Source organism: Stenotrophomonas sp. B1-1, from assembly GCF_010894375.1.
Classification (GTDB): Bacteria; Pseudomonadota; Gammaproteobacteria; order Xanthomonadales; family Xanthomonadaceae; genus Stenotrophomonas.
This window is the reverse complement of the sequence record NZ_JAAIUZ010000013.1, coordinates 171287-228957: the sequence shown is the minus strand read 5'-3', so window position 1 is coordinate 228957 and position 57671 is coordinate 171287. Positions and strand designations below refer to the sequence as shown.

The window sequence follows — 57671 nt, the reverse complement described above, 5'->3', positions numbered from 1 at the left end:
AGCTGGCCAACAACGTGGCCAATGGCGTGGATACCTACACGATCATGCAGCCGCTGGGCGTGTGCGCCGGCATCACCCCGTTCAACTTCCCGGCGATGATTCCGCTGTGGATGTTCCCGATGGCGATTGCAACGGGCAACACCTTCATCCTCAAGCCGTCCGAGCAGGACCCGATGGTGACCATGCGCCTGGTCGAACTGGCGCTGGAAGCCGGCATTCCCAAGGGCGTGCTGAACGTCGTCCACGGCGGCGAAGAAGTGGTCAATGCGATCTGCGACCACCCGGACATCAAGGCCGTGTCGTTCGTTGGTTCCACCCGCGTCGGCACCCACGTCTACAACCGTGCCTCGCTGGCCGGCAAGCGCGTGCAGTGCATGATGGGCGCCAAGAACCACGCCGTGGTGCTGCCGGACGCCAACAAGGAACAGACCCTCAACGCGATGGTCGGCGCCGCCTTCGGTGCGGCCGGCCAGCGCTGCATGGCCGCCTCCACCCTGGTGCTGGTGGGTGAGGCGCGCGGCTGGGTGCAGGACCTGGTGGCCAAGGCGCAGACCCTGAAGGTCAGCGGCGGCACCGTGGCCGGCACCGATGTCGGCCCGGTCATTTCCTGCAGCGCCCGCGAGCGCGTGGAAGGCCTGATCGCCTCGGGCGTGGAGCAGGGTGCCAAGCTGGTGCTCGATGGCCGCAAGCCGCAGGTGGATGGCTTTGAGAAGGGCAACTTCGTCGGCCCGACCATCTTTGCCGGTGTCACCACCGACATGCGCATCTACCAGGAAGAAATCTTCGGGCCGGTGCTGGTGATCCTGGAAGCGGAAACGCTGGAAGACGCCATCGCGATGGTCAACGGCAACCCCAACGGCAACGGCACCGCACTGTTCACCCAGTCCGGCGCGGCCGCGCGCAAGTTCCAGGAAGACATTGACGTGGGCCAGGTCGGCATCAACGTGCCGATTCCGGTGCCGGTGCCGCTGTTCTCGTTCACCGGTTCGCGCGCGTCCAAGCTGGGCGACCTGGGCCCGTACGGCAAGCAGGTGGTGCTGTTCTACACCCAGACCAAGACCGTCACCGCTCGCTGGTTCGATGACGAGACGCTGAGCCACGGCGTCAACACCACCATCAGCCTGAAGTAAGGGCGGGAGCAGCCATGAGCCACTCGATGACGACGGACCAGGAAGAAGCGCAGCAGGCGTACCGCGAAGCCGCGCGTGACTTCGCACAGGCCGAACTAGCGCCGCACGCCGCGCGATGGGATGCGGAGGGCATCTTTCCGCGCGAGGCGATCGCCAAGGCCGGTGAACTGGGCTTCTGCGGTCTGTACATGGACCCGGAAGTGGGCGGCAGCGGCCTGAGCCGTCTGGACGCCGCCGTCGTCATCGAGGAGCTCGCCAACGTCGATCCGTCGACTGCGGCGTACATCAGCATCCACAACATGGCCTCGTGGATGGTGTCCAAGTGGGGCCAGGACGCACTGCGCGACGCGTGGGGCACCGATCTGTCATCCGGCAGCAAGCTGGCCTCGTACTGCCTGACCGAGCCGGGCGCCGGTTCCGATGCGGCGTCGCTGAAGACCACCGCCGTGCGCGATGGCGACGTGTATGTGCTGAACGGTTCCAAGGCCTTCATTTCCGGCGCCGGTGCCACCGAGCTGCTGGTGGTGATGGCGCGTACCGGCGGTGCCGGTGCCGGCGGCGTCAGCGCCATCGCGGTGCCGGCCGACCTGCCGGGCATCAGCTATGGCCGCAAGGAAGAGAAGATGGGCTGGAACAGCCAGCCCACCCGTGGCATCACCTTCGAAAACGTGCGCGTGCCGGTCAGCCACCTTCTGGGAGAGGAAGGCGGCGGCTTCAAGCTGGCGATGAAGGGGCTGGACGGCGGCCGCATCAACATCGCCGCCTGTTCGCTGGGTGCGGCGCAGGGCGCGCTGGATGCCGCACGCCGCTACATGGGCGAGCGTCGCCAGTTCGGCAAGGCGCTGGCCGATTTCCAGGCGCTGCAGTTCAAGCTGGCCGACATGGCCATCGAACTGGTGGCCGCGCGGCAGATGGTGCATTCGGCCGCGCGCAAGCTCGACGCCGGCGCCAGCGACGCCAACGTGTGGTGTGCGATGGCCAAGCGCTTCGCCACCGATGCCGGTTTCAAGATCTGCAACGAAGCGCTGCAGATCCACGGCGGCTACGGCTACATCCGCGAATACCCGATCGAGCGCCTGCTGCGCGACAGCCGCGTGCACCAGATCCTGGAAGGCACCAACGAGATCATGCGGGTGATCGTGGCCCGCCACCTGCTCAACACCGAAGAGGAACTGCGATGAAGGATTGGCGTACCCAGGAGCACGTGGGCCTGAAGGTCGAGGCCGATGGCCACACCGCCGTGGTCACCCTGCACAACCCGCCGGCGCACACCTGGACCGTGCACAGCCTGTCCGCGCTGCGCGACCTGGTGGGCGCGCTCAATGCAGACCGCGACATCTACTCGCTGGTGATCACCGGTGACGGCGAGAAGTTCTTCTCCGCCGGCGCTGATCTGAACCAGTTCGCCTCGGGCGACAAGGCCGCCGCACGCGAAGCCGCACGCCGTTTCGGCGAAGCCTTCGAAGCGCTGTCCGGTTTCCGTGGCGTGTCCATCGCCGCCATCAACGGCTACGCCATGGGCGGTGGCCTGGAATGCGCGCTGGCCTGTGACCTGCGCATCATCGAAGACCACGCCCAGGTGGCACTGCCGGAGGCCACCGTCGGCCTGCTGCCGTGCGCCGGTGGCACCCAGAACCTGCCGCGCCTGGTCGGCGAGGGCTGGGCCAAGCGCATGATCCTGCTGGGTGAGCGCATCAATGCCGACACCGCACTGCGCATTGGCCTGGCCGAGGAAAAGGTCGGCAAGGGCGAATCCAAGGCATTGGCGCTGGAATGGGCGAAGAAGGCCGGCAAGCAGAGCCCGACCAGCATCGCCGCCTGCAAGACCCTGGTGCAGTCCACCCGTACCGGCAGCCACGCCGCGGCGCTGGTGGCCGAGCGCGAAGCCTTCGTCGATCTGTTCGACACGGCGGACCAGGTCGAGGGCGTGACCGCCTTCCTGGAAAAGCGCGCCGCGCAGTGGAAGAACGCATGAGCACCGACACCGTCGCCGACGAAGCACCGGTGCTGTTCGAAGCGCGCGTGGCCGGCAACGGCACGCGCATCGGCATTGCCACGCTGAATGCGCCGCGCACGCTCAACGGCTTCTCGCTGCCGATGGCGCACCTGCTGCTGAAGCAGCTCAACGCCTGGGCCGAGGATGACAGTATCGCGATGGTGGTGCTGCAGGGCGCTGGCGAAAAGGCCTTCTGCGCCGGTGGTGACCTGCACAGCCTGCACAAGGCCATGGTCGCCTTCCGCGACGCCGGCCACCGCGATATCCGCGACAACGCCTACGCTGCTGAATTCTTCGACGTCGAATACCGCGTTGATTACCTCATCCACACCTATCCCAAGCCGATCCTGTGCTGGGGCCATGGCATCGTAATGGGCGGGGGCATCGGCCTGATGTCCGGCGCCAGCCACCGCGTGGTCAGCGAGCGATCCAAGCTGGCCTTCCCGGAAATCACCGTGGGCCTGTTCCCCGATGTGGGTGGCAGCTGGCTGCTGCCGCGCGTGCCGGGCAGGGCCGGCCTGTTCCTGGCCCTGACCGGTGCGCTGTTGAACCCGGGCGATGCCATCTATGCCGGCCTGGCCGATCTGCACGTGGCCGAGGAGCGTCGCAGTGTGGTGTTCGACGCGCTGCTGCAGGTGGCATGGTCGAGCGATGCCGCACACAACCACGAACGCCTGAGCCAGCTGCTGCAGTCGCATGCCAGCGATGCCGCCACCGGCCCGCTGCTGGCCAATGCCGCGACGGTCGATGCGCTGTGCGAAGGCGATGATCTGCCCGTGATCATCAAGCGCATCAGCACGCTGCAGACCGACGATGCCTGGTTGCAGACGGCGCAGAAGACGCTCGCCGCCGGTGCACCCGGTTCGGCGCGGCTGGCCTTCGAACTGCAGCGGCACAGCGCCGGCCAGGACCTGGCCAGCGTCTATCGCCTGGAATACATCACCGCACTGCACTGCGCCGCCCATGGCGATTTCGCCGAAGGCATCCGCGCGCTGCTGATCGACAAGGACCGCAACCCGCAGTGGAACCCGGCCACCCTGGCCGAGGCCACCACCGCGTGGGCCGACACCTTCTTCGTTTCCCCCTGGGCCGACGCCGCGCATCCGCTGGCCGACCTGGGTACCCCCATGGCTGAAAGGAGCCTTGCATGAGCCGCATTGCATTCATCGGGTTGGGTAACATGGGTGGCCCGATGGCCGCCAACCTGGTCAAGAACGGCCACAGCGTACGCGTGTTCGATCTGGTGCCGGCCGCCGTGCAGGCGGCGGTCGATGCCGGTGCCAGTGCCGCCGCGTCGGCGCGCGAGACCCTGGCCGATGCCGAGGTCGTGGTCTCGATGCTGCCGGCCAGCCGCCATGTCGAGGGCGTGTACCTGGGTGACGATGGCATCCTGGCCGCCATTCCGGCCGGCGCGCTGGTCATCGACTGCAGCACGATCGCCCCGGCCAGTGCGCGCAAGGTGTCCGAAGCCGCCGCCGCACGCGGCCTGCAGATGATCGATGCGCCGGTTTCGGGCGGTACCGCCGGTGCCCAGGCCGGCACCCTTACCTTCATCGTCGGTGGCGAAGAGGACGCGCTGGAGCGCGCCCGCCCGGTGCTGCAGGCGATGGGCAAGAACATCTTCCACGTGGGCGCCAGCGGTGCCGGCCAGGTCGCCAAGCTGTGCAACAACATGGCGCTGGGCGTGATCATGGCGGTGACCGGCGAAGCCATCGCGCTGGGCGTGGCGCACGGCCTGGACCCGAAGGTGCTGTCGCAGATGATGGCGGTCAGCACCGGCCGCAGCTGGGCCACCGAAGTGTGCAACCCGTGGCCGGGCGTGCTGGAAAATGCGCCGGCGTCGCGCGGTTACAGCGGCGGCTTCGGCAGCGATCTGATGCTGAAGGACATGGGCCTGGCCGTGGAAGCGGCGATGAGCGTTGGCGCCTCGATCCCGCTGGGCGAAGTGGCCCGCAACCTGTACTCGATGAACCACCAGGCCGGCCGCGGTAAGCTGGATTTCTCCAGCGTGGTGCAGCTCATTACCAGCGACAAATAAGCGAATGCGTCCCCGGCCCTGTGCCGGGGCCCACCCGAGGTGGGATGGGCGGATGCCCGGTTTCGACCGGCATCCGCCCATTTTTTATTGCGGGGTCGGATCCCTTTCGCACAGCGAAAGGGCTCTGACCCCGATCCTGCGCAGGGGGGCAGTGGGGTCAGAGCCCTTTGCCAGTTGGCAAAGGGATCCGACCCCACCGACCCCTTGGCTGCATCAGGCAACGATCAGGGTCACGTCGATGTTGCCGCGGGTGGCGTTGGAGTACGGGCAGACGATGTGGGCCTTCTGCACCAGTTCTTCCACCTGCTCGCGCGGCACGCCCGGCACGTTGATGGTCAGTTCGGCTTCAATGCCGAAACCGGTCGGGATCTGGCCGATGCCGACCTTGCCGGTCACGGTGGTGTCGGCGGGCAGGGCGACCTTGGCCTGGCCGGCCACGAACTTCAGCGCGCCCAGGAAGCAGGCCGAGTAGCCGGCTGCGAACAGCTGCTCCGGGTTGGTGCCCGGGCCGCCGGCGCCGCCCAGCTCGCGCGGGGTGGACAGCTGGATGTCCAGCACGTTGTCGGACGAGACCGAACGGCCTTCACGGCCGCCGGTGGAGGTGGCCTGGGCGGTGTACAGAACCTTTTCGATGGACATGGGATGCTCCTGGTCAGTGGGTGGGTGTTTCGATGGAGCTACTTTGCCCGCTTTCCATGGACGATGGGTGACAGATCGTCCGTAAATATTGATGAATCGTCCGGTGGTGCTAGATCGTCCATTCGCGGTCGGTGGTGAACATGATGGTCAGCCAGCGGTCCGGCGAGGCATCGCCCAGCGCATCGCCGATCTCGTCACGCAGCCGGTCCCATTCCAGCAGCGCCCGCGGCGGGTCGTCCTCGCGCACCACGAAGAACAGCTCGATCTGCTCGCCACGCCCCACCTGCGCCACGTAGCTGCGGTGTTCGACGAAGCCATGCCGGGCCACGACGTCGCGCGCCACTGCATCCACGTGCGCCTGCAGTTCCGGCGGGGTGACCAGCAGGATGCCGGCCAGCGCCCGGCGCACCGTGCCCAGCGGGGCGATCATCACCAGCACGCAGACGAAGGCCAGGATGGCCGGGTCGATATACGGCCCCACCCACGCCAGCGAGGTGCCGCGCACCAGCACCCCGCCCAGGAACGCGACCAGGTAGCAGGCAGACATGCTGGTGGCGATCACCCAGTTCTTTGCGTCCAGCGCAATGAATTCCGAACCGATGCGACGGTTGGCGCGCACGATGAACCACGCCAGCGTGCCCTCGGCCACGATGGACAGGCCGGCGAAGATGATGGCCGGGCCCAGCGCGATATGCCGCCCACCAGACATCAGCGCATCCACCGCATTGACCAGTGCGTACAGCGCCGCGCCGATCATCAGCGTGCCGCTGACCCCCAGCACGATCGGCTCCAGGTGCCAGAAGCCCATGGTGAAGCGCTGGTTCAATCGCGACTGCAGCGCATCGGTATTGGTGGACAGGGCGATCAGCCGGGTTACCAGCAGTGACAGCCAGGTCATCACCACATCGATCAGGCCGTAGATGCCGTCGAAGATGATCAGCGAGGAATTGGCCAGCAGCCCGAATACCACGGCGGCGGCGGCCAGCAGCAGCGAGGCGGCGATGGACAGGCGCAGCACGCCCTGTTCACTGCTGGGATCGAAGAAACGGGGGCGGTCGGCGGCCATGCTTCCATTGTAGAGCCGGGCCATGCCTGCGCTATCCCCGCCGCGCCGCTTCCCGTAGACTGCGCCCCTCCCACGTACCGACCCCCCGGTAGAGTCGACCGTTGGTCGACTGCCAGTGATTGACTGGTTGTGATTGACCGCTCCTGATTGACAGCGCCACGTGGCCACGCCCGCGTTTGCGCGGAGTTTTCCCATGCAAACGTCCTATCCCCTGCGCCAGCAATGGCTCGGCAACATCCGTGGTGACCTGCTGTCCGGCATGGTCGTCGCCCTGGCCCTGATTCCCGAGGCCATCGCGTTCTCGCTCATTGCCGGGGTCGACCCCAAGGTGGGCCTGTACGCGGCGTTCTCCATCGCCGTGGTCACCGCCATTGCCGGTGGCCGCCCGGGCATGATCTCCGCCGCCACCGGCGCCATGGCCCTGGTCATGGTCGATCTGGTGAAGGACCACGGCCTGCAGTACCTGTTCGCCGCCAGCATCCTGGCCGGCCTGCTGCAGGTGCTGGCCGGCGTGTTCAAGCTGGGTTCGCTGATGCGCTTCGTATCGCGCTCGGTCATCACCGGCTTCGTCAACGCACTGGCCATCCTGATCTTCCTGGCGCAGATGCCGGAACTGATCGGCCGTGGCCCCACCGTGTACGTGCTGTGCGCGGCGGCACTGGCCATCATCTACCTGTTGCCGCGCATCACCCGCGCGGTGCCCTCGCCGCTGGTGGCGATCGTGGTGCTTACCGCAGCGGTCATCGGCTTCGGCATCGACGTGCGCAGCGTGGGCGACATGGGCCAGCTGCCCGACAGCCTGCCGCACTTCCTCATGCCGGATGTGCCCTTCACCTGGGAAACCCTGCGCATCCTGCTGCCGGTGTCGGCCACCCTGGCGGTGGTCGGGCTGCTGGAATCGATGATGACCCTGCAGATCGTCGAGGACATCACCGAAACGCCCAGTGAGCGCAACCGCGAATGCGTCGGCCAGGGCGTGGCCAACACGCTCACCGGTTTCCTCGGCGGCATGGCCGGCTGCGCGATGATCGGCCAGTCGGTCATCAACGTGACCTCCGGCGGGCGCGGCCGTCTGTCGTGCCTGGTGGCCGGCGTGCTGTTGCTGCTGCTGGTGGTGTACGGCAGCGACCTGGTGCGGCAGATTCCGATGGCCGCGCTGGTGGCGGTGATGATCATGGTCAGCATCGGCACCTTCAGCTGGCGCTCGCTGCGCGACCTGCGCACGCACCCGCGCAGTTCGTCGGCGGTGATGCTGCTGACCGTGGTGGTCACCGTGGCCACGCATGACCTGGCCAAGGGCGTGCTCAGCGGCGTGCTGCTGTCGGCGCTGTTCTTCGCACGCAAGGTCGGCCGCATGCTGGACGTGCAGCACGAAACCGTGGGCGACGAACAGGTCTACCGGGTGCGCGGCCAGGTGTTCTTCGCCTCGGCCGGCCAGCTGGGCGCGGCCTTCGATTACCAGCACGTGGCGCCGAAGGTGCAGATCGACCTGCGCGAGGCCCACCTGTGGGATCTGACCGCGGTGGCGGCGCTGGAACGCGCGCAGGAAAAGCTGGCCGCGCATGGCGCGCAGGTAACGGTGGTGGGCCTCAACGCCGCCAGCCAGACCCTGATCGAACAGGTGGGCGGTCGCGGCGGCGCGCACTGACCGCAGCCCGGGCGGCGGGAACCTGCAACCTTCCTGATTGAAACCCGCCGCTGCTCTGGCCATGATCGGTCTGTGCCATCACGCACACGCTCAAGGACGACCCATGACTGCACGCAAGGTATACGCCGGTTCGTTGCCACTGCTGCTGGCCCTCGGCCTGGCCGCACTGCCGGCCACGGTTGTCGCCGCGCCCGACGCCGCCACTACGACCACCATCGTCGAACACGTGTCCCACCATCGTGCGGGAACGCCAGAGGCGAAGGCGATCCTTGACTGGCTGGACCGTGTGCCCGACGCCAATCGCCGCATGATGGACCCGGAAACGCTGACCCTGCGCCAGCGCCAGGATGGGGCGACCTACACGGCACGGTGGGTGGAAGGCGCGCGGTTTCCGCTGCCCGCGTCGGGTGCGCCTGGCGAGCAGGTCACGCTGACTCATGAACGGCCGGGGGGCCAGGTCGAAACCTGGACCCTGCAGTGGGTGGCCACCGAGGGTGGCCGCTGGAAGCAGACCCACTACGAGTGGCACGGCCGCGCGCGCGCGGGCGAGTCCGGGCCTCCGCGGGCACGCTGAGGGATTGAAGGCCGGGCGTTGCAGTGGGCGCCCGGCCCCTGCCGGCTCAGTCCAGCAGTTGCAGGTACTTCTGCAGCTGATCGGCACGTGTGCTCAGGCGCAGCACATCGTCCAGCCCACTCTGCAGGTTGCCCACCTGCGAGTTGTCATACAGGGCGGTATCCAGCTCGTTGTCGCGGCTGCGCGACTGCAGCCATGCGCGCTGTGCATTCACCAGCTTGGTGCGGTTGTCGCCGCTCAGGCGGGCCTGCAGCTGCGTGTAGGCCTGGTTCAAGCGCTGGTCCTGGCGGGTGCTTTCCGCCGACAGGCACGCCGCCTGTTCGATCGCGCCCTGCGCGTTGTCGCTGCAGGTGGTGAACATGGGGCTGAGGCCGCTGGTGGCCGGCGCGGCACTGGCCGTGCCGATGGCCAGGGCGGCCACCATCAGAGCGGTCAGGGGCATGCTCATCCGTGTGTGCTGCTTCATCTGTTCTACGCATCCAGTCCATGGCGAGCGCCGAACTATAGCGGCTGGCCGGGGGGCGGGTCGTCAACGCGGGACGACCGCCGCCACGGCTGCCCCTGTAACGGGGATCTGCGACCGCCCTCACGCAACATGAATCCAGTCAGGCATCTGCTGCGGAGGCTGCCTTAGCATGGCTGGGTGATGGGGCCGACGGACGGCCCAGCCTGGTACGGCAGCTGCCGTCCACTCGCAGGGAGACGCAGGTGATGCTGGCAACGACAATCCGCACGGGCTACGAACAGATGCTGCTCGGCCGGCGCGTGGCATCGCTGCTGCTGTGCACGGCCCTGGCCGCCTGCCAGCCCGCAGCGCCCACGGCGTCGGCTGCAGCGTCCGCGCCGCCCCCCGCGCAGGCGCCCGCCGCCGCCCGTTATCCCGATGCGTCCTACAGCGCCGGGCGCCTGCGGCCGGCCTACTTCCGCTGCGTGGAAGGCGTGCAGCACGCGGGCACCCTGCAGGCCTGTGGCAGGGAAGAACTGGCCTACCATCAGAAGCATCTGCAGGCGACGACCGGCACCCTCGTGGCGGGATTGGATGGCGAGGCCAGCGCGGCCTTCGCGGCCACCGAAGCGGCGTGGCGCCGCGATACCGACCACTACTGCACCGCGGCCGCCAACGCCGCAGTGGATGCGCTGCAGGCCGCGCAGGAGTGCCGGCTGTCCCGCGTGGCCTACCGCGCCGATGCCCTGCTGGCGCACATCCGCCCACGCGATGCCTCCTTCACCCAGGCCTCGCTGCGCCCGCAGTACACCCGCTGTGTGCAGGAAGCCCGAGGCATGGATGACACGCTCGAGTCGTGCGATGCCGCCGAGTTTTCGTACCAACAGAAGCAGCTGGACGTGCAGGTGGCGCGCCTGATGGCCAGCCCGCACAGCCTGGCCAAGGACCGCTGGATGAACGAGCAGGCCTTCTGGGCCATAGACACCGGCAAGCGTTGCGCACCCATCAGTGACCATGTGGGTGCACGGCTGGACGCGCAGTCGTGCCGCATCAATCGCTACGCCAACCGTGCTGTCGAGCTGCAGGCGCACACGCTGGCACCGGGTCTTCAGTGATCCCGTTTTCAAGGAGAAATGAGCAATGAAGGCAATGACGCTTTTCCCGTGCATCGGTCGCGCGCTGTCCGCCCATGCCGGTGCGCTCGTGCTCGCCCTGGCGGTCGGCACGGGGCTGGCCGCGTGCAAGGACACATCGGTGGATGCGGCCGTGCCGGCTGCCCCCGTGGCCGCAGCTGCCACGACCAGCGCACCCGCCACGGCCCCGCAGGCAGCGCCCGCTGCACCCGGCACCACCACGTCGGCCGACGCCGATGATGATGACTTCCCGGCCGCGCGCCCGGATGACTCGTACAACAAGGCCACGCTGCGTCCGCAGTACACCGCCTGCGTGGATGCCTCCGACGGCGTGACGCCCGCCCTGCAGGCCTGCGGCGATGAAGAACTGCGCTACCAGGAAGACCGGTTGGCGCAGATCGTCGCAACGAAGGTGGCCAGCCCGGACAGCAAGGAGAAGGACGACTGGATGGACGCGCAGGCCGCCTGGTGGTCCGACACCGATCGCCACTGCAGCTGGGACCCGCGTACCGACGGCCAGGGCCAGATGCTGGATGCACAGTCCTGCCGCATCAACCGCGTGGCCAACCGCGTGGACCAGCTGAACGCTGCGACCCACCAGCCCTGAGCTGATCCCATCGAACCGCTTACCGTAAGGAGACCTGCAGCATGGACGTGGTGACCGACGCAAAGAAGGCGATCGACGGCTGGCATCGCGGCCAGACGTCTGCCAGCTATGAAACCAGCAATCGCGGGCCCGGCTGGATCTCCTCCGGCAGGGGCGACCACGGCGGCGTGTCCTATGGCACCTACCAGTTCGCCAGCGCGGTGGGCGGGGTGGACGAATACCTGGCGGGCTCGCGCTACGGTGCCCAGTTCCGTGGCCTGACGCCGGCCACCCAGGCCTTCAACGATCGCTGGAAAGAGGTCGCCGAGCGCGACAAGGGGGCCTTCGCCAGTGACCAGCACGACTTCATCCAGCACCATTACTACGACAAACAGCTGGGTCGCCTGAAGGACGCGGGCGTGGATCTGCAGGGTCGTGGCCCGGCGGTGCAGGACGCGCTGTGGAGCACCTCGGTGCAGTACCGCAACATGACACGGGGCGTCTTCGTCAACGGCCTGAAGGCGGCCTACGGCGACGATTACAAGCTGTCCGAGCTGAGCGACGAACAGATCGTGCGCGCGGTGCAGGACTACAAGCACGACAACGTGCAAAGGCACTTCGAAAGCTCACCCACGCAATGGCCTGCGCTGCGCGAACGCACGCTCAATGAAAAGGCGGATCTGGTCGGGTTGGCGCGGTACGAGCAGGTCAACCGCCACCCGCAGGACTACCAGGGCAAGACCTACGAACAGGCGTTCGGCGAGCCGCTGCATCGCCCACGTGGCGGCCATGCCGCACGCGCCGCGATGGCCGACGGCGTGCTGGTGCAGGGTGAGCGCGGTGCCGAAGTGCAGGCCCTGCAGCAGAAGCTGGCGCAGGCCGGCTACACCGGCAAGGACGGCAAGGCGCTGAACCCCGATGGCGATTTCGGCGGCAACACCGAACATGCGGTGCGCCAGTTCCAGAAGGCGCATGGTCTTGAGGAGGATGGCAAGGCCGGCCGCGATACGCTGGCCGCGCTGGGCGCGGGAACGCAGACGCGTGCGCCGGCGGCCGAGCGCAGCCACGCGCAGGCACCGGCCCCAGCTGCCGCCGCTGCCCCTGGGGGTGGCCGCATCACGGTGGTCGAACCGTACGGCAACGTCACAAGCAACCGCACGCTGGACCACGGCATGAGCGGGGAGGCGGCCTATCGCCTGCTGAAGATCCACCATCCCAACACCAATGCCGAAGCCGTGCGTACCGGCGATGCCAGCAAGGCCGACCGCCAGTCGGGCATGGTGGAAGGCGAAATGGAGAACATCCGCACCAGCGGCGACCGGAACGGCATTCCGCTGGTGCGCAAGGACCTGATCCTGACCGACCGCCTGGCCAACCGCGACGTGATGATCCCCACGCCGGTGGCCGGTTACGTGCAGTTCCTGAAGGACCCGACCAACGGCATCGCCATCTACAGCCACCCCGCCGGCGATCCGCGGCGCGAACTGGTTGGCCAGGTGCTGCACGGCGCGGTGGGGTCCTCGCCGTACAAGAACGGCGACTTCGTCGAATACGGCGCGCCGCTGGTGAAGCAGTCGAACGCAGGCACCAAGGCCGTGCACGCGCACATCGAAGTGGAACCCGAGCAGTTCCGCCGCTACCTGGGCGACATGCTCAACGACCGCATCACCCTGGGCGGCAAGGTGCATGCGCAGGGCCCCGACGCCGCGCAGGCCGCACACAGCGCAGCGCCGGCGCCGATGGCCGACGGCATGCTGGTGAAGGGCGAACGCGGCGATGAGGTCAAGGCGCTGCAGGGCAAGCTGGCGGCGCTGGGTTACACCGCGGCCGACGGCACGGCACTGGGCGTGGATGGCATCTTCGGCAAGGACACCTTGGCGGCGGTGAAGCAGTTCCAGGCCAGCAACGGCCTGGACGACGACGGCAAGGCAGGGCGCCTGACCCTGGCCCGTCTGGCCGACCCGGCTGCGGTGAAGGCGGGGGCGCATGCCGCCACCGATCCGGCGCGCAGCGAACCGGCACGTACCGAACCTGCCGCTGCGGCGGCCGCGCCCAGCATGCGCGACGCTGGCCATGCCGAGAACCCGCGTTTCAGCCAGGCCCTGGAAAAGCTGCAGGCGCTGCAGCAGCAACGCGCGCAGGCCGGGCTGTGCCCGCTGTTCGGCAGCGCACAGGAAACCGAACGTGCCGCCGGCCAGCTGGCCTACGAGAGCAAGGTGGCCGGCATGCGCCAGATCGACCATGTGGTCGCGCGCCCGGATGGCAGCGGGCTGTTCGCGGTGCAGGGCGCATTGGGCGACCCGGCCGCGCAGCGCGCCTTCGTGGACCGCCAGCAGGCCGTTTCCCAGTCGGTGGAAGCCAGCACCCGGCAGAGCGCGGAACTGGACAGCCAGTTCAACCAGCGCGCGCAGGACCAGCAGCAGGAGCAGCTGAAGGGGCGCGCGCAGTAGAGCAGCGGGGCCTGCAGCGAACGCTGGGCACGGCCGGTTGGCGCCGGCCGTGGGCGGCCAACGGCCGGCGCCGCGAACCAGGCTGCTGCCGTAATCGCAGAAAGCAGGGAAAGGGTGGCCATCTGCATGAGCGGTGGACTACTCCTACCCCATGCGCATCGCGGCTCGCGTCTGCTCTTGGGCGTGGTCTTGCTGGGCAATCTGTTGCTGTGCCTGCGAAATCTGCTCGGCCTTGGCGAGCGACTCCTCCACGGGTGTGTTGATCGCTTCGCTGATCGCAACCGATGCGCGCTGATGTGCCGGGTTGTCGAGCTCGCCCTGCACGACGAACATGCGCTGCCCAGAGCCGTTGGTAGGCGGATTACCCAGCACGACGTGATCGACGCGTTCCAGGCCGTTGCTCTTGGCCGTTGCCAACAGACTGGCGGAGAGGCGTTCGCTGGTTGGATCAAACTCACGGCCGTGCTGCTGGTCAATACCAGCAACGCCCTTGCGGATGGACTGCAGCATCTCTCGATCTCCTTCCATGGAAAGTGAGCTGGATGACGAGCCACGTTCCTTCGGTGCGTCGACAGGTTCACGGGGGCATCGCGGGACGTATTCTGCTGTCGCTCAAGTGCGTCTATGCTTTCGCGGATTTCCAGTGGGGTGTCGGTCAGCCCACCAATCTCGGACGCGATCACGCGCTCGCCGGTAACGCGATACACCGTATCGCTGGTCCATGATGCACAGGTATTCGAATAACCCCAGGTTACCTTTTCACGCGATGCTGCCTCGAACTCGCGCAACTGTTCGGAGGACAAAGCGTAATATCGGCTTGCCGTTGCGTCGAAGTTGTCCTCGATGCCGCGACGGATGTCGGTGGCGGGTGGCGTCGTCTCCTTGCCGAAGCGCGGATGGTTTGCGGGCCACAGCCCGTAGGCCTCGGTCTTGCCGTCACGGGTGATGGTGAGCCAGGCGTGCCCATCAATCAGGGGCGCACCGGGCTTCGTGTTCGTATGGATGCCCAGTACCACGCGCTCTTGGGGCTGCTTCTCTTGATCAGACATCCGTATCCTCCTGCGTGTGCACGGTGATCAGGGATAGACCTGTTTCTCACCGTCGGAATGCACAACGACCACCCGTGATCCATCGTAGGGGAGGTGTACTTCCGCCTGCCACGTGTCATCCAGTGGGATCACCGATCTGGCCATGGGTTCGCAGGGGGCACCCACTGCGCAGCGTCCAATGACCACGCGTAACGTGTCGCCGACGCGTTCGTAATCCACGCCGCCGGAGTAGTGGCTGCTTTCAGGCCGGACCTTGTAGCGCAGTGCGATCTCGGTTGCTGAGCGCGCTTGAACGCTGATGGGCTCGACCATCGATTGCGGATAAACCGGATTCATCCTTGCTCCTGAACATGCGGGAAGGGTGATGACGAAAAGAACTGCCATTGCCATTGCCTTGAATGCCGGTTGGCGTGGCTTCCTGGGTGACATGTCCACAACGACTCTCTTGTGTCCATCCATGAGCCGCGATCTAAACATGTTGTGCATTTTTCGCGCAAGCAAAGACAAGATTCATTACGTCAAGGTGGATATGTCTGAGTGCATCGTCCGCCGTTGCCCCATGACGGTGGCCAGCGGTGATGGTGGTCAAGACGAAGCCGGAAAGTACAAAAAAGAGATCCGCGCCGGCATCGGCGTACAGGGCAATTCCGTCAAGCAGCCCCGGCCCCGGCAGATACTGGATATCGCCCCCCTCAAATAAAAAGCCACGACGGCCATGGCCGCCAGGCCGCGCAGGATCTGCAGCGAGTAGTACCGGTCCCGTTCCATGTGATGGCCTCTTTGAGGGCGCGCATGCTACTGAGCTGGGCGGTGCGCTGAAGAGTCAGACGTGGCACTGGGCACTCAAGCAACCGGCGCTACAGAGTCCTCGGGTGATTTCTCAGGTTGCAGTACCGCGCGGTGCAACGACTCGGGCCGAACCTCGGGGACGGGGTCCGCGAGCAGCTTCGCGCCCTTCTTGTGGGCAGCCCGTTTCAGCAGCTCCGACAGGTAGCCCAGCGCTACGTTCATGGTCGCGGGCGAACAAGCAGGGATAATGACCCTCTGCGGACATGTGGTCGCCGCCGATGCGCTGCCTGGCCGGGATGTGGCAAAGGCTCTCCTGCAGGCGCGTTCCCGCTTCACGCGGTCCGCCCAGGCCTTGGCGGCCGTCTTGGTAGGGAAGGCCCGGGTTTGGTCTTTGTGGCCCTTGCGGCGCACCATAGCGCGCAAGGGGCCGTTGCGGTTCTGCGGTGTCGCCATCGGTGTGCCAGCCCGTGTTGTGCCAAGGCGTGCCTGGTACACCAATGGTGCAGATGAGCGGGAAAACACGGGAAGTATCGGGAAATTTGGGGCGCTTCCGGGTGCCAGTATTGATGGTAAGTCTATGAAATCGTTGAATTTGAATGATATCCGTCTGTCCGTCGCCCCCATGATGGACTGGACCGATCGCCATTGCCGCGTGTTCCACCGCGTGCTGGCGCCCGGCGCGCGGCTGTACACGGAAATGGTGCACGCCAACGCCGTCATCCACGGCGATCGCGAGCGCCTGCTCGGCTTCGACGGCAGCGAACAGCCGCTGGCCCTGCAGTTGGGCGGCAGCGATCCGGCCCTGCTGGCGCAGGCCGCGCGCATCGCCGCCGACTGGGGCTACGACGAAGTGAACCTCAACTGCGGCTGCCCGTCCGACCGCGTGCAGGCAGGCCGTTTCGGTGCCTGCCTGATGCGCGAACCGGAGCTGGTGGCCGAGTGCGTGGCGGCCATGGTCGCGGCGGTGGACATTCCGGTAACGGTGAAGTGCCGGCTGGGCGTGGACGAGGACAACGATTACGCGGTGTTCGCCGCGTTCGTCGATCGCCAGGTGCAGGCCGGCGCGGCGATGGTGGTGGTGCACGCGCGCAACGCCTGGTTGAAGGGCCTTTCGCCGAAGGAAAACCGCGAAGTGCCGCCGCTGAAGTACGACTGGGCCTACCGCCTGAAGCAGGAGCGCCCGGCGCTTCCGGTAGTCATCAACGGCGGCCTGGCAACGGTGGACGCGGTGCAGGCCCAGGCCGCACACGTCGATGGCGTGATGCTGGGCCGCGCGGCCTACCACGACCCCTACCTGCTGCATCAGCTGGAGGCGCTGCACACCGGCGCACCGCTGCGCCCGCGCGGCGACCTGCTGCGCGCGCTGCGCCCCTACGTGCAGGCACGCCTGGACGAAGGCCTGGCGTTGAAGCACATCACCCGCCACCTGCTGGGCCTGTTCCACGGCCAGCCCGGTGGCCGCGCGTTCCGCCAGGTGCTGAGCGAGGGCGCCCACCGCCCCGGCGCCGAATGGGCACTCATCGAGCAGGCGCTGGCGGTGACCGAGCGCGAGGCCGACCGCGCCGCAGCGTGATTGCAGTCACATTCCTGACTTGACAAGCGCAGTTGATTCGTCCCGAATGTTCACTTAGATGAACGAAGCGGAGGCGGTCCCGGAAAAGTTCAGACCGGATTCACTGCGCAAAACCAAGAATTTGCAAAAGATTTGTAAAGGTCGGGCCTGGCGCCCGATCCCCGGATTTACGACTTTTGAACAAATTGCCGTGCTCGGCTAGGATCGCTTCGATGTCTTCCGCTCCCTTCCACCGCCGTTTTGCCCTGGCCACCTTCGTGGTGCTGGCTGCTGCGCCGCTGTCTTCGGCGCTGGCACAACAGCCGCCGCGCGGCGACCACGGGCGGGCGGAGATGATGGACCGCAGCGACCGCGGTGGCCGTGGCGACGAACGCTCGTTGTCCGACGCCGTGCGCCGGGTGCAGCGCACCACCGGCGGCCACATCCTGGGCGCCGAGCGGGTGCCGTTCGATGGTCGTGACATCAACCGGGTGAAATACATGGACGACCGGGGCCGGGTCCGCTACATGGACGATCCCGCCCCGGCACGTTCACAGCCGCGCACGCCGCGGTCGGATATGTCATCACTACGCGGCGATAACCCCTGAACAGGGATAGTTGCCGCATCACCCCGTACCCACAGGCCTGCGGGCCACACCCAGCACACTAGGGAGAGTTCATGCGTATCCTTCTGGTCGAAGACGAAGCCCCGCTGCGTGAGACCCTGGCAGCCCGGCTCAAGCGCGAAGGTTTTGCCGTCGATGCAGCACAGGACGGCGAAGAAGGCCTCTATATGGGCCGCGAAGTGCCGTTCGACGTCGGCATCATCGACCTGGGCCTGCCCAAGATGTCGGGCATGGAGCTGATCAAGGCCCTGCGCGATGAAGGCAAGAAGTTCCCGGTCCTGATCCTGACCGCCCGTTCCAGCTGGCAGGACAAGGTCGAAGGCCTGAAGCAGGGCGCCGACGATTACCTGGTCAAGCCGTTCCATGTGGAAGAGCTGCTGGCCCGCGTCAACGCGCTGCTGCGCCGCGCCGCTGGCTGGAGCAAGCCCACCCTGGAATGCGGCCCGGTGGCCCTGGACCTGGCGGCACAGACGGTCAGCGTGAGCGGCAGCAACGTGGACCTGACCAGCTACGAGTACAAGGTGCTGGAATACCTGATGATGCATGCCGGTGAACTGGTCTCCAAGGCCGACCTCACCGAACACATCTACCAGCAGGATTTCGACCGCGACTCCAACGTGCTGGAAGTGTTCATCGGCCGCCTGCGCAAGAAGCTGGACCCGGACGGCGAACTGAAGCCGATCGAGACCGTGCGCGGCCGCGGCTACCGTTTCGCGATTCCGCGCAACGAGGGCTGAGCCGGCTCACCCTGGCGATAGCATGATGTCCGGCCGTCTGTGGTTCTTCCGACGCTGGCGGCCGCGCTCACTGCAGGCGCGCCAGACGTTTGCCGCGTCCGTGGGCCTGGTCGCGTTCCTGGCCCTGGCCGGTTACGCGCTCGACGCCGCCTTCGCCGATACGGCGAAGGCGAACCTGCGTGAGCGCCTGAAGAACTACGCCACCGCCTATGCGGCCGGCATCGACTTCACCCGCGACCGTTCGCTGTACATCCGCGAACAGCCGCCGGATCCGCGCTTCGACGTGCCCGGCAGTGGTCTGTACCTGCAGGTGGTGATGCCCGACGGCAAGGGCAATTCCATGTCCGCCGAAGGCCCCATGCTGCCCACCGTGGGCGGTGGCCTGCTGGCGCCGCGCCAGGAAGTGTTCGAAGGCCCGCTGCCGATGATCCAGATCGATGGCAGCCAGGGCTCGGTCTACCGCTATGGCCTGGGCCTGGTGTGGGACGCCGACGCCGATCCGGCCACCGAATTCCCGTACACCATCTACGTGATGGAAGACTCGCGCGCGCTGGGTGCGCAGCTGCGCGTGTTCCGCAGCCGCGTCTGGTTCTACCTGGGCGGCATCGGCCTGATCCTGCTGCTGCTGCAGACGGTCATCCTGCAGTGGAGCCTGCGCCCGCTGCGGCGGGTGATCACCGAGTTGACCAAGGTGCAGCGCGGCGAAACCGAGCGCATGAGCGAACGCCACCCGCGCGAGCTGGAGCCGCTGACCGACAGCATCAACGCCTTCATTGAAAGCGAGCGCGAGAACCTGGAGCGCCAGCGCAATACCCTGGCCGACCTGGCGCACAGCCTGAAGACACCCATTGCCGTGCTGCGCACGCAGATGGACAGCGGTGCCGGCGACAATGCGCTGCGCGAAGAACTGGACGTACAGCTGCAGCGCATGAACAACCTGGTGTCCTACCAGCTTGCGCGTGCGGCATCGTCGGGCCACAAGCTGTTCTCTGCACCGCTGCCGATCGAACCCAACGCCGAAGAAATCGTGCGTGGCCTGGAAAAGGTCTACGCCGCCAAGGGCGTGCTGTGCGAATTCGACATCGACCCGGCGGCGCGCTTCCACGGCGAGCCGGGCGACCTGCAGGAACTGCTGGGCAATCTGCTGGAAAACGCCTTCAAATGGGCCAAGCGCCGCGTGCTGCTGACCGCCCAGCCGTTGCCGGCGCCGAACGCGCGCCGCGCCGGCCTGCTGCTGGCGGTGGACGACGATGGCCCGGGCATTGCCCCGGATGACATCGGCAAGGTGCTGCAGCGTGGCGTGCGCGGCGATGAGCGCGTGCAGGGCCACGGCATCGGTCTGTCGATCGTGCAGGACCTGATCAAGGATTACCGCGGCGAACTGCTGGTGGCCCGTTCCAGCGAACTGGACGGCGCCCGCTTCGAAGTACGCCTGCCGCCGGGCCCGTGATCCCCGCCGCTACCGCTGCGTTGTAGAGTCGAGCCATGCTCGACTGCTCTTGGCCTTGGGCGATGATTCACCCGACCATCGCCGGCGGCGCGCCATACAACCGCCGCAGATGCGCGGCGACCTCGGGCAGTGCCTCGGCCAACAGATCCGGCGCGGAAAAATGGTATTCACTGGCCACCGCGAAGAACTCTTCCGGGGCCTCGGCCGCATACGGGTCGATCAGCGTTTCCTCACCCGCATCCACCTGCGCGCAGAAGGCATCGTAGGCCTGCTGGAACGTGGCTGCCCAATCGCGTTGCCAGTCGCGCGGCAGTGGCGGGGTGCCATCCATCGCCCCGTCCAGCGCATCCAGCTTGTGCACCATCTCGTGCACGGCCACGCAGAAGCCGTCGTGCGGCGCGGCCAGGTCGGCCTGCACATCGGCCCACGACAGGATCAGCGGACCGCTGTCCCACGCTTCGCCAATCAGCTCGTCATCCCATTCGTGCAGCACGCCGGCCGCATCCATGTGGCTGCGGTGCACGCGGAACGCATCGGGGTAGATGATCAGCTGCGACCAGCCCTGCAGCCCCACCTCGCCAAATTCCAGCAACGGCAGGCAGCACAGCGCCGCCAGCAGCACGCCGTCGGCCACCTGCAGTTGCAGCCCGCCGACCGGGGTCAGGGTCTTTTCGTGCAGGAAGCGCGTGGCCAATACGCGCAGGCGCGCGCGCCGCGCATCATCCAGGCCGCGCAGCCACGCCGCGCGCTGGCAGGCATCATCCCAATGGGCATCTTCGATCGGCCGCGGCGTCGGCCGCAGCCACTGCAACAACGACCTGATCAGCGGAACATGCCCGGCAGGTAGCTGTGCCACTTCGGTGCGCGGATGCGCGGCAGCACATCGTCATCGCCGCCACCGCCGGTGGTGGTGCTGGCCGCAGGGCGTACCGGCGCCGGCTTGGCTGCCGCGCTGGTGGGCGCGGCGCTGGGCGCGCGCTGCGAAGCGGCATCCCCGGCCGAATACACACAGGCACCCCGGCTGTCATCGAGCGCTGCCGTTGCAGACGCCGCGAAGGGCATCGTCAGCAGGATCAGGCAATGGGCATAACGGCGCATTGACGACATCCACGTTAAGGGGAGGTGAGTTCCCGATCATAGCCCGAACCCGGCCCCGCCGTGGAAGCCCCCCGGCGGGCGCCTGCCCGGCCTTTCCCGCATAATTCCTGCCTGACCTGACGGAAACTGCCGTGGACGATCGCCAACTGCTGGCCAAACTCGCTGCCGGTCGCCTGTCCGGCGATGCCCTGGCCCGTGAGCTGGGCCAGACCCGGGCCGCCATTTGGAAGCGGATTCAAGGACTTAGGGCCGCTGGTGTGGATATCCAGGGGCGCGCGGGCGAGGGCTACGGCCTGACCCGGGTGCTGGAGCTGCTCGACCCCCAGGCCATCCGCAGCCGCCTGCCCGCCGACGCCCAGGCCCTGCTGCACGACCTGCAGGTGGCCTGGACGGTGGACTCCACCAACGCCGAATTGCTGCGCTGCAGCGCGCCCGTGCGCGGGGTCAGCGTGCTGCTGGCCGAGCGCCAGACCGGTGGCCGCGGCCGTCGTGGCCGCAGCTGGGCCTCGCCGCTGGCCGCCCATGTCTACCTGTCGGTGCTGCGCCTGTTCGAAGGCGGCCTGGGCCGTCTGGCCGGGTTGAGCCTGGTAGCCGGCGTGGCCGTGGCCGAAGCGCTGCACGATCTGGGCTTCACCCAGGCGCAGCTGAAGTGGCCCAACGATGTGCTGGTGGACGGTCGCAAGCTGGTCGGCCTGCTGGCCGAAGGCGGTGGCGAGTACGCCGGCCCGGCGCGCGCGGTCATCGGCATCGGCATCAACGTGCATATGCCGCCTGCCTTCGGTGAGGAGATCACCCAGCCGTGGGTGGACCTGGATACGCTGGCCGGCACCGTGGTGGATCGCAACCAGGTGGTGGCCGCCGTGCTGGCGCGCCTGCTGCCGGCGCTGGAAACCTTCGACCGCGATGGCCTGGCGCCGTTCCTGCCGCGCTATGCCGCGCTGGACATGCTGGCCGGCCAGGAAGTGCGTGTGGAACTGGATGGCCAATGGCAGCACGGCACCGCGCTGGGCCTGGCCGACGATGGTGCTCTGCGCGTGCGCATCGATGGCCGCGAGCGCCCGCTGCACGCCGGCGAAGTCAGCGTGAGGGCGGCATGAGCGATTGGTTGTTCGATCTGGGCAATTCGCGTTTCAAGTTCGCGCCGCTGCAGGGCAACCGTGCTGGCGATGTGCAGGCCTGGGCGCACGGCGCCGAAGGCATGGCCGCGCAACCCGAGCACAGCCTGCCCAGCGGGCGCGTCGCCTTCGTTGCCAGCGTGGCCGCACCGTCGCTCACCGCCGCAATGCTGGACCAGTTGCAGCGCCGCTTCGATGAGGTGCGCGTGGTGCGCACCAGCGCCGAATGCGCGGGCGTGCGCATTGCCTATGCGAAGCCGGAAAAGTTCGGCGTGGACCGCTTCCTGGCCCTGCTGGCGGCAGCCACCGCGCAACGGCCGGTGCTGGTGGTCGGCGTAGGCACCGCGCTTACCCTGGACCTGCTGGATGGCAACGGCCAGCACCACGGTGGGCGCATTTCCGCATCGCCCACCACCATGCGCGAAGCCCTGCATGCGCGGGCCGTGCAGTTGCCGGCCACGGGCGGTGATTACAGCGAATTCGCCAACGACACCGCCGATGCGCTGGCGTCGGGCTGCGATGGCGCAGCGGTTGCGCTGATCGAACGCAGCGCGCAGCAGGCGCAAACGCTGCTGGGCATGCCGCCGGCGCTGCTGGTGCATGGCGGCGGCGCACCGGCGCTGATGCCGTTGCTGCCGAGCGCTGACTACCACCCGTCGCTGGTGCTCGATGGCCTGGCCCGCTGGGCGGTGCACCCGGCAGCAGGCTAGTATCGGCGCATGCTGACCCGTGCCCTGATTGTCGTACTGGCCATCCTCAACCTGGGGGTCGCCAGTTGGTGGCTGCTGCGAACCGAACCCACGCGCGCGCCTGCGCCAACGCCGCCCAGCGGCGTGGCCGAACTGCGCTGGCTGCCCGGCGGCACCGACGCGGTGGCCGTGGCACAGACCGCTGCCTCGCCGACCGAAGCGCTGGTAGCGCGCGAAGCCGCGCCGGGCGCCGCGCTGGCGCCTGCTGACGCACCGGTTGTTGCGCCCACTCCGACCGCCGCGCCGCAGCCCACCGCCGCCGCGCCGCTGGCCGCCGTGGCCAAGCCCGCCGCACCGACCCCGCCGGTCGCCGAAACCCCTGCGCAGGAAAAGCCTGCGCCTGAAAAGCCGGCCGCGCCGCCACGCTGCATCGCGCTGGGGCCGTTTGCCGACCGCGCCGCCGCCGTGACCGCGCAGGGCCGCGCCGGCTCCCTGCTGGCGCCCGCCCGCCTGCGCGAACAGCCGGCCGCCAGCGGCAGTGCCCGCTACCGCGTGCTGCTGCCTGCCGCGGCCAGCCGCGATGACGCGCAGGCCACGGTCAAGCGCATCGTTGCCGCCGGGTTGAGCGATTACTACATCATCGGCCAGGGCGAAGAGGCCAATGCCATTGCCCTGGGCCAGTACCGCAACCGCGAAGGCGCTGAACGCCGCATGGCTGCCGTGCAGGCCGCCGGCTTCCAGCCGCGCCTGGTGGCCAGCGGCGAAGCCGGGCAGTGGTGGCTGGAAGGGCAGTTGGCCAGCGGCAGCGAGCCGGCCCAGGTGCAGCAGCGCAGCGCCGCCGCACAGCAACGGTCGCTGGACTGCACGCGACTGCGCTAGAATCGGGTCCCGGCCGCGCCAGGCGCCGCCGGCGCAGCACCCCATGCCGCTTTAGCTCAGTTGGTAGAGCAACTGTCTTGTAAACAGTAGGTCATCCGTTCGATTCGGATAAGCGGCACCATCCTCCGATCCACTGGCATCCAGGGATGTCCACGGTGCACAATCAACCCGCTGAAATAGCGGGTTTTTTTTGTGCTTTTTTGTCCCCGGCCGTCCATGAGCATCCACCCAGACTGGGGGTGCAATTGGGGGTACATGGGGAATCAAGCAAGAGAGATAGGAGGATGTACCCCCAATGGCCCATAAGTCGTTGACGGATATGGCTGCAAGGAACGCGAAGGGCAAGGAGAAGCCCTACAAGCTTGCGGCAGGAGCAGGGCTTTACCTGCAGGTCATGCCCAACGGGAATCGCTACTGGCGAATGAAGTACCGCCATGCGGGCAAGGAGAAGTTGCTCTCCATCGGGGTCTACCCCGAGGTGACCCTGAAGGAGGCATGTGACAAGCGCGACGCCGCGCGCGCGCAGCTGCGAGATGGCAAGGATCCGTCCGAGGAGAAGCAGCTGGGCAAGCTGAAGGCCCAGTTGTCCGCAGATGGTCGCTTCGGAGCTGTGGCCCTTGAGTGGCTTCAGACAAGGGGAGACCTGGCAGAAAGTACACGGTCCAAGGCCAAGTGGATGCTTGAGACATACGCGTTCCCATGGCTGGGTAAGCGCGCAATCGAGGACATCAGCACTGCAGAGGTTCTGGCAGTTCTCCGCCGGCTTGAAGCCCAGGACAAGATTGAGTCAACCCAACGACTGCGCCAGATCTGCGGCCAGGTGTTTAGATACGCAGTGGCCACCGGTCGGCTTGATCGGGATCCTACTGCCGCCCTGCGAGGGGCCTTGAAGACCGCAAAGAACCGTCACTATGCCTCGATCACGGACCCAGTAAAGATTGGAGAGCTACTGCGGGCGATTGACGGATATACGGGGCAGCTCACGACCCTGTGCGCCCTCAGGCTCGCGCCGCTGGTGTTCGCCCGTCCAGGCGAATTGAGGAGGGCGGAGTGGTCCGAGATCGACTTCGAGACTGGCCAATGGTGCATCCCGGCAGAGAAGATGAAGATGGGCGTCGCTCACATCGTCCCGCTATCAAAGCAGGCCATGACGGTACTCCGTGAGCTTCATCCAGTGACCAGCAAAGGTCGGTACATCTTTCCTTCAGTGCGCAGCTTGCGGGATCCCATGAGCGAGAACACCGTCAACGCGGCACTGCGTAGGCTGGGCTACGGAACTGACGATATGACAGGTCATGGATTTCGGAGCATGGCGTCCACCCTACTGCACGAGATGGGTTGGACTTCTGATGCAATTGAGCGGCAATTGGCTCATGCGGAGCGAAATCCAATCAAAGCAGCTTACAACCGTGCTGAGCATCTTCCAGAACGACGCCGGATGATGCAGGCATGGGCTGACTACTTGGACAAGCTGAGGAGTGGAACGGCTAAGCAAAAGTCGCTGGCAGTTGCGTAAGCACGCCATCTAGACGGATGGGCCTCAGCCAAGAACGCCGATAGTGCATAGCCACCGTCCTGGCGGCGGCTATGCCCAATCTGAGATCCGTTCCCGGCGGGAAGCGGACATGCGGTCCACCAGCACCACGGACTGGCAGCAGCCCAATGCCCGACTCCGCCGCCGGATCGAACACCAGCCCGCTAGGCTCAACCGCCCTGTGCAGCCGACCGGGAGGCGTTTTCCATAGACCTTGTCACTAAGGTTGGCCGGGCCTTGCATGGAGTCGTGGCCCTATATCGTTGGTATTGGGGTCGGACGGAGCTCCAATTTGGCCGCAGGGCGCATGCTAGCGGTGCTTGCGTCCCGACTCTGAGGCTGAAATGCCACAATCCGCGCGGCGCCGGGCGCTGACTGTCGCAATTGGCTTTATTGTGTCGGCAGATATAGGCTTGAGCCCCTTCCTTTGGAATAAGCCTGTGGCTATGACGACTCTTAAATCACTCGACGCTGAGATCAAGCAGCTCGAAGCGCAGAAGAAGCTTGTTGAGAAGCGTGACAGTGAGGTGCCGCAGGCGATCGCTGTTCTGCAGAAGTACTCGGGAGTCCTCACGGCAGCTCAGCAGCGCCAGCTTGCGAAGCTGGTGGGAAGCGCTGGCGATGTCGACGCAATCGCACCCACGCGAGCCGCGAAGCCTGCGAAGTCGTCAGTCAAAGGACGCACACTCGGCAAGGTTGCTCCGAAGTACCGTTTGCCTACCGGCGAGACTTGGACGGGCAGGGGGCTGACGCCGAAGGTCTTCACTGCTTGGGCTAAGTCCGCTGAAGGCAGGGCTTGGAGTGCTGCGAACGTCGGCGAGAAGTATCCTGCCGCAAATTCAGTCAAGGTGCAGGCTAAGGCCGCCAAGGCTGTGCTCAAGAAGACACGAAAGCTCGGCTCCAAGAGTAAGGGGGCGAGTGCTCAGGCCAAAAAGAGCGCCAAGAAAATCGTTCGAAGGCCTGTCCGCAAGGTGAAGTCGACCTGATCTGCAAGCGGGTCTTCAGATCGACTGGAATCAAAGAAATTTTAAACCTGTACTACCACAGTGAGGACGCAGAGGAGCGTTCTTGCGGATAGGGCTCCGTCGGCGGCCCTAGAGGAAGTACAAGTGATGACGTACAGCAAGATTGAGTTGATCTACTGCGTGATGGTGGTAGCCACAGCAGTACTGGCCGGGGTGGTGAAATGCACCGCCCCAAGCAACTGCATCAACTGCAGCTTCTTGGATCCCTGCCCCAACTAGCGACATACAGAACGCACAAGGCCCGGCTAGTCCGGGCCTTGTGCGTTTCTGCTGCCAACTACAAAGGAAACGACGATGGTGAACTCATTTAAAGGTCTGGCCCAGCGTATACGGGGTCTCTGGAAGGCGGGCTTGGGCTTCAGGCTTGGCCGCTGCGATACCGCGACAACCGCCGACTCAGTAGGAGGAAGTGGAAAAGTGAAGATGCCGCGTGGGCCTCTGACAAGGCCGGCCACTCGTGCGGGGATTGCCGGCGGCCGCGAGACGGGAGGTCGATGATGATGCGAGCCCACGCCCGAGTAGATCCTCTAGACCGTAGCCTGTTCGCCGTGATGGAGGCAGCCTCGCAGCTTCGCGATGACCGGGCGATCGCCCGAGCCCTGCGGATACTGCAGCGCCGAGCCAGTAAGCCAGGACAAGCCATGAGCGACGTCGCGACCTGTGGTGCGTTCTTCCGCCTTCGCTTGGCTCATGAGACGCGGGAGCACTTTGAGGTGGCGTTTCTCGACGCTCAACACCGGCTTCTGGCGGTCGAACGGCTGTTCTCCGGAACGATAGACGGTTCCAATGTCTATCCGCGGATCGTGCTTCAACGGGCGTTGGCCCTGAACTCAGGTGCTGTGATCCTGGCCCACAACCATCCCAGTGGGAACCCAGATCCGTCAGCTGCCGATAGAGCGATTACGGCACGCCTCAAAGAGGCTCTTGGCCTGGTCGATGTCAGGCTGCTGGATCACTTCGTTGTGACAGCGGACCAAGCGCTATCCATGTCTGCGTTAGGGATGTTGTAGTCCCGGTAGCTCGGCCGCTCTCCACATTGATCGTACAGAACCTGTCAGCAACTTCGCTCGGTCTGATTGATCCTGAGTGGTTACGATTTTCCTTTGACGAGATCCAACACGTTTGCACGTTCCTGCTCTGACATTTCGAGAAGCACATCAACCACAGCGAACGATCTTGGGTCTTCCAGGAGAGCCGAAATGAACTTGGCAAGCGCGTCTCGCTGGCCTTCATCGGCCTTGGAGAGAGCCAAGATCGCATCAGCCATCGGAGCATCGGATGCCAGCAGATAAGAGGCAGGCACATCCAACAGCTGAGCCAAGTTGCCGAGGTTGTCGAAACCGATGGCAGTCACCTGGTGCTCGTAGCGATTAATTCGCGAAGACCCCTTGTCCTTACCCAATCCCATGCGGTCCCCCAATGCGCGCTGGCTCAGCCCACGCAACTGCCGTGCTTGGGCAAGACGGGCGGCGAATAGGGCGCGGGGCGAGTTCTCGGGCACCGATAGAAAGGGGTTCGTTGGATCGTCGAATCATGACAAAGCCTCTATTGCCGTGGCAGACTCTATCTGACAAATAGAGGGTCTGGTCAAGTTTTCTGTTCTTTGGGCAGGCCGCTTTTATCCCAATGCCCCCTCGCACCACGAGGGATGCAGCTAGTGATCAACCAACAAGGAGCAACACACCATGGGCGTCATCCTCTACAACCTTCTGATGACCTTCTTCCTGGTCCCATTGACGATCAGGGCCTACCTCAGCCGCAAGAAAAACCGGCTACCGCTGCCTCACTTCCAGAACAACGTGGTGGTCAACCGGGTCAAGCTGCGCAAGGCCATCGGTATCTGGTCCCCGATTGTCTTCTGGGCCTTCCATGGCGGCTGGCTGATGTTCAACCTGTCCATTGACGCCTGGATAGGCGTATTGGCGACCATTGCATACATGGTCTCCAGCGCCTTGCTCTCGAGCCAGATCAAGGCCAAGCAGATCGGCGTCATCCCTGAGCAAGCAGCTAGTGGCAACGGCCCCGCCTGAGCGGCAAAGAGCGGCCAGCCATCGGCTGGCCGCTTCATGTGTCTGGAGCAGAAATGAAAAAAAACGATAGATGAGCAGCGAGCGGCGTGGGCAAGGGCCAGAGCCTCGGAACTCTGGGCTCGGGCCAGTGCATTGGACTTAAATCCGAGTGGCGGCTGGCGGGATCGAGCCCGCCGCCGGCGGGTGGCCGATAGGCTGATCAAAGAGGCCGTCTACTTCGAACAGCTCGCATCTAGGCTCGATGGCCTGGTGGTTTGTGACGATTGGCTTCCGTTCTAGCGGATGGCGATGAAGTCCACCAGCGTGCTGTTCTGCGCCAGCCTATGGCGGACTGGCAGGGGGCTGTAGGCCCCCTGCCAGCTGTCAGACACCGTTTTTTCTTTATCGTTTACCGCGCGAAAGGGCCTAAACCTTTCCATCGTGCGGGCGCGGCGGATTACTCGGCTAGAAGCTGCTTCAGCAGCAGCAGGCCGCCAACCGGCTCTCCGCTGTCGCTTTGTGCATGGTCTTGATCTCCCCACGGTGCAACGAAGAGGCGATCCAAGACGGTATTAGGCTGCATCAGACAGGTCATATCCCAGAATGGGAATCGACGGGCGCTGACCCTTGAATCGCCAATCACATGCAGGCGCGAGTGGTCCTCGCTTGCCCTGATACGACCAATGGCCCCTTCGACACCGTCATCGGGACCCTCGATGTACTGAAGAAACCGGGCGCCATCAAACAACATCGCACCGATCACCCCCGCCATGCGGTTGAAGCGCTGCGCACCGGCGACAATCCGATCCAGCTGGACCTGGCTGAGGTTTGGGAAGGCGAAGCTTCGATACGCGACAGATCTCAACACACCGATCCCCCTGAAAGTGCGTGACTGCCTACTCGGTTTGCGCGCCGATATTGCTTAGGCGCTGCGACGAAGTGAAGCGAAGGCCGGGAACCTTCACGGCTGCGTGAGGATGGAAACACTCTTTCTATCTCTGAGTGTCCGGATGATTGGCCAACCTTGGCCAAAAGCGACAACGGACATGTCAACGCACGCATCTCGTACAAAAGCGGGTGGAGGAGGGGGGTACCGGCCGGTTCAGGCTGCTCGATGTCGAGTGCGAGAGTGCCGACCGGAATAAGCTCGTCAAGGTGACCCAAATCCAAACCTGTTGTAGGGCCTGTGGAAAAGTGTTCACTGCCAGCGAATCCGGAGGGCGTACTACCGTGTCGGGAGGCGCCATCTTGAAGTGCCCCGAGTGCCCGAACAGGCAAGCAATCGGACAGGGAATATTTGAAACATTCCCGGGATCGAGCTGCATCGGTGGGTCTGATGCTCAGCACCGAGCGGCCGGGATCTCATGAACTGAGGTTGTGTAGTTGGGCGATAGCAAGTGCTGCCGCATGCCCCAGGCGGGGAGCCTTTGCCAGCCTGATGCTCCCATGCCGGCCGTGCCGCGCCCAAACTTCTGGTTGATGAGGTCCATCGTGGCCATCAGCTGATCATTGCCGACCACCGAGGGCCCGAATAGATCGGCCTGGAGCTCATTGGGGCGAGCCAGGTCAAGCAGCGCCACGCCTGCCCTTTTTGTAACCGATCCCGTCGCGTAGAAGTCCGCGCATCAATTCTCGCACCACTCCCAGGACCACTGTAGTGTCGGCGGTGGAAGCCGGCAGGCCGACGGTCCTGCTGGCGTTGTGCTGCCGAAGCTCCGGTCGGAACCTATCAGATTGGGCAAAAACCGATACGCCGGCTGCGACCAGGCCACGGGCACGTAGCTTCTCGCATGCGCGCACAGCAAAAGTGGCCAGGGCTTGCCCTACCGCTTCATGCTCCTCCACTCGGTCAGCGAAAGATCGACTGACCATGATCTGCTGGCGGTCAGGCTCCACCTCTTCCAACCCCATGCAGGAGTGCCCCTGCAGCTCGCGCTGCGTACGCGCAAGCGTCACCCCGAAGGCGGCCAGGATGTCATCAGCCGGCGCATCGCGTAGCGAAGCGGCTGTGCTGATGCCCATGGCGTGCAACCGCGGCGCCAGTCTGCGGCCAACACCCCAGAGATCGCCTACAGGAAAGCTCTGCAGCACTGAATCGCAGTAGGCCATGTCCCCGAGGTCGATCACGCCGTCGGCGCCCTTGGCCACCTTGTTGGCCAGCTTGGCCAGCGTCTTAGTGGGCCCGATGCCAATACAGTTAGGAATGCCGGTCCATCGGTGCACGCGTTGCCTCAGATCCCGGGCGAACTGCTTGCGGTCGCGCACACCTTCCAGATCGATGAAGCTCTCATCAATGCTGTACACCTCCACCCGGGGCGCAGCCTCTCGCAGGATCGATACAACGCGAGCACTCATATCGCCGTACAGACCGAAGTTGGCCGAGCGCATCTGCAGCCCATGCCGGCGCACCAAATGCTTGAGCTCATGAGCGGGCTGCCCCATCTTGATGCCCAGCGCCTTGGCCTCGGCTGAGCGAGCGATTGCACAGCCATCGTTGTTGCTCAGCACCACTAGGGGCACGCGGCGTAGCGCAGGCTGAAAAACGCGTTCGCAGCTGGCGTAGAAATTGTTGCCGTCAACGAGTCCGAACATGCGGACCTCGTCGTTTCACCTGGCGAACCACGCCCACTACGGCGAACACCTCGACTTCAGTGGGATGCTCAAGCACGACGGGCGGGAAGTCCGGATTGGCCGAATGCAGCTCCAAGTGCTGCTCGAACAGCTGAAGCACCTTGCAGGTAGGTTGATTTCCGTCCCACACGGCAATGACCAGGTCGCCCCCTTGGGGCGTGACCGATCGATCAACTACCAGGATGTCCCCGTCGCTGACCCCAGCACCACTCATAGACCAGCCATCGGCCCTATACAGAAACGTGGCGGCCGGATTGCGCACCAGCAGCCGATGCAGGTCGATCGCATCGGCCATGAAGTCATCGGCAGGCGACGGGAAGCCGAGCCTGGCGCGTGCCGAAGCCAAAGGCACGAACTTGGCAGGACCGTCGATTACGGCCGGGCCGACAGGTGTGGCGAAGGTGTGGGGACAGGCAAGGGATCGCATGGGCGTACTCTGAGGACAGCTTTTCTCGGGAGTAGAGACGCGGCGAATGTTAGTAAAATTACTAACTCCCTGCCTGATACCGGCTCTGACGTTCCTGAACGCATTTCAGGTGGGGCACACTCCGTCCCCGCCCTCGTACGATCGGTAAAGGCTCGGGAATGACGTTCCAGGACAAGGGGGGATCCCTTGTGTGGGCTGCACTGGCAGGGCGAAATGGCTAGGCTGGCACGCGCTGCGCAGGGCGCCTTCACGCCAACCCAGTCGCGTGAGCATCGCCACGTCAGGGCAGGGCAACGCTGGGTGTTGAGCGCAGCGAATGCCACTACACTCAGGTTCCCGCCGGAAGGGATGCTCCGCCTACACCTCAGTTTGGAGGAGACCCCCTGCCCGACGAATCGCTATCGTCAGGACAGAGGCGACACCGAAAGCCTATCGCTCGTGATAAGGCACGGAGCGTCTCGAAGGCGGTAGGCGACGATCCGAAAGCGTTCGGGAACGCTTTCTCCTCGTGCCGGCAAGGTGCAAAACGAAAACGTTGAATTTTTGAACGTTCCGTTTGGAACCGCCAGCGGATCAAATGGATCTCGACGGGCGCACAGCCTGTCGGGAATCCGGCCGGACTCCTTCCTATCCACACAAGAAGGTTTCCATGATGAACACGATCCAGTCGCGTTCGGCGCCGACGCCGAACTGTACCACCACCATCCACGCCGATGCAGCCCTGGCTTACCTGCCCGAAAGCCTGCGGGACCGCCCTGCCTTGAGCTTCAAGGAACTGCTCCGGGTGATCCCGGTCGGCCGCAGCAAGGCCTACGTGTTGATGAAGGAAGACCCGTCCTTTCCCAAGGGTGTCCCCCTCTACGACGGAGAGAACTCGCCGAAGTTCTACTGGACCCACGAGGCCATCGCCTGGTTGCAGGGCCGCGCAGCCAAGTTCCGCCCTGGCAAGGGAGGGCTGTGAGCATGAGCAATCTCATCGACACCCTCGGCAGTGCCCATAGCCCGTTGGACCGGCTGACGCGCGCACTGGCCGAAGATCTGACCTCGGGCAAGAGCAAGCTTGAGGTAGACTTCCGCGAAGCCTACCCGGTGCTGGAGCAGCACCTGACTCAGCGGATGCGCAAGCGGCTGGCTATGGAGCGCTTCAACACCGCTTACAGCCACAAACTGAATCAAGCCCAGTTCCGCAAGCTGCTGAACGCCGAGCGCGAGCGTCGCAAGGAGACCGGCGATGTCCTGACCTGCACCGCCTGCGGGCGTCCCCATGGCGACCATGATCCGAGCGATCAGGGAGAGATCGAATGATCACCTCCTTCGGACGGATTGCGCCCCTCTATCCCATGAACGCGTTCCTGGCAGTGGCGCGTAATGCGGGTATGGAGGTTTCCCGCAACGTTCAAGCCCCGGACGCGCTGATCGGCATGAGCTTGATCCACGCCATCTCCATGGCCTGTCAGGGACTGATCGACGTCAAGCTGCCCACGGGGCAGGTCCGGCCCGTGTCTCAGAACCTGCTGATCATCGCCGAATCAGGCGAGCGCAAGTCGACGGTGTCCTCGCTACTGTTCGCTCCCTTCCGGGAAGCTGACACCGAGGCAGTGGCCTCCCACAAGGAGAAGAAGGACGCACATCAAGCCGAACTCGGTGCTTGGGAGGCTAAGAACAAGGGGCTGCGCAGCGCGATTGCGCGAGTGATCAGTCGTGGCCAGGGTAGCGACGAGCTGGAAGCTCGCCTGCTGGAGCACGGCCGCTGTAAGCCGATCGAACCCCGTCTGCGTTACTTCATGCGTCAGGAGATCACTGGTAAAGCGATCACCGAAGCGCTGGTGGGTGATGGCGAGTCGATTGCGATCAGCACTGACGAAGGACACGTACTGTTTCGAAGCGAGGCGATGTCGCACTTGGGCCTGCTGAACCGACTGTGGGACTCGCCCGGGGTGCTCATGCGTGACCGTGCCGAAGAGAACCTGCTGGCCCTGAATCCGCGCGTGTCGGTCAGCATCATGACCCAGCATGAACCGTTCAAGGCGTTTCTGGACCGAAAGGGCTCGGTTGCAAAGGGCAGCGGCCATTGGGCGCGTTACTTGGTGGGCTGGCCACAGTCGAACATGGGTTTCCGCATGGTCAGTGGTGTCGAACCGATCTGGGACCATCTGCCGGTGTTCCAGGAAAGAATCCGCGTGCTCTTGCACCGGTACCGCACGCAGATCGAATTGGGTCCGATTGGACGCGAAGTGATTGAGTTCAGCTACGACGCGAAGAGTCGTTGGATCGAATTGGCGCAGGAGACCGAGCGCTTGCTGCGTCAAGGCGAGTACCTGAGCGACATCAATGACTTTGCTGCCAAGGTGATGGAGATCCTGGCGCGCCTGGCAGCCGCCATGCATTACTTTGCGGCGGAGGCGGGCCCGATCACGGTCGACACCCTCAATCGAGCCTTCGAGATCGTGAAGTGGCATGAGAGCGAGTACAAGAACCTGTTCTCGCCCGAGAACGCCGCGCCGCAGGATCTGATGGATGCCCGTGCTGTCGCGTACTACCTCAAGACGCGGATCTGGCGCGGAGCGTCGTCCGACACGTGGGTTCCGCGCAATGAGGTTTTGCGAAACGGTCCGGTTAGAAAGCGTGACCGCCTCACGGCCGCCTTGGACCTGCTGCAGATGCGCGGAGCAGTGACTATCGGGACGGGGTCCAGGGACCGCAAGTGCTATCTGCAGCTGATGAACCACTTCTTCAACCAGCATCAGATGTCGCTGTAGAATGACCGCAGGCCGGGGGAGACGAGGGCAGGCACTCGACTCCCCCGGTTCGCCTAGACGACCCGTTCTAAGCCACGGCAAGGTCCAAGGATGAGCGATTGTGCGATTTTGTCGCAGGATCGCTATTCTTCATCAGCCGGGGGAGGGGCATCTGCATCGTGACAGGCGCGATAGGCCGCGTACTGGGCCTTCTCATCCTCGCCCATCTCCTTGACCATCAGCGGTCCCAAGTGGCGCTCTGCCTGTCGGCCGATACCCTGCGCACGGAGGCTGCGATGATCGACCCTTGTGGCGTGTCCACACTCAGCAAGCATCTCATTCTGGGTGTCGGCCACCAACTTGCGCCTAGCTGTGACCTCCTGGCTCAGCTCGATGGGGATTTTACCTCCACTGTCCTTCCTGCAGCCGCCTTGATCGGGACGGGTCGGGTTGTAGCGCGAGAAGGTTCGATCCGGTGACCGCTCGACTCCATCCGGAACACGGTCAGAACACATTAGGTGTACGTGCGGATTCTCAATTCCTCCGAGCGCACCTTCCGGCGCGTGGATCGCGTACTGGTAGGGCTTCTTTCCAGCCAAGCGCAGAGCGAGGCGCTCTGCCAGCTCGATCAGTTCCGGGCGGCTTAGCTCGCTGGGAAGCGCAATCTCGTGTTCCCTGTAAGCGGCCCCGTTGGCCCGCTCATGACGATCGGCCATGCTCCAGAACGTCTTCGGATCGTTTCCCGCCCACCGCGGGAGATTCCCATGACTGGCGTGGACCAGGTCCTCTCGATCACTGTGCGCACCCTCGCGCTGGATGTAGCCGCTGTGTCTACGAGCGGTGCCCCTCTTACCGCTCTTGATGCTGTAGTGGAAGCTCGCCATTGCTGTATCACCCTTTCTCTATGCGTAAACGAAAAAGGCCGACAAGATTGATCTTGTCGGCCTGGAGTAGGGCGGTATACTGTTTAGAGTGGCTAGATTGAGAAACGGTAAGTGCGCGTGCTACAGCCGCCTGTAGGTACCGCAGTATGACTGGCCGCTACACTGTCAGACCTTAATTTCCATTGAGAGGCGCTACTCTACAACGCCTCTCAGGACAAGCCGTTCTCTCTATCCTGCCAACTCAATCCACCGCCTCCATATACATAGGACTGGCGGTGTAAGAATTTATCCGCGGTTTCGGTAGTGATCAATCACCAAATCTTTTGCAAGGTCTACGCAGTGGAAGCTCAATGCGCTCATGCCGGCAGTCAATGCGCAGATATCCTTTAGATCAATAACCGATTGATACGCGCGGAGCGCTGCCATCTGGTAGTCCATCCAGCTGCTGTAGCTTCCGAGCGTATTTGTGAATGCTGCTTGGTACTCATAGAAGCGATTGAGGTAGACCTGCATCACACCCTGGTGCTGATATGGCTTCTTGTCATCCAAGCCCTTATCAAACAGTCGCTGTGGACTCTTGCCTTGGTCTGTCTGTCCAAACCAGTACGGCTTGTACTCCATGCCGGTAGCCTGCTGGTAGCGGAACGAGCAGAATGCTGCTACGACGTCGAATACAGTCAGCACCTTTGCATCACGACCCGTGCAGTCAAAGGATCGGTAGGCGTACGATGTCAGTAGGGATCTGACGCGATCGCAATGACCTTGAAGCTGTCTGACCGTCGTCTGGATGCCGGTGGCCTTGACGACGAGCGCGCACAGCTCATCTGGATGCTCGAGCAGCAGGTAGTGGTGTGTATTGAGCGAGAACACGCGACTAGCTGGGCCGTGATAGTGCTGAGCGCCCTGGGCCACCGCCATGCAGAACTGGTCTGCCTCGTCTTGAATCTGTCCAATTTCACCGAGAACCCGCGTTGCCTGAAGGTGGCTCGGGTAGTGCTGGATGAAGTGCCGGAATGAGAGAGTTTGGAGATATACGTACATCGCCTCGTTGGCTGCAGGCGTTGATTGCTCACTCATCTGTACGCGGAACTTGTTCAGCGATTCGGTCATCGACCTGAAGGAATCGGCAAGCGCTCTCTCATCTGAGCCAAACGCTTCTTGCAAGACCCGGGACACCTCATCATTCGTGCGTTCCACTAGAAGCAGGAGCGATTCGGCGACAGAATGGTCTTGCTGAGCCCTCAGCAGTCGAGACTGCATGTTCAGCTTTGATCGATCGATCTCCAGCGCCAACGATTCACAGAGATCCTGTATCAGATCAGCGGCGTCGAGATCGCGCGGGATCGTGGTCACGGAGGCAAACTCCATTGTGGCATCGCCAGCTTTCCCAGGAGGCGCTAGCAGGTTCAGGACATTCCTGCTATGACGCAGATCCGCAAGAAACAACAGCCGCACGGTCTTAAGGACTGACATGGGAAGTGGCTGCTTGCTGGATGAAATATCAAGCCCGATCGAGGTTCGCAAAAAATCCAGCGTGCGCTTGAGCGTTCGTGAGTTGACAGCCTCGCCGTTGTCCTTCTCCAGCTCAACTTCCAAGCACTTAGTCAGTTCGGACAAGGTGCCGGTATGGACGGACACATTTGAGTTGAAGCCAAAAGCGTGATCGATCGCTGGTGAATTAGTGTGCGAATTAAGTGCCATATCAAAGTCTTGGGTAGTGATAGCGGTTGCTCAACAGGAAGAGTAGCAGAAGCTTCACACGCCAAGGCAGCTCAGTGAACACTGGGCCTGAGCCCGTCCGGGACACGCCTTGATCTGAGCGACTGTGCCTTTCTAGGCAGCCGCTTTGCATGGGGTCAATTGCGACACATGTTGCTATCGGTCCGTAACGCTCTGATTGCAGCGGTTTAGCAGCGCGTAGCTGTTTGCACCAAGCTCGAACAGCGGCTCGTACTATCAATTTCCACCAGCTCTAGCCAGCTTCTGCCTAGCAATACCGCACCAATGTGCCTAACGGTCGATGTCAGTCGATCTGCCCGTTCGATCATGCTTCCGCCTTGAGCTCACCCGGCCGCGAAGAAATGGTAGATCGGCTTAAGCATCTTCAGTTCGTACTCAACCACGACACCGCCATCGCTCTGATCCGTGTCCACTCGATATAGGAAGTCCACAGCGCGCTCGCGGCCATTGAGCTGGTACGTTATACGGGCGTCACATTTGAAGCTGTCAGCCTCTCTGTCGTGCTCGAGAATGCGGATGTGAGAGAGACTATAAGTGTCGCCGAGGGTTCGGAAGCTATCCAAGGCGTCCAAGTTGTTACGATCAGCGTACTTGCCGACTTCGTTCTTTATAGCCTCTTCAAGTACTTCGATCGCCACCTTGTCTGCACAGCTAGGCGTCCCAAATGAGCACCCCTCGAGCAGCATGCAGATTGCGACGATGGCCGAGCGCGGTGTGTGCTTGATGTTCATTGTCCGCCTTTCGTAACACGTTCTGAGACGGAACTGGCGCTCTAGCCTGGTTGGTGGCATAGAGGATGGCTATGCGCTACCGACGAGGCCACTGCGTCTTCAGTCCTAAGATGGCGATTGGTACCTCGTGCAGGGAGATGTCGCAAGCGGATGGGTAGCCCCAGAAGCGAATAGTCTGCGGTGTCAAAAGCACACTGACGCGCGTAGAGTCATAGCTTCCCTAGGCTGGTCTTGCGCGATCTGCCAAGCCGGACAAGGCGTACTGAGAGCTCTAGGTAGTGCGATTTCCGCGAGAAGGCGCACTTGAGCCATTTCTGCGCCGTCAGCCGGCGGCATGGGGTGATCGCCGTGCGCGAGGCAATCCATTCCCTCGCGCACGGCAACTGAGCATCAACTACCAGCCAATACCGACACCCACGCCCATGCTGCGTTCACCATTGCTGGTGAAGGCACCATTGAGGCTGAAGTTGGCCGAGCCCTTCTCGTTCAACACGCGCTGGTAACCCACGGCCATGGCCGATTCACCCTCGCTGTAGCCCACGCCCGCGCCGAGGCGGTTGTAGGTGTTGAGGCAGGCGTGTTCATGGCCATCGCACTCTGTGCGGTGGTCATGGCGGCCATGCGGTTAAAGCGCTTGTCCATCTTGTCCAAGCGGCGGTCCACCTCACGCGAGATGCCATCGGTATACTCGTTGGCACGGGCCAGCATCTTCTCCAGCTCGGAGGTATCCCGATCAAGCACGACATCATCAGGGAAGTGGCCATGGACTAACGTGGAGGCACGATGATCTGCGATGGAGACTGGAGCGATGTCGACCCCACGCTAGAGATCGGCACGTGGCGCTATGCTTCCGCTAGGTTCCCGACCCCTTACGGAGAGCTGCCCGACGTCATCGTTCCCAATGATCAGGCGTATCCACGCGTCGGGATGGCCGCCGTGTTCGTACAGCCTGACGGAACCACCCTGCGTGCTTATCCCTAGCGCAGCGTCAGGGCGCGCGCATTGATCCGGCTCACGGCGTGCTGTGAAAGATGGACGGAAGCTGACAGCCACCTTCCACAATGGTCCACGCCGGTCAGCCTATGTTCAGCCCCGCAGGCACGCATTTACTCCGACAAACCTCTACGCTGAGCAACGCGGTTCAAGGTATACTGAATACCGCTTCCGACTCTGCCCTGCGCCACCTTCTACTATCTGGAGCAAACCGGCCCCTTTCCAACATGCCGGCTAGCCCCGCCGATGTAACATCGCGCGGCGCAACAGCAGATCGTTCTGCCCTCCCAAACTCCGCTTCAAGGCGTTCGCTTCATAGCGTGCTCCGCACTATTTCGAAAATCAGCATTCCCAACGAGCAACTGGTGAGGATCGAATCCATATCGTGGAGGCATGTCAGAAAAGAGTTCGCGACGCAGCCCTTATCAGCGCTTGGAAGCGTCCTAACAGTCGGCGGACGAGTCAACCCCGGTGCGCACGCAGTTGTTGGCTCCCGCGCCTCGCCCTTTGCGGCACTTTACCTAGCAGACAGCCCGATGACAGCCCGTTGCGAAGTAACGGGGGAAATATGCGACCTGCGGCTGGACTGCCCGGCTCCGGCCGACGCTGTGCCGGGCTACGTTCTCTTTCCAGTTAGAACCGAGGTTGATCGAGTATTTGATTGTACCAACCGGACCGCCATCGCCTTCCTGGCGAAAAAGCTCACAGCTTCAGTGGCGGAAATCAATGAAGCCTTGGCGGGCGGATGGACATTCTTGCCGAACGAAATGGGGGTGCCTTCCCTCTCGCAGAAGCTTGCAGCACTGATGCGTTCGAGTGGGTGCATAGGAATAAAGTTCTATTCTACTAAACATAGGGGCGCTACGTGCTTGGCAATTTTCCCTGAGGCGCTTGCGACGGATTCGGTTGTCAGTCCACTGGCCCCTGCGCAGGGAGCTGACGGGATGGATCTTGCGCAAATCGATATGTCGCCTTTGTCGAGCGGAGCGCTTAAGGATCTGGGGCGAGCAGTTACTTTCCGCCGGGCAGGCTGGGCGAGTCAGGCCAACGCTACGGCAGAAAGAATATATGAAGTGCTTGAATCGCTTGCCGCGGACGCGCCGGGAAATGCTGCCGAACGCTTGTGCGGCGACGGATCGAGTGAGCTTGCCGAGGCGGTCGAACTGGCATCGAATGCCACCCGCACTGGCGTAGGCCGCTCAGACCATGTGGCTCCGCTGGCGCACATCGCCCGCCTACTTCTGCCCACTCGACAGGCTCTCCAGGCCAAGGGAGTGGATGGCATTCAGCACGTCTATGACGGCTATAGCGCAATGATCCGCGATGGTTCGGGCGGGGACCTCTACCCCAATGCGATGGCAGCACTCGCCACCATTTCCCTCAGGCCCGGCGCTGAGATACTGCTCGGTATCGTCTACGATGCGGCATGCACGCATAGGTACCTCATGGCCAACGGATCCGTACAGGCTCGCGAGTACATTAAACGACAGGCAGAGTGCCAGCGGAATGCTAGAAGCAACGCCATGAGCTGGGCAACTGCCATGGGTGCTCCGGAGGACTTGGACCTAGCGCGTTCGTCGGAAGCACCGCTGCTGAGCATCGACCAATATCGGCGCGCCAACCTGGCCCAGGACATCATCTTGTCTCGACAGTTTGCCGAGAAGCCGCTGAATCAGCTCCAGTTACAGCGCCACGGTTCTACTGGCATCGGCGCGAGAACTCTTCACGAACTATCCGCATCTGCAAAGAAGACGGCTTATCAGGTTCGCGAAGAAGATATTGCACGTCAGTGGAAGAGCGAAGCACGCCAAGAAAGACAGGAAGTCGAAAAGCGAAAATCCGAGGTGAGTTACAACCGCGGTATCGCGTGGGAGCGAAATACTATGCGGCAGGAGCTCATGGTCGCAGGCTTCAAGGCGCTTACGGCTCGACCATTGCGCGAAGCGAAGGCTGGTTGTGTGCCTGCCCTTGGGCCGACTGCAACTCGAAACTCCACGCGGCGGGTAGCGCAGGGCCAGGTGTTGAACAGCCGGCCGGCACCGTCAATCGGTGCGCCGGGTTATGGGTCGAGGTCGTTCGTCACGGCCGCTGCTTCGACCGAACTGACACGCTCAACCGGCGCTGGCATCCAAGCGCACGTCTGGAGCGAGTCCCCCGAGCAGTTGTATATGAACGCCACAATGACATTTGCAGGACAGACCGAGGCGGGGATCGTGACATTCAATGGGAGCGTTCAATGCAGCGAACAAGAGCATCCTGGGGCAAGACTGGCTCAGTTAACACAGCGGCGTGAACGCCCACAAATTACCCGCGCCGACCCCGCGCCCCATATTACAGACGCAGGGTCGCGAGGCGGCGTGAAATTCATCCAAGTGGACCATCGCGAACGCCAAGTCCTGCTCGCTACGCGGGGCGGTATTAAGTTTGATGCAGATTCGGGCTCCAGATACGAGCTTAGCAGCAGCAAACTTCGGCTGCGCTGAGCGCTGGAACTTTGGGTCCTTGATCCAACTCCGGGGAAGGCTGCTCGAATTTTGAGGAATAAATGGGCGTCGTCTCGATTTTCGTAGGCGACGCGCTTGATCACCTTGATCTTACTGTCGATCCCCTTCTCCTGATTCGCTCTGAGGGGCCATCGGCAAGAGCCAGAATGCCTTTCAGATAGGGCTGCGGCGAACAGACTGTCGCAGAAGTTGTCGGAGGCCACGCAATGCGCGCTGCCGCCAGATATTCCACGCTTGTGCTGCATAAGCTTGAACGCAAAATTTGCTACAGCGTCTTTCAGATAGGTTACAGGATGGCGAAGCAAAGGTGGAAACTAGTAAACAGCCACTTTCTGACACGGCTCTCGACATGATCTGGGTCGAGCACCGGTCACTGTAGTGGCAGAACGCCGAATAGGTCAGAAGCTAGCGAGTGCAGTCGAGCCTATCTGATGGCCGTTCTCTACTGCATCTAATTCAAGAATCGTAACGAGTGACTAATGGAACTGGTCCAGCGACTGACGCTCACAACGTTAGGCTACTGCTGGCTAGTCTAACGGCCAGCTCGCTGTTCTTATATGATTTCTTCAGCATACATGCGGCCGCAGTCATCTGGACTCACATAGAAATCAGTCTCTGGCAGGCATGCGCGATTGAAGCACTATTTGGCGCACAGGGACGCTCGGAGTGAACCTGCCGAGAGAGCGCGGCTGCAGCACGGCCAGCTTTGTGTTCGCTGGATGCTCGATCCGCCCCCCACTCGGTCACCTGCGCTCGCTCGAGAACGTAGGTGCAACATCGAGACATGTAGTGTCTGACGGTCCCACTTCCCACGTTACCTGTAAGCAAAGTTCTTCCAATGGTCCACGCCGCGTGCCCGGCGGGACCTGCGCGCGCCCACTGGTAGGTTGGAACAAGAAATGGCTGTTCACGACGAGCCCACTTCGAGGCGTCCAACGGTTGAACGAGGGGAGGCGGTCAACCGAGCCAGGCCATTACCTCAGTACACTACTGCGCCTACTGCGCCGAGGCGACATCAGCATTGTGGGTTCAGCGTGATTGCCACGTACAGCAACACCGCTTTCACTCAGGCGATAGCTTCCGAAGGGGCTGATTCGACGAATCTGTGCACTTAGTCTGCTGCTTCGGTTGTCACGCCTGGTCCCGCAGCGATAGCAACGACCACCAGCGCGCCATGCCAGGATGATGCAGCATGTGAAGACGGCCAGCTTTCATCCGCTGCACCGCTTCATCGTGAGATCAATCGGTTCTATCCCCGATCCATGTCCTGACCGGTCAGCCGAGTAGCGCGATGAGGACCAACGCATTTTCCATCGAGACTGCGATTTCTCTTGTGAAATTCGCGGCTGCCATGTTTGCAATTATGGAAATCGCAAACTGGCTGATTGAAGCGCTTTTTCGATCTATATCGAGGTGCTACTCATCTTTGCGCCGGGCGCGACCAGCACGCGGACTGCGCGCCCGACTCCGCTAGCGTAGGTATGGGCATCGTACGCATTCTGTAAGCCGATTAGGGCTTGCGTGGCGGGCGATGCTCTGGACATCTGGGCAAACCGCAGCGAAGGGACTAAACGAATTCCCTCTGCGTAACGCAGCCTGCCCCCATTTGGCGCCATCAGCTCCGCCGTCGCCGGGAGGGAGGTGCGGTGGTCGAGACGACCTTGCATTTCTTGTCCCGCGTCAAGGCATACGCCCAGGAACTGACTCCGGGCCGCGGGTCTAATGCTCCGCTGCGCACATCGGTCCATCCGAACGCCCCGCTCGCGACGAAGGACATCTCGTCAGTACTCATCATGCAGGCCTTATTCGCCTCTGCCGGTCAGGCGCCTTTTCACACCACTTGTGCTCTTTGAGATGGGCTTTCCAGACGCGTTGGGGCTTGACTTTGCTGCCTTAGCTGGTATGCCGGGCGAAGCCGAGGCAGGGAATTCTTGCCCGCCGTTGGACTTGCTCCACGCTTTACCTTCTGCGGGGTCGGCTTTCGCACCGGATGTTCGGGGCGTCAAGCCCCTTTCGGTCCAGGTCTCGTCCGATGGCAGTCGGAATTTGGCCGCTGCATTCACGACGGACTTCGATGCGGATGAAGCTGCCCCCGCCGTCGCAAGCGGAGCGAACGCTGTAGACGCCGGCAGCAATGCCGTTGCCAGCGGAGCTAGCAGCGCTGCGCTGCGCGCCAATTCGACGACAACCCGTGCAAACACCGTATCGGTGGCGATCGCAGGGGCCGAACGGAAATTGCCAACGTAGCCGATGGAACCAAGGCCACCGGGGCAGCGCGCGCGCGTCAGCTGCAAAGAACGCTGAGGAAAGCCCCGCCACGGCTACGGCCTGAGCCGATGTGGAGCTCCAGCAGGCTATTGCCACGCCGACCAAGGAAATCGAGCCGCTCCGCGATGAGATGCAGAAGAATTCCCGGCAACTTAACCGCATTGACCGCCAAGGAGTGAGGAGCGCGGCCACGGCCCATACGAAGGCCGGTTCCGCCAACATTCAGACCGCCAATCGAATGGCCGTTGGCATTTGTACTTCCGAAGAACAGCAAACAATGCACTTAGGCTTCAGCGCCAACTCACCGACAAAGTCTCATTGTCCTTGGGTACTGCTTTCAGCGGCAGTGAGCAGTCAGCTGGCTTAGATGTGGGTGTGGCTGGTAATTCTAATAGTGAGCCTTCTGCTGACCGGTTCAAACATCAGCTCTGGAGCAAAATAATTCACCTCTCCGTACGATAATAACCACCGGGCGGATGAAGAGACGGCCAAGGCCGTCCGCGCATAGGGAGGGCGGCGTGATAGCCCTGGCAAAAAATGGAAGTGGCACCGTCTGCATCATTGAACTACAGGAAGTTCCATTATCGCTGAGGCGCTGGGAATTGCAGCTGCTATCCGGATCTAGTCGGATCCGACAATTTCAGTCTCTCGAGTTGACTAAGCTAAGAGGAGGGGCAATTTTGTGCGACGGCGCCTCAGCCTCGGCGGCGCGGACGGGGCTGAGGCTTATCGCGATAAATAAAGTGCAAAAGTACATGGGGTCTCATACTTTAACGGCCTCGGAAAGAGTGTTCTGCCGGGCTACGCGTGGCTGTATACCCGTGGCGGCAGGGTCAGGGCGCGCTGGGATCGAGGTTATCCAATAATTTCGATCAAATTCGAGTTTGGGGTGCGGCTGCGGTTGCGATGATTTGCGGTTCGAGCGCCGTGGGTATGACCTGCGGAACTGAGGTGGCGCTGAGAGGAGCGGAATGAAGAAGCTCACCCAGGAGATTTATGAGATCGCGGTGGTTGAGCCGTCAGGTGTCGGCCAGGAGGCGTATGCCGTGCTGCGGCGAATCTCCGATGTGGCCAATCACGTCGCCAAACGCCGGGGGGCGGTGGCTGAGCGCCTCGTGACAACGCGATGGGCGGTTGGCGTCACGAGAGAGCCGTCTCCTCGTCCAAGCAGTCGATCCGCGTCCACGTCGCTACCCCGTGTAGTCGCACTTCCGGAGGCACTTTCGGCGCTTCAACTACGCAGCGGGCTAGCCACTGAATTTGCCCATTGGCTGCGCGCGCATTATGAAGGCGCAATAACAATTGCAGCCTGCAACGGTACCGTGAGCGTCCTGCAAGCATGGGGGTTGCTGGCTGCGACTCCGAGCTCACCTCTGGAACAGCACGCTAAGCCGTTGCTGGAGGACTCGGGTGGAATCGTTACTGCGCAGGGACGCGACGCGTGGCTTTACGTGGGTCTGCGACTCGTCCACCGAGTATATGGGTCAGAAGTCATGAATGACACAGCCAAAGATTTCGCGCTTTGTCACCGCGACGCCGTGATTGCTGGCTTACATCATTTCGCACCAGACTTCTCGCACGATGACTTCGCCGTCCTGCGGGCCCAGCGTTGGCTGCATTCGAACGTGGCGATTGGCACTGGTCTAGAGGTGCTATGCCGCGTGGCGGGCCTACATCCCAGAACGCTGCAACGAAGATTTGTGAAGTCCACTGGGCTGTCGCCAATTGAGTATGCCCAACGCGTTCGGGTTGCTCATGCCCAGCGCCTGATTCTGCTTGGTGTCCGGATCCGTGACGTACATTATCGTGTGGGCTACGCCGATCCGAGCGCGTTCCGGCGGATTTTCTGTCGGATTAGTGGTTGCTCCCCGTCGAACTATGCTCGGGTTGCGCTTCGCGACTTTCAGCTTGGGTAATTGGGTCAGTCCAGCGAGAGCGGGCGATCAGACCGTAAGGGCGGGCCTGACTGTGGCTTGCGTCGGGACGTACGGTTGTTCGCTGTCGTGTATGCCCAAGGCGCGTTACTGGAAACGAAATGGTCTCCGGCTGAGAATATACCAAGCTTGCGGAAAGCGCCGCACTTCTGCGAGCTGATGTTGCTCTGATGCCGTATGAAATGTTTTACTATCACACTGGTTGGAATACAATCTAGGCAACAGCGAAGCCACACCCACAATCGTACAGCGGAGCCGTGGCGCGCGACGATCTTCACCTAAGCGGCCGAAGGTGCGCGTGTTACTGGACGCCACGTAGCACGGCACGTGCCGTGTTCAACAGCACGTCCGGCGTTCTCGATTTTTGACGACGTGTGGGCGCCAGGTTGGAGCGCTGCAGTAATGTCTGACTGCGGTTCGGCTGCCGAAACGACGATGATCTTCGTGCGCCCATGATTGCGCAGGCGGATCAGGACGTTGCGTCTGTCGAAATCCTCAGGCGCGGGTGTTTAGTGGACCGGCGGAACATCGGGCAGTTTTTGGGCCATCGCGAAGAGCGTGCTGGGAAGATTGAACTCGCCGGAAACGAAGAGAAGTGCGTCCGAACTGAGTAGCCAAAGAGCCCGCTGCGCAGCACTGGATGATTGTCGAGGATCATCGGAAGGTTGCCGGTACTAGAAAGTGGCATCGACTCGGTGCTCGGCGGTCCGCCCTGCTTGCGCGTCATCCGAAGTGGCTGCATTGGAGATGTGGATCGTTTCGATGCCGTAGGTAATGCCAAAACGAGCTAGGACACTGAGCTCCCATGAGCGGTGCCGCTTCTTAGCGTCCGCTGACGGGGAGCCAGATCACTTCCGCGCAGCGTCCGGCCCAGCGGTTCCCTGTGCGAAACGCGGTAGTTCTGCGCTTACTTGGTGCGGGCGGAACTGCGAGCATTCTGCTTAGGAGGGGCGGACACGGCAACCTTAGTGATCCACGGAATCTGGATGGTGAGTGCTCGATTTGCATGGTTTGATGTGCCGTTGCCTCCGGCGTCTACTGGGCGAGGTCGTGCCAGCGCGGCCTCGATCCTTGGCCGCGATCATCTACGGGAGGGGGGGGGGGGGGGGGGGGCGCCTCAGGACGTGGCCAAGATCCCGGCCTACCGGGAGGGGACACGCGCGAATAGGCTTGGTATGCCGCAATTGTTGCGAATTTTTCGAACTCCATCGATCAGGGGGGTGGGTAGCGCATAGGCTTGGTGCTTCGAATTCGATGCTCCGCGAGGTTGCATGAGCGCAATTTCCAGGATGCCCAATCTTGGCTTCCATATGGTCAGGGTATTTGTCTTCATAGCAGTGCCATTGCAACCCGCGTGGGTACGCAGGTTGCGGCCCTGCACGGGTTCTGCAGTAGACTTGTGACTGGGAAGAACGCAGCCATGCAGGCGCGGATCGGGCAGAGCAGACGTTGGCTCAAGACAGCGGAGACGATAGGCTGGCGCGTGCACGGAATGAATTTGCTCGGCTGCTTGCAGACCCTGCAGGAGAGTGTCCGCTTGTTTGTGTTCGGGCGATCGGGCTCTCAGTAGTTCAGGCGGTTGAACCGGTCCTCGTAACGTATCGTAAACTGAGCCATGGCCTCCTTCCAGCCGTGGCTGGTTTCCCGCCACTTGTTGGTGATGTTGCGTATCCCCAGCCAGATCAGCTTCATGGCTGCATCGTCCGCGGGGAAGTGGCCCCGTGTTTTGATGACCTTGCGCAGCTGCGCGTTGATGCTTTCGATGGCGTTGGTCGTGTAGATGACGCGGCGAATTGCCGGCGGGAAGGCGAAAAAGGGGATGACCCGGTCCCAGGCACGACGCCACGCCTGAGCCACCATCGGGTAGCGCTGGCCATGGGGCTGCTGTCAAAAACGTCCAGCGCTTGCTCCGCCGCGTCCAAGCTCACGGCCTGATAGATCGGCTTCAGCGCCATGGCCAGCGATTTACGGTATTTCCAGTTGGCAAAATCCAGACTGTTGCGGATCAAATGGACGACGCATGTCTGCAGTGTCGTGGCCGGATATACCGCCGCCAGCGCCTCGGGCATGCCTTTGAGGCCGTCTGTCACAGCGATCAGGATGCCATCGACCCCTCGAGTTTTCAGGTCGCTGAATACCTTCATCCAGAACTTGGCACCTTCGGTGGTCTCAATCCAGATGCTCAGGATGTCCCGGCTACCGTCGGCCTGTACGCCCAGCGCCAGATACACCGCCTTGTTACGCACAACGCCCTCGTCGCGCACCTTGACCCGTAGCGCATCGAAGAAAATCACCGGATACATCTGCTCCAGCGGCCGCTTCTGCCACTGCATCACCTCATCGAGCACCTCGTCAGTCACCGAGCTGATGAAGTCCGCCGATACCTCCGTGCCGTATTGCTCGGACAGAAACGCGCGAATGTCGCGAACGGTCATCCCTCGGGCGTACATCGCGATGATCTTGTCGTCAAAACCGGTAAATCGCCGCTCGTGCTTAGGTACTAGAATTGGCTGAAAGCTCGCCAGACGGTCACGCGGTACACCCAACTCGACCGGCCCATCATTGGTCAGCACCGTCTTCTTGCTGCTGCCGTCGCGCTGGTTCCCGGTGTCGGCTGGGCGCTCCTCACCGGAGCTGTAGCCAAGGTGCTGGCTTAGCTCTGCGCCAAGCGCTCGCTCTATCAGCGCCTTCTTCAAGCTCCCGGTGATCTCCTCGATCTGCCCAGCAGTCATTACGCCACTGGGCAGCAAGTCCAGCAGTTCTTTGGGCAGCTTGGGAAAGACACCCGCGGCCTTCTTCTCGGTCTTTTTCTTGGTCGGCATAACTGTTCCTTTTCAACATGTTAGGCCCGAACACAAAAATCCTGACACTCCCCCCTGCAGTGAACCCAAGCCGATATGCCGGGCTTACACGCGATGCCGAGAAGACCTCACAAGAAATCTTCCGGGAAGAGCTCGCACGAATCGACGCTTGCACTGCAGTAAGGGCTGCCGACATCGAGCGCCAGGCGGCCGAACTGGTCATGTTGCGCGAGCAACTGGGCCCGCATATGCGTCGATATGCAGCGTGCACCCTTCAGCTGTCCAGTTTTGCTCCCACTTAGCGAGAACGGCAGTGCTTTGGCAGAGCGTCAGTGTGAAAAGGGCGCCCCGGAGCATGCCTCTGAACCGCAGGTCCCTGCCGCTTGCGCCGCGACGGAAGTGTGCGTTGGAATGAGCATACGGGGCTTGGATTACACGGTTGGCTGAAACTACCTGCAGCATGAGGTCCGCCCACTCGGCGCACAGCTGCAGCTAGGTCAAGAGCTATTCCCGAGGTGGATGGTTCTCCAGCATCCCTTTCACCGTTGCACAGGTCTACTAAGACGGGTGGATGCTGCCTACGTCGCAGCGTGGCCTTGCTCCAGTCTTCTGCGGCGTTGCACTGGGTTCGCGCGTCAGAAGTAGGGCCGGCGAACTCACGGAGACAGCGTACTCAATGGTCACTTCGAAATCGATGACCTTTGCGTAACGCCTTATAATGGCGGACTGGATGTAGTTAACGCTGCCGAGCGCCGAGTATCACTTCACACAGCCTTCGTTGTGAGTGCGGCCAAACATCACGCTCGCCCTGCACCATTGGCCGCCAACTCAGCCAGCGGAAGCTCGAGCCATTTGGCCGCCGTAGGCCTGCTGAGCCTTCAATAGGTGCTCACTCTCGAAGTTTTTTGAGCACGAGACGTGCCCTCGGTGCAGTGTGTATGAAGCGATACGTGTGAAGACAGCGGAGGTTCACCCATCCTCAACACCTAATCGATATTGAATAGCCACTGCATGCCAATGTTCGAACTGCCTTTGTGGTCATTTCGAAAAAATTCGAAAATAACACGAGGGGTGGGCATGCTCAAATAGGCTTTGCCCGGACGTCAGAGCCGGATCATCTGGCTGTACTTACTGTAATTCAATTACGAGGATAGAGAAATGAAGAAAATCATTCTGGCGACCAGCCTTGCTGCGATTGCAGGAGCCGCATCGATGAGCGCGCAGGCCGCCTCGGGCACCATCACCATTACCGGCGAGGTGTCCGATGTGACCTGCCCGATTACGCCGGGTGGCGGTGGCGGTACGGCCGGTGACATCAACGTGCAGCTGCCGAAGGCACTGAAGGGCGATCTGGCGGCGTCGGGCGCAACCACGGGACAGAAAGCGTTCGACATTCAGATCGGTGCAACGGGCTCCGGCGGTTGCGGCTCCGCGCCGCTGAAGTTGACATTCGGTGGCGTCAACGTTGACACAGACGGTCTCCTCAAGAACACCGTCGTCGGCGGTACTGACGCGAAGGTCGAACTGCTCCACGATGGTGTGCCGCTGAACCTGACTAATGCGGAGATTCCCGACATTGTCGCCGAAACCGCCCCGGTGACCTTGAAGATGGCGGCCCAGTACCGCGCTGCGAATGCTGGAGTCACTGAGGGTGAGCTGTCCACCAGCGTTGATCTGAACCTGGAAGTCCAGTAAGTGGGATGCCCCCCTCCTTTCCGATCAGGAGGAAAGGGGGGGGGGGGCTATGCAAATCAACGCCGTCGACGGGGAGAATGGGTATGAACAGTATGAGGTCATTGGCCGTTTGGACCTGCGGCGCGATTATCTCGATCTATGGAAGCGCTCAGGCCGGGCAGCTTGGCGCGACGCGACTGATCTTTAATGAGGGCGAGAAGGATGCCTCAATTGACTTTATCAACACCACGGACCGCTGCGTGGGTCTAGCGGTGTGGACTTCAGATCGGTCGATAACAGACAAAGCCCGCAAATTGGATCCGACGGCAGAGCGCACCCCGATTGTATTAAAGCAGCCACCCAAGTCGATTGTTGGCCCAAGGGCGACGCAGTCTATTCGCCTGAGCTATGAGGGAGAATTCCCAAGGGCCGTGGAAGCGCTGTATTGGTTCACCGCGTATGAAGTTACGCTGCCGCCGGATAAGTGCAAAGTTGCTAATCGGTCGCTGGCCGACGCCGATGCCGAGGTTGAGAAGGCGCTGGCGGACCGTGCCCAAGCAGCCGCTCACAATAATGGAGCGATCACGGCGGGACTGGAGATTGCCGTGGCCACGCACATTAAAGTGCTAGTACGGCCCAAGGAGCTCAAGGCCAAGTCGTCGTATGCCGAGGCAAGCAAACGGCTTTCCTGGGTTGTTTCCCAACAGCAGGGTGAGGCCGTGCTAGTAGCGTCCAATCCTAGCAATTACCACATTCATCTTGCCGTTGTCAGTTTCAACGGCAAGGAACTTTCGTCCGACAACGGGGTGATGGGACTCACGGTGACGCCACAGGGGCATATTTCCTTCCCCCTGGAAGGGGTGCCGCGCGCCAAGTCCGACAAAGTTGTGGCCAAGATCGTCAACGACTACGGCGGTAAGACTGAAGAGCAGTGGACGCTGTAAGCGGTCACATTAATTGGCCCATTCTTATCAGTTTTTATGCTTGAGCCTGTGTAACAGGACAGGCCCTTCATAGGACACGTCCCCATGCACCCCACCGCTGCGTCCCGTATCCGCCCGTGGCGTCCCAATGCGCTCTCCGTGGCCTTGGCTATGGTCTGTGCTTCTGCGGCTGGCGCCGCAAACGCTCTTCAGGGTCCTGTAGTTGAAGACGCTATGCGTCCGCAACGTGAAGTGGCTCAGCTGGGTCGAAACGTTTCGCCGATTGCGTCGCTCAGCAGCGCGAACTTCACTGCCGACATGTTTGTGGGCAGCGGCACCTCCCAGCCAGGTATCTATGAACTTGACGTTAAGGTGAATGGTCAGTGGGTTCAGCGTCGTTCGATTGAGCTGCGCACGGACCAGCAAGGCCACCTTCAGCCGTGCCTGAGTTTAGCCAACCTGCAGGAGTGGGGGCTGGACACGATGAGATTGGAGGCTGCCCGCGTTGACGGCACGATCCAAGCCCAGTCCATTCCGGCCGAAGGCAGCTTCTGCCAGGACCTGAGGACCTTCATCCCTGAGGCATCGGTGATCGCGGACACCGCTCAGCTGAACTTGCAGGTGACCTTTCCGCAACTTTACGTTTTGCGCCAGGCACGCGATTGGGTCGACCCAGCGCACTGGGATGACGGCGTTACCGCCGCAACAGTCCGCTACAACCTCAATGCCTATCGCAACGAGTACGGTGACCAGTCCAGGCAGAGCGCGTCGATGGGCCTGAACGCCGGTCTGAACGTGGGTCCGTGGCGCCTCCGTCACGATGGCTATCTGCGCTGGAGCGAGGGCCTCGGCAATAGTTACGACGCCAGCAACACCTACCTTCAGCGCGACATACGTCCGCTGGGAGCTCAATTGCTGCTGGGTCAGTCCTACTCGCGTGGTGATTTGTTCAGCAGTGTCGGGTTTACCGGCGCGCAGATTTACTCCGACGAGCGCATGCTTCCCAGCTCACAGCGCGGGTTTGCGCCGACCGTTCGTGGCGTGGCCAATGGCAACTCTACGGTCTCAATCTATCAGCAGGGACGGCTGATCCATGAAGTTAGCGTGGCAAACGGCCCCTTTGAGATTAGCGATCTTTATCCCACCTCCTACGGTGGCGATTTGGAGATAGTCATCACCGCGGCTAATGGCAGCGCCCAGCGCTTCATGCAAACCTACGCGTCTGTGCCGCAGCTGCTGCGTCCGGGGCAGAATCGCTTCAGTCTGACTGCGGGTCGCGTGCGAAGCTGGGACGGGGTAGATGAGCCGTATCTGGTGGAAGGGACTTGGCGGCGAGGCATCAACAACGCGCTGACGGGGTACGCAGGTATGCGAAGCTCCGAGGGTTATTTGGCAACTGTGTTGGGTGCGGCTATCAACCTTCGTATCGGTGCTCTGGCGGCCGACGTTACTGCGTCGCGTGCAGACAACCCTTCTGGTGGCGCCGAGTTACAGGGCCAGTCGTATCGCCTAACCTACAGCAAGGAATTGGTGCCGCGTAAGACCAACGTTTCCCTAGCCGCGTATCGCTACTCCACCGCCCACTATCGCGAGTTGAGTGACCATATCCGCGACGGCCAACGAGTGGGAGATGTCGGCTTCGGCAGCTACTATAATTACCGACAGCGCAGTCGCTTCAACATTAGCCTCAGTCAGCGCTTGAGTGATGGATGGGGCACGCTGTGGTTGGGCGGTAATATGAGTACTTACTGGGATGGACGGCGCGATCAAACGACCTACAATCTGGGCTACAGCAACCAATGGCGTCGGCTGAGCATCGGCGCCACGATCCAGCGGAGCCAGATCAGTACGGGGATAGAAACCCGCAATGACACTCAATACGGTCTGACACTGTCTTTGCCATTGGGGGATGCGGGCTACCGTTCTCCTCGATTGAGCACCGCCGTCAATCAGAGTGATTACGGAACCTCCCTTCGCGCGGGTATCTCAGCGTCGCCGACTCAGGCCTTCTCGTACGGCGTTGGCCTGGGCCGCGACGAGCGTGCACGCGCTAGTGCTGACGCGAACGTGGCCTATAACAGTCGCTACGCGGGCTTCAATGGCTACTACAGCCGCAGCGATGATAGTCAATCGTTGTCGCTGGGTATGCAGGGTGGCCTAGTGGTCCACGGTGGCGGCGTAACCTTGGCGCCGAACCTGGGGGACACGGTGGCGCTGGTTAGCGCTGCAGGTGCCGCTGGGGCGCGAATCAACGGCGATGTAACTCGCGTCGACCGTCGCGGCTACGCGGTGGTCGGCAGTGTCAGTCCTTATCGCATGAACACAATCCAGATCGATCCGTCCGGTATTGACGATAGGATCCAGATTTTGTCGAGCAACAGTGGCGTTGCCCCTACGCTGGGCGCGGTGGTGCCCGTGGTGTTTCGCACCCAACGTTCGGGGGCGACCCGTTTGGCTTATGGCAAGGACAGCGCAGGGAGACTGCTATCATTTGGAGCCGAAATCAGTGATCCGGAAGGGCAGATGGTCGGTATGGTGGGTCAGGGCGGCCAAATGTGGCTGGCTTTCAATCAGGAGCAGACGGCCTACGTGCTGGTCAAGGATCAGGACCGTGTCCTACGCTGTGAATTGACCGGCGAACTGCAAGAACTGACATGCGTCACGGGTAAGTAACTTTCGAGGGTGGTTGGCCGCTCCGCTCTACCTTTCGTGCAGCCGGGGGGGGGGGCGTCGAGCGACACACAGGTCAGCCAATTCGGCCCTCCGCATACGCGTTAAGCACTGCTGCGAACCGCTCACTCGAATCGGAGAAACTGCGGAGCTCAAACCTTGCAGCCGTGCTTACAGCGGGAGAACTATGTTAGGGCCGCCTGATACATCGATGCGTTCTGAAATACCCGGGCCGCATCCAAGTTGTGAATGCGCGTAAAGCGCACGATAGTCTGACTGCGCTGGGAGCGAAGTGGACAGGCGCTAGCCCGGAGCTGTAAGGCTGCAGATTAACCTACGCTAGAGCCGTTTTCCAATATATTCGAGAACGTCCTCCTGGATCATACCCCTACGTTTTCCGTCTGAAGCTGAATGATCCAAAGCCAACTGCCATCTAGCTTCCATGAATCGCCGAGGAGCTTTCTGTGAAAAAGATGAATATAATTACGCTCTTATCTGTTGTCGCAATTATTGGGTACTCCCCGGTTGCATCCGCCTTCTGCGACTACAAGCAGCCATTGCCTCAACTAAATATCGAGGGTGAACAGTTCCTCGGCTCTTGGGACTCGCGGAGATACGCCGTGGGAGAGGTTGTTCGGAAATTCTTCGTCACTGCCGACGGAGCAGCGATAATCACGTGCAACGGGGTGGGTGGTCAACGTGGCGAGGGTTGGAGTACGAATATTCAATTCTACGGTACCAATCTTGGGCTGCAACAGGACGCGGATGGGGGGATATACTTTTCAAGTGCGCCACAGGTTGGTTTTCGATTTTCCCTCTACACCCCGGAAGGAATTGACGGTTCAATTAACGTTTCTGCTGGGGCGGCTAGTATTTCTTACCAGCTCGTGCCCGAGCAAAACGTGGCCGCGGACTACATTTTGCTGTCGCCTGGAGTTTTCGGCGTCATTGAGGCATATAAGAGAACGGAAGCTGGCGGCGATGTCGATTTGTCACTGGCAAATGGGGCGGACATGATTCAGTTCTTCATCCGAAGCTTCGATGGGCAGGGTTCGGGGTCAATTGTTAGGCGCGCTACTCAGAAGCGGGTTCTGCTTACCGATGTGCGTAAGCCAAGCTGTGAGATCGCCGTAAGTGATCTGCGTTGGGATAATGTAAGAATAAAGACCAGTGCCAGCGGCGATGTACTGGACAGTAAGCAAGTCGAGTTTGTAGTCAACTGCGACGGCGGAGACCCAGGGCAGGACAACATTGCGATCATAAGTGCTCGCGACGGGTACAATTCGGGCAACTCGTCAAGTCGCTTGTTTGCGTCCGCTAACTCTACCGCACGAGGTGTTGAGGTCGAACTACTGCGCAGAGATGGCGCTCCCGTTAGATTTGATGATTATGCTGGAGGGGCGTGGCAGGATTCGATAAAATACACCGCGGGAAATCATTCCATTCCGTTTACAGTCAATATTGTCAAAAAGAGTGATGAGATGCTTGAGGAGGGGCGGTTTGAATTTCAGGCGGTCTTTGATGTCAATTACTACTAGGCCGAGCGAGACTTGTCTTCGACATCTCTTCTGGGCTTAACATAATTTGTATTGAGGTGCGCATTTTGCGCTGCCCGTTCGAGGTCTCTAGTTATGTGAGACCGTTACGTTCTCCAGTGGAGCTGCGGAAATGGACAGGCGCCTACGATGGTCGGCACCTCGGGCCATCATGACCGGAATGGGCTGCAGAGGACGATCACAGATCGCGGTCTTCCGTACTGGTCCGCGCGATGGTTGCCAGCGAAAGCGGTAAGGCTCTGGAAGAAAGCGAACCTTTTCAGGCAGGCGCGGCTGCGACCGCTGAAGGCCAGATACGAGCATAACGCGGGCCTGGGGTTGGGTGACCGCGGCCCGCGCAGCGACCATCACTCCATCGGCGCTGTCGCCCATGTTGAAGTCTGTCACAGCTACTGCGAACTTGGCTTTCACCCACCGAAGGACGGTGGCTTCGCCCCGTTGCCGACGAAATTGACTTGGAAGCCCGCGAATTAAGGGCGTCGACGGCGACTCCGCACTCAACGTCACCAATCCTTCGCCATCGACGTCCCAGTGCAAGCAGCTTCTCGCGCTGGTTGTGCATCCGCCGGCATCGGCGTTACTAATCCGCCCAGGTTGCATTATCAGGCCGCGGTGTCCAAGGAGATCTGCTCGATGATGGCCCACCTCAACTTTGTTCCTCACTGTGTGGGCTGCTGCGTCCTCTGCCATCTCTCTGGCATACCCATGTTCGCTGTGCCGATCCCGAAGCTTTATCTGAACCCGTGTTCTGTAGGGACCCGGCCAACGAGCACCGCTCGTAGCGTCCCAGTCGGCGAAGCGGAGACGTTAGCGCCATATCTCACAGATCGGTCCTTGCTCGAATTGGTAGGAGGACGAGTCGTTCGGTGCTTCCCGAACTAGTTGGCCATGATCAATAACGCTTAGCCGGAAAGCAGGGCATAGTGAGCCACCTGCGCCTTGATTTGCGAAGGAGATTGTCCAGACTCTCGAATACAATCCGACTTCTTCCCATGTCATGGCTTGCGCCTTTCCCGAACGAACCGTGGTCAAGATTGGTGGCGTGGCTCAGGAGAAGGAAATCGCGCTACGCCTGATCGAACCGGCAGGCCGAACCAGAGCGCTTACGGTGAGTCGTTCAACGGGCGCCTGCGCGACGGATGGCTGAACGAGCACTGGTTCCAGATGTTGCGGCAACCCAGGGCGGTATCGAAAGCTGGCGACGTGATTACAACTGAAATCGGCGTAAACGAGTAACTGGCGGGCTGATGCCCGCCCAGTACGCCACACAGTTGGCCGGCAGGGGGATAATATCAGTGCCGGGCTCTAAAGCTGCCGACTACTCAGGACGGCGGACGTCGGTGAAAGGCCCATGCTGCCGGCACGGATTTAGGTACCCTACTACCTGTGGAGTAGCAAGTTCGGCGGCGTCAGGGTGCCGGCGCAAAAGCGGCTCAAAGAGCTAGACGCGGAGAATGCGCGGCTGAAGCAGCTGCTGCCCGAGCAGTTGTTGGAAAACGAGGTCATCAAGGACGCTTTGCGGAAAAAGTGGTGAGTGCATCGGCACGCGTGATGCGGGTGCGGAATCTGATGCAGCGAGGGCTCACTGAGCGGCCAGCATGGGCAGTGGTGAGAATGAGCGCTAGCGCACTGCGCTACGTCCCGTCGCCTGATCGCAATGTCGAACGGCGCGAAAGGACCTGACTCTGTGCGATGGGCGCACTGAGCTCATGCATTAGCTGATTCTGGCACCGCACGTAACGAATCTGCCTGGACTATTGATGGAGCCGCGACTCCTGCAAGGCGTCCGCAAAATGCACGGCGGGACTCTCGGCGGGCGCCCGGGCTCGCGCGGATGACGGGCCCGCGGCAACGAATAGCCCTGCCGTGTAGGGTGCGTCCCTGCAGGCCGGGCAGATTGCCGAACCCGTAGCTGGGCGAGAGGCCGTGCCCGTGATCGCCCGTATCGTGCTTCTCCGCGACACGGGCTAGTTGTCGCCGTCAGCAGTGCGTCGGACGACATCAGCAGTGCGCCAAGCCAGCAGGCTAATATAGGGCATGTGGTGCAGGTGCACGGGCCATGCCTGTTGGCCTACAGGATCACCGACACCGCATACCCATCGCCCGCCGCACCAGGATGGATGCCGGTCTCACTCATGATCTGCCCGCACCACCCCCGCCTGACAGGAAGTCGGCACGACATCTTTTCGCGCTTCAAAAGCGCAGCCGTCACGTGACACGCGCTCGACGCGACGACAGTCGGCGTCTGATAATTGCTCGGGATAGGCCTTCGAAGACAAAATTTGCGAGCTCTATGAATGCAACATAAAAACTACAAACGCAAGAATCAAAATTGCGTTATCGAGGGTGAGCCCATTGGTCGCCATCAAATTGCACCCGTTTGGACGTGAAAGTACGTTGTTTCGGTGCCTTTAGATCTCACGGCCATGCGGTCCGGCGTGTGAAAGTTGCTTGTCGTCATCTAGCGGAACAGCCTTAGCGCCAGTTCGTGAACGGCCATTTCTTGATCAGGTTATTATGCCAAGGCATGCGACGGCTTGCGTCGCTCGGCTAGTGCTTCCGCGGACCAATCGCTACCCCCTTCGCTGTCCTGTAGACATCAGGACACCAAGTGGCCCTGACAGTGGATACTCAGCGTCCGGACGAGACTTGTCGGCGGAACGGGCCAATGAGCAGCAGAACGGAAACATGAGCGTAAGCTCCACTTGGAAAGACGCTGTATACGTCTGCATCATGTCCCGGACCTTGGGCGCACAGCTACGCAATCCGTAGCCCGTAGCTCGGGCCTTCCTGCTTCAGCGCGGACACGGGGCCGTAACTGCCAGCGACCCGCTCCCGCTTGTAATCACATCTCAACGGACCCAGTGGCAGCGCGACGTTGGCTGACCACCACCACTTTCGGCTGTACTTGATCCGGACCGAAGCTTTCAATCGGGACAC

46 protein-coding genes, 1 tRNA gene and 4 pseudogenes (1 of these 51 cut by a window edge) are annotated in these 57671 nt (G+C 62.4%); 34 read left to right on the top strand and 17 right to left on the bottom strand.

Features of this window, described 5'->3' with window-relative positions:
- The 5 genes in view from G4G00_RS12670 to mmsB are tightly spaced (at most 14 nt apart) and all read left to right on the top strand, a layout consistent with a single transcriptional unit that may run on beyond the window.
- On the top strand, positions 1-1130 hold the 3' portion of the coding sequence (locus tag G4G00_RS12670) for a CoA-acylating methylmalonate-semialdehyde dehydrogenase (RefSeq protein ID WP_108751851.1). Its footprint begins 376 nt before the window's first position; 1130 of the gene's 1506 nt are visible here — the last part of the coding sequence; its start codon lies beyond the left edge, outside the window; its stop codon occupies positions 1128-1130.
- 14 nt (positions 1131-1144) lie between these two features.
- Complete coding sequence (locus tag G4G00_RS12665; RefSeq protein WP_164274075.1) at positions 1145-2311, top strand: acyl-CoA dehydrogenase family protein; 1167 nt, start codon at positions 1145-1147, stop codon at positions 2309-2311.
- Positions 2308-3105: an enoyl-CoA hydratase gene (locus tag G4G00_RS12660; protein ID WP_164274072.1), complete on the top strand. Its 798-nt coding sequence runs from the start codon at positions 2308-2310 to the stop codon at positions 3103-3105. The genes G4G00_RS12665 and G4G00_RS12660 overlap by 4 nt, the downstream gene beginning before the upstream one ends.
- On the top strand, positions 3102-4277 hold the full coding sequence (locus tag G4G00_RS12655; RefSeq protein WP_164274069.1) for an enoyl-CoA hydratase/isomerase family protein: 1176 nt from the start codon (positions 3102-3104) through the stop codon (positions 4275-4277). Before G4G00_RS12660 ends, G4G00_RS12655 begins: the two co-directional genes overlap by 4 nt.
- Positions 4274-5164, top strand: coding sequence for a 3-hydroxyisobutyrate dehydrogenase (mmsB, locus tag G4G00_RS12650; protein WP_164274066.1), 891 nt, complete (start codon positions 4274-4276; stop codon positions 5162-5164). Before G4G00_RS12655 ends, mmsB begins: the two co-directional genes overlap by 4 nt.
- A 213-nt stretch (positions 5165-5377) precedes the next feature.
- Here mmsB and G4G00_RS12645 read toward each other — a convergent pair whose 3' ends face one another.
- Together G4G00_RS12645 and G4G00_RS12640 are read right to left on the bottom strand one after the other, a co-directional pair.
- Positions 5378-5803 (bottom strand): organic hydroperoxide resistance protein, encoded by a 426-nt coding sequence (locus G4G00_RS12645; RefSeq protein WP_004153735.1) that lies wholly within the window; start codon positions 5801-5803, stop codon positions 5378-5380.
- 109 nt (positions 5804-5912) lie between these two features.
- A complete protein-coding gene (locus G4G00_RS12640; protein ID WP_164274063.1) occupies positions 5913-6893 on the bottom strand; it encodes a cation transporter in 981 nt (326 codons plus the stop codon).
- Positions 6894-7062: 169 nt separating this feature from the next.
- On the opposite strand from G4G00_RS12640, the gene G4G00_RS12635 reads away from it, so the two are divergent.
- Both G4G00_RS12635 and G4G00_RS12630 read left to right on the top strand, forming a co-directional pair.
- Positions 7063-8517, top strand: coding sequence for a SulP family inorganic anion transporter (locus tag G4G00_RS12635; protein WP_108755127.1), 1455 nt, complete (start codon positions 7063-7065; stop codon positions 8515-8517).
- Positions 8518-8620: 103 nt separating this feature from the next.
- Complete coding sequence (locus G4G00_RS12630) at positions 8621-9091, top strand: hypothetical protein (protein ID WP_164274060.1); 471 nt, start codon at positions 8621-8623, stop codon at positions 9089-9091.
- A 46-nt stretch (positions 9092-9137) separates the two neighbouring features.
- Here the strand turns inward: G4G00_RS12630 and G4G00_RS12625 are convergent, their stop codons facing one another.
- Positions 9138-9533, bottom strand: a complete 396-nt coding sequence (locus G4G00_RS12625; RefSeq protein WP_240336151.1) for a lysozyme inhibitor LprI family protein — start codon at positions 9531-9533, stop codon at positions 9138-9140.
- A 269-nt stretch (positions 9534-9802) separates the two neighbouring features.
- Between G4G00_RS12625 and G4G00_RS12620 the strand changes: the two genes are divergently transcribed.
- The 3 genes from G4G00_RS12620 to G4G00_RS12610 are packed head-to-tail and all read left to right on the top strand — an operon-like array spanning position 9803 to position 13705.
- Complete coding sequence (locus G4G00_RS12620) at positions 9803-10651, top strand: hypothetical protein (RefSeq protein WP_164274055.1); 849 nt, start codon at positions 9803-9805, stop codon at positions 10649-10651.
- A 25-nt stretch (positions 10652-10676) separates the two neighbouring features.
- On the top strand, positions 10677-11276 hold the full coding sequence (locus tag G4G00_RS12615) for a lysozyme inhibitor LprI family protein (protein ID WP_164274052.1): 600 nt from the start codon (positions 10677-10679) through the stop codon (positions 11274-11276).
- A gap of 41 nt (positions 11277-11317) precedes the next feature.
- Positions 11318-13705 carry a peptidoglycan-binding domain-containing protein gene (locus tag G4G00_RS12610; RefSeq protein ID WP_164274049.1) on the top strand — a complete coding sequence of 796 codons (2388 nt, stop codon included), beginning with the start codon at positions 11318-11320 and terminating at the stop codon, positions 13703-13705.
- Positions 13706-13849: 144 nt separating this feature from the next.
- On the opposite strand, the gene G4G00_RS12605 is transcribed toward G4G00_RS12610, so the two are convergent.
- Together G4G00_RS12605 and G4G00_RS12600 are read right to left on the bottom strand one after the other, a co-directional pair.
- The gene (locus G4G00_RS12605) at positions 13850-14215 is read right to left on the bottom strand and encodes an XVIPCD domain-containing protein (RefSeq protein ID WP_240336150.1); all 366 of its coding nucleotides are present in this window, start codon (positions 14213-14215) and stop codon (positions 13850-13852) included.
- Between the two features lie 566 nt (positions 14216-14781).
- Entirely contained in the window at positions 14782-15090 is a 309-nt protein-coding gene (locus G4G00_RS12600) for a hypothetical protein (RefSeq protein WP_159093926.1), read from the bottom strand.
- 28 nt (positions 15091-15118) lie between these two features.
- On the opposite strand from G4G00_RS12600, the gene G4G00_RS12595 reads away from it, so the two are divergent.
- The 5 genes from G4G00_RS12595 to G4G00_RS12575 all read left to right on the top strand — a co-directional run bounded on the left by G4G00_RS12595 (position 15119) and on the right by G4G00_RS12575 (position 19908).
- The gene (locus G4G00_RS12595) at positions 15119-15454 is read left to right on the top strand and encodes a hypothetical protein (RefSeq protein ID WP_108751867.1); all 336 of its coding nucleotides are present in this window, start codon (positions 15119-15121) and stop codon (positions 15452-15454) included.
- A 666-nt stretch (positions 15455-16120) separates the two neighbouring features.
- A complete protein-coding gene (gene dusA, locus G4G00_RS12590; protein WP_164274046.1) occupies positions 16121-17116 on the top strand; it encodes a tRNA dihydrouridine(20/20a) synthase DusA in 996 nt (331 codons plus the stop codon).
- Between the two features lie 212 nt (positions 17117-17328).
- The gene (locus G4G00_RS12585) at positions 17329-17703 is read left to right on the top strand and encodes a hypothetical protein (protein ID WP_164274043.1); all 375 of its coding nucleotides are present in this window, start codon (positions 17329-17331) and stop codon (positions 17701-17703) included.
- Positions 17704-17774: 71 nt separating this feature from the next.
- Complete coding sequence (locus G4G00_RS12580) at positions 17775-18458, top strand: response regulator transcription factor (protein ID WP_053520384.1); 684 nt, start codon at positions 17775-17777, stop codon at positions 18456-18458.
- 25 nt (positions 18459-18483) lie between these two features.
- On the top strand, positions 18484-19908 hold the full coding sequence (locus G4G00_RS12575; protein WP_164274041.1) for a sensor histidine kinase: 1425 nt from the start codon (positions 18484-18486) through the stop codon (positions 19906-19908).
- A gap of 67 nt (positions 19909-19975) precedes the next feature.
- On the opposite strand, the gene G4G00_RS12570 is transcribed toward G4G00_RS12575, so the two are convergent.
- Positions 19976-20722 carry a M90 family metallopeptidase gene (locus tag G4G00_RS12570; RefSeq protein ID WP_164274038.1) on the bottom strand — a complete coding sequence of 249 codons (747 nt, stop codon included), beginning with the start codon at positions 20720-20722 and terminating at the stop codon, positions 19976-19978.
- A gap of 8 nt (positions 20723-20730) precedes the next feature.
- Positions 20731-21006, bottom strand: coding sequence for a hypothetical protein (locus tag G4G00_RS12565; protein WP_108748150.1), 276 nt, complete (start codon positions 21004-21006; stop codon positions 20731-20733).
- A 131-nt stretch (positions 21007-21137) separates the two neighbouring features.
- Between G4G00_RS12565 and birA the strand changes: the two genes are divergently transcribed.
- From birA to G4G00_RS12530, 7 genes are all read left to right on the top strand, one after another.
- A complete protein-coding gene (gene birA / locus G4G00_RS12560) occupies positions 21138-22103 on the top strand; it encodes a bifunctional biotin--[acetyl-CoA-carboxylase] ligase/biotin operon repressor BirA (protein ID WP_164274035.1) in 966 nt (321 codons plus the stop codon).
- On the top strand, positions 22100-22831 hold the full coding sequence (locus tag G4G00_RS12555; protein WP_108751872.1) for a type III pantothenate kinase: 732 nt from the start codon (positions 22100-22102) through the stop codon (positions 22829-22831). The genes birA and G4G00_RS12555 overlap by 4 nt, the downstream gene beginning before the upstream one ends.
- 9 nt (positions 22832-22840) lie before the next feature.
- The gene (locus tag G4G00_RS12550; RefSeq protein ID WP_164274031.1) at positions 22841-23689 is read left to right on the top strand and encodes an SPOR domain-containing protein; all 849 of its coding nucleotides are present in this window, start codon (positions 22841-22843) and stop codon (positions 23687-23689) included.
- Between the two features lie 45 nt (positions 23690-23734).
- A tRNA-Thr gene (locus G4G00_RS12545) sits at positions 23735-23810 on the top strand.
- Between the two features lie 174 nt (positions 23811-23984).
- The gene (locus tag G4G00_RS12540) at positions 23985-25205 is read left to right on the top strand and encodes an integrase arm-type DNA-binding domain-containing protein (protein WP_164274028.1); all 1221 of its coding nucleotides are present in this window, start codon (positions 23985-23987) and stop codon (positions 25203-25205) included.
- A gap of 431 nt (positions 25206-25636) precedes the next feature.
- Positions 25637-26209: an H-NS histone family protein gene (locus tag G4G00_RS12535; protein ID WP_240336149.1), complete on the top strand. Its 573-nt coding sequence runs from the start codon at positions 25637-25639 to the stop codon at positions 26207-26209.
- Positions 26210-26799: 590 nt separating this feature from the next.
- Positions 26800-27258 carry a JAB domain-containing protein gene (locus G4G00_RS12530; protein WP_164274153.1) on the top strand — a complete coding sequence of 153 codons (459 nt, stop codon included), beginning with the start codon at positions 26800-26802 and terminating at the stop codon, positions 27256-27258.
- An 80-nt stretch (positions 27259-27338) separates the two neighbouring features.
- Here G4G00_RS12530 and G4G00_RS12525 read toward each other — a convergent pair whose 3' ends face one another.
- A complete protein-coding gene (locus tag G4G00_RS12525; RefSeq protein WP_164274024.1) occupies positions 27339-27749 on the bottom strand; it encodes a helix-turn-helix domain-containing protein in 411 nt (136 codons plus the stop codon).
- A 184-nt stretch (positions 27750-27933) separates the two neighbouring features.
- On the opposite strand from G4G00_RS12525, the gene G4G00_RS12520 reads away from it, so the two are divergent.
- Positions 27934-28278: a hypothetical protein gene (locus tag G4G00_RS12520; RefSeq protein WP_164274021.1), complete on the top strand. Its 345-nt coding sequence runs from the start codon at positions 27934-27936 to the stop codon at positions 28276-28278.
- A gap of 436 nt (positions 28279-28714) precedes the next feature.
- Here G4G00_RS12520 and G4G00_RS12515 read toward each other — a convergent pair whose 3' ends face one another.
- The 4 genes from G4G00_RS12515 to umuD all read right to left on the bottom strand — a co-directional run bounded on the left by G4G00_RS12515 (position 28715) and on the right by umuD (position 31315).
- Positions 28715-29122: a BLUF domain-containing protein gene (locus tag G4G00_RS12515; RefSeq protein WP_240336148.1), complete on the bottom strand. Its 408-nt coding sequence runs from the start codon at positions 29120-29122 to the stop codon at positions 28715-28717.
- Between the two features lie 475 nt (positions 29123-29597).
- A complete protein-coding gene (locus tag G4G00_RS22150) occupies positions 29598-29705 on the bottom strand; it encodes a DUF4113 domain-containing protein (RefSeq protein WP_343161377.1) in 108 nt (35 codons plus the stop codon).
- A gap of 118 nt (positions 29706-29823) precedes the next feature.
- Positions 29824-30849, bottom strand: a complete 1026-nt coding sequence (locus G4G00_RS12510; protein WP_343161374.1) for a Y-family DNA polymerase — start codon at positions 30847-30849, stop codon at positions 29824-29826.
- On the bottom strand, positions 30833-31315 hold the full coding sequence (gene umuD, locus G4G00_RS12505) for a translesion error-prone DNA polymerase V autoproteolytic subunit (protein ID WP_164274018.1): 483 nt from the start codon (positions 31313-31315) through the stop codon (positions 30833-30835). Before umuD ends, G4G00_RS12510 begins: the two co-directional genes overlap by 17 nt.
- A 649-nt stretch (positions 31316-31964) precedes the next feature.
- On the opposite strand from umuD, the gene G4G00_RS12500 reads away from it, so the two are divergent.
- The 3 genes from G4G00_RS12500 to G4G00_RS12490 are packed head-to-tail and all read left to right on the top strand — an operon-like array spanning position 31965 to position 34074.
- Positions 31965-32276 (top strand): hypothetical protein, encoded by a 312-nt coding sequence (locus G4G00_RS12500; RefSeq protein WP_164274015.1) that lies wholly within the window; start codon positions 31965-31967, stop codon positions 32274-32276.
- A 2-nt stretch (positions 32277-32278) separates the two neighbouring features.
- On the top strand, positions 32279-32620 hold the full coding sequence (locus tag G4G00_RS12495; protein ID WP_164274012.1) for a hypothetical protein: 342 nt from the start codon (positions 32279-32281) through the stop codon (positions 32618-32620).
- Complete coding sequence (locus G4G00_RS12490; RefSeq protein ID WP_164274009.1) at positions 32617-34074, top strand: YfjI family protein; 1458 nt, start codon at positions 32617-32619, stop codon at positions 34072-34074. Before G4G00_RS12495 ends, G4G00_RS12490 begins: the two co-directional genes overlap by 4 nt.
- A gap of 122 nt (positions 34075-34196) precedes the next feature.
- Here G4G00_RS12490 and G4G00_RS12485 read toward each other — a convergent pair whose 3' ends face one another.
- The 4 genes and pseudogenes from G4G00_RS12485 to G4G00_RS12470 all read right to left on the bottom strand — a co-directional run.
- Entirely contained in the window at positions 34197-34937 is a 741-nt protein-coding gene (locus G4G00_RS12485; RefSeq protein WP_164274006.1) for a MobA/MobL family protein, read from the bottom strand.
- 285 nt (positions 34938-35222) lie between these two features.
- The gene (locus tag G4G00_RS12480; RefSeq protein ID WP_164274003.1) at positions 35223-36638 is read right to left on the bottom strand and encodes a hypothetical protein; all 1416 of its coding nucleotides are present in this window, start codon (positions 36636-36638) and stop codon (positions 35223-35225) included.
- 362 nt (positions 36639-37000) lie between these two features.
- Positions 37001-37408, bottom strand: coding sequence for a hypothetical protein (locus G4G00_RS12475; RefSeq protein WP_164274000.1), 408 nt, complete (start codon positions 37406-37408; stop codon positions 37001-37003).
- Positions 37409-37802: 394 nt separating this feature from the next.
- A pseudogene (locus G4G00_RS12470) lies at positions 37803-38137 on the bottom strand (YadA C-terminal domain-containing protein); the annotation flags it as partial.
- A gap of 1208 nt (positions 38138-39345) precedes the next feature.
- On the opposite strand from G4G00_RS12470, the gene G4G00_RS12465 reads away from it, so the two are divergent.
- A complete protein-coding gene (locus tag G4G00_RS12465) occupies positions 39346-40884 on the top strand; it encodes a hypothetical protein (RefSeq protein WP_240336147.1) in 1539 nt (512 codons plus the stop codon).
- A gap of 3260 nt (positions 40885-44144) precedes the next feature.
- A complete protein-coding gene (locus G4G00_RS12460) occupies positions 44145-45089 on the top strand; it encodes a helix-turn-helix domain-containing protein (protein ID WP_164273994.1) in 945 nt (314 codons plus the stop codon).
- Between the two features lie 1581 nt (positions 45090-46670).
- Here G4G00_RS12460 and G4G00_RS12455 read toward each other — a convergent pair.
- Positions 46671-47929: pseudogene (locus tag G4G00_RS12455) on the bottom strand (IS256 family transposase).
- Positions 47930-49066: 1137 nt separating this feature from the next.
- Between G4G00_RS12455 and G4G00_RS12450 the strand changes: the two are divergent.
- From G4G00_RS12450 to G4G00_RS22015, 6 genes and pseudogenes are all read left to right on the top strand, one after another.
- Positions 49067-49603 carry a type 1 fimbrial protein gene (locus G4G00_RS12450; RefSeq protein ID WP_164273991.1) on the top strand — a complete coding sequence of 179 codons (537 nt, stop codon included), beginning with the start codon at positions 49067-49069 and terminating at the stop codon, positions 49601-49603.
- A gap of 83 nt (positions 49604-49686) precedes the next feature.
- Positions 49687-50526, top strand: a complete 840-nt coding sequence (locus G4G00_RS12445) for a molecular chaperone (RefSeq protein WP_164273988.1) — start codon at positions 49687-49689, stop codon at positions 50524-50526.
- A gap of 213 nt (positions 50527-50739) precedes the next feature.
- Positions 50740-53178 (top strand): fimbria/pilus outer membrane usher protein, encoded by a 2439-nt coding sequence (locus tag G4G00_RS12440; RefSeq protein WP_164273985.1) that lies wholly within the window; start codon positions 50740-50742, stop codon positions 53176-53178.
- Between the two features lie 470 nt (positions 53179-53648).
- Positions 53649-54713 carry a fimbrial protein gene (locus G4G00_RS12435; RefSeq protein ID WP_240336156.1) on the top strand — a complete coding sequence of 355 codons (1065 nt, stop codon included), beginning with the start codon at positions 53649-53651 and terminating at the stop codon, positions 54711-54713.
- A 1063-nt stretch (positions 54714-55776) separates the two neighbouring features.
- A pseudogene (locus G4G00_RS12430) lies at positions 55777-56040 on the top strand (transposase); the annotation flags it as partial.
- Between the two features lie 31 nt (positions 56041-56071).
- Positions 56072-56408, top strand: a pseudogene (locus G4G00_RS22015) (IS3 family transposase); the annotation flags it as partial.
- Between the last annotated feature and the right edge of the window lie 1263 nt (positions 56409-57671).

What these genes read in the sequence shown, in the direction of transcription:
- G4G00_RS12550 (WP_164274031.1), top strand. Translation starts at nt 22,841, where the DNA reads ATGCTGACCCGTGCCCTGATTGTCGTACTGGCCATCCTCAACCTGGGG.
- G4G00_RS12585 (WP_164274043.1), top strand. Translation starts at nt 17,329, where the DNA reads ATGTCTTCCGCTCCCTTCCACCGCCGTTTTGCCCTGGCCACCTTCGTG.
- G4G00_RS12610 (WP_164274049.1), top strand. Translation starts at nt 11,318, where the DNA reads ATGGACGTGGTGACCGACGCAAAGAAGGCGATCGACGGCTGGCATCGC.
- G4G00_RS12485 (WP_164274006.1), bottom strand. Translation starts at nt 34,937, where the DNA reads ATGGCGAGCTTCCACTACAGCATCAAGAGCGGTAAGAGGGGCACCGCT.
- G4G00_RS12620 (WP_164274055.1), top strand. Translation starts at nt 9,803, where the DNA reads ATGCTGGCAACGACAATCCGCACGGGCTACGAACAGATGCTGCTCGGC.
- G4G00_RS12595 (WP_108751867.1), top strand. Translation starts at nt 15,119, where the DNA reads ATGACGAAAAGAACTGCCATTGCCATTGCCTTGAATGCCGGTTGGCGT.
- G4G00_RS12530 (WP_164274153.1), top strand. Translation starts at nt 26,800, where the DNA reads ATGGAGGCAGCCTCGCAGCTTCGCGATGACCGGGCGATCGCCCGAGCC.
- umuD (WP_164274018.1), bottom strand. Translation starts at nt 31,315, where the DNA reads ATGCGATCCCTTGCCTGTCCCCACACCTTCGCCACACCTGTCGGCCCG.
- G4G00_RS12665 (WP_164274075.1), top strand. Translation starts at nt 1,145, where the DNA reads ATGAGCCACTCGATGACGACGGACCAGGAAGAAGCGCAGCAGGCGTAC.
- G4G00_RS12440 (WP_164273985.1), top strand. Translation starts at nt 50,740, where the DNA reads ATGCGTCCGCAACGTGAAGTGGCTCAGCTGGGTCGAAACGTTTCGCCG.
- G4G00_RS12520 (WP_164274021.1), top strand. Translation starts at nt 27,934, where the DNA reads ATGGGCGTCATCCTCTACAACCTTCTGATGACCTTCTTCCTGGTCCCA.
- G4G00_RS12540 (WP_164274028.1), top strand. Translation starts at nt 23,985, where the DNA reads ATGGCCCATAAGTCGTTGACGGATATGGCTGCAAGGAACGCGAAGGGC.
- G4G00_RS12580 (WP_053520384.1), top strand. Translation starts at nt 17,775, where the DNA reads ATGCGTATCCTTCTGGTCGAAGACGAAGCCCCGCTGCGTGAGACCCTG.
- G4G00_RS12565 (WP_108748150.1), bottom strand. Translation starts at nt 21,006, where the DNA reads ATGCGCCGTTATGCCCATTGCCTGATCCTGCTGACGATGCCCTTCGCG.
- G4G00_RS12475 (WP_164274000.1), bottom strand. Translation starts at nt 37,408, where the DNA reads ATGAACATCAAGCACACACCGCGCTCGGCCATCGTCGCAATCTGCATG.
- G4G00_RS12630 (WP_164274060.1), top strand. Translation starts at nt 8,621, where the DNA reads ATGACTGCACGCAAGGTATACGCCGGTTCGTTGCCACTGCTGCTGGCC.
- G4G00_RS12605 (WP_240336150.1), bottom strand. Translation starts at nt 14,215, where the DNA reads ATGCTGCAGTCCATCCGCAAGGGCGTTGCTGGTATTGACCAGCAGCAC.
- G4G00_RS12625 (WP_240336151.1), bottom strand. Translation starts at nt 9,533, where the DNA reads ATGCCCCTGACCGCTCTGATGGTGGCCGCCCTGGCCATCGGCACGGCC.
- G4G00_RS12435 (WP_240336156.1), top strand. Translation starts at nt 53,649, where the DNA reads ATGAATATAATTACGCTCTTATCTGTTGTCGCAATTATTGGGTACTCC.
- G4G00_RS12490 (WP_164274009.1), top strand. Translation starts at nt 32,617, where the DNA reads ATGATCACCTCCTTCGGACGGATTGCGCCCCTCTATCCCATGAACGCG.
- G4G00_RS12510 (WP_343161374.1), bottom strand. Translation starts at nt 30,849, where the DNA reads ATGTTCGGACTCGTTGACGGCAACAATTTCTACGCCAGCTGCGAACGC.
- G4G00_RS12575 (WP_164274041.1), top strand. Translation starts at nt 18,484, where the DNA reads ATGTCCGGCCGTCTGTGGTTCTTCCGACGCTGGCGGCCGCGCTCACTG.
- G4G00_RS12635 (WP_108755127.1), top strand. Translation starts at nt 7,063, where the DNA reads ATGCAAACGTCCTATCCCCTGCGCCAGCAATGGCTCGGCAACATCCGT.
- G4G00_RS22150 (WP_343161377.1), bottom strand. Translation starts at nt 29,705, where the DNA reads ATGGGAGCATCAGGCTGGCAAAGGCTCCCCGCCTGGGGCATGCGGCAG.
- G4G00_RS12445 (WP_164273988.1), top strand. Translation starts at nt 49,687, where the DNA reads ATGAACAGTATGAGGTCATTGGCCGTTTGGACCTGCGGCGCGATTATC.
- mmsB (WP_164274066.1), top strand. Translation starts at nt 4,274, where the DNA reads ATGAGCCGCATTGCATTCATCGGGTTGGGTAACATGGGTGGCCCGATG.
- G4G00_RS12460 (WP_164273994.1), top strand. Translation starts at nt 44,145, where the DNA reads ATGAAGAAGCTCACCCAGGAGATTTATGAGATCGCGGTGGTTGAGCCG.
- G4G00_RS12655 (WP_164274069.1), top strand. Translation starts at nt 3,102, where the DNA reads ATGAGCACCGACACCGTCGCCGACGAAGCACCGGTGCTGTTCGAAGCG.
- G4G00_RS12615 (WP_164274052.1), top strand. Translation starts at nt 10,677, where the DNA reads ATGAAGGCAATGACGCTTTTCCCGTGCATCGGTCGCGCGCTGTCCGCC.
- G4G00_RS12495 (WP_164274012.1), top strand. Translation starts at nt 32,279, where the DNA reads ATGAGCAATCTCATCGACACCCTCGGCAGTGCCCATAGCCCGTTGGAC.
- G4G00_RS12660 (WP_164274072.1), top strand. Translation starts at nt 2,308, where the DNA reads ATGAAGGATTGGCGTACCCAGGAGCACGTGGGCCTGAAGGTCGAGGCC.
- G4G00_RS12480 (WP_164274003.1), bottom strand. Translation starts at nt 36,638, where the DNA reads ATGGCACTTAATTCGCACACTAATTCACCAGCGATCGATCACGCTTTT.
- dusA (WP_164274046.1), top strand. Translation starts at nt 16,121, where the DNA reads ATGAAATCGTTGAATTTGAATGATATCCGTCTGTCCGTCGCCCCCATG.
- G4G00_RS12500 (WP_164274015.1), top strand. Translation starts at nt 31,965, where the DNA reads ATGATGAACACGATCCAGTCGCGTTCGGCGCCGACGCCGAACTGTACC.
- G4G00_RS12450 (WP_164273991.1), top strand. Translation starts at nt 49,067, where the DNA reads ATGAAGAAAATCATTCTGGCGACCAGCCTTGCTGCGATTGCAGGAGCC.
- G4G00_RS12600 (WP_159093926.1), bottom strand. Translation starts at nt 15,090, where the DNA reads ATGAATCCGGTTTATCCGCAATCGATGGTCGAGCCCATCAGCGTTCAA.
- G4G00_RS12645 (WP_004153735.1), bottom strand. Translation starts at nt 5,803, where the DNA reads ATGTCCATCGAAAAGGTTCTGTACACCGCCCAGGCCACCTCCACCGGC.
- G4G00_RS12465 (WP_240336147.1), top strand. Translation starts at nt 39,346, where the DNA reads ATGGATCTTGCGCAAATCGATATGTCGCCTTTGTCGAGCGGAGCGCTT.
- G4G00_RS12555 (WP_108751872.1), top strand. Translation starts at nt 22,100, where the DNA reads ATGAGCGATTGGTTGTTCGATCTGGGCAATTCGCGTTTCAAGTTCGCG.
- G4G00_RS12640 (WP_164274063.1), bottom strand. Translation starts at nt 6,893, where the DNA reads ATGGCCCGGCTCTACAATGGAAGCATGGCCGCCGACCGCCCCCGTTTC.